General features: G+C 56.1%; 64 protein-coding genes (1 of these 64 cut by a window edge). 24 read left to right on the forward strand and 40 right to left on the reverse strand.

Going from position 1 to position 54,586, the window contains the following annotated elements; genetic code table 11:
- Positions 1-171: 171 nt before the first annotated feature.
- Genes cysW through RMS95_RS15430 form a run of 3 tightly spaced genes read right to left on the reverse strand, consistent with a single transcriptional unit; the run spans position 172 to position 2,488 of the window.
- Positions 172-1,059 carry a sulfate ABC transporter permease subunit CysW gene (cysW, locus tag RMS95_RS15420; protein WP_310647068.1) on the reverse strand — a complete coding sequence of 296 codons (888 nt, stop codon included), beginning with the start codon at positions 1,057-1,059 and terminating at the stop codon, positions 172-174.
- The gene (gene cysT, locus RMS95_RS15425; protein WP_310647069.1) at positions 1,056-1,895 is read right to left on the reverse strand and encodes a sulfate ABC transporter permease subunit CysT; all 840 of its coding nucleotides are present in this window, start codon (positions 1,893-1,895) and stop codon (positions 1,056-1,058) included. The genes cysW and cysT overlap by 4 nt, the downstream gene beginning before the upstream one ends.
- Positions 1,892-2,488, reverse strand: a complete 597-nt coding sequence (locus RMS95_RS15430) for an alpha/beta hydrolase (protein ID WP_310647070.1) — start codon at positions 2,486-2,488, stop codon at positions 1,892-1,894. Before RMS95_RS15430 ends, cysT begins: the two co-directional genes overlap by 4 nt.
- Before the next feature lie 158 nt (positions 2,489-2,646).
- Here RMS95_RS15430 and RMS95_RS15435 point away from each other — a divergent pair, with 158 nt between their 5' ends.
- From RMS95_RS15435 to RMS95_RS15450, 4 genes are read left to right on the forward strand one after another with little or no spacing between them, the layout of a single operon-like run.
- Positions 2,647-3,687 (forward strand): amino acid ABC transporter substrate-binding protein, encoded by a 1,041-nt coding sequence (locus RMS95_RS15435; protein WP_310647071.1) that lies wholly within the window; start codon positions 2,647-2,649, stop codon positions 3,685-3,687.
- A gap of 29 nt (positions 3,688-3,716) precedes the next feature.
- Positions 3,717-4,706, forward strand: a complete 990-nt coding sequence (locus RMS95_RS15440) for an ABC transporter permease subunit (RefSeq protein WP_310647072.1) — start codon at positions 3,717-3,719, stop codon at positions 4,704-4,706.
- Positions 4,706-5,824 (forward strand): amino acid ABC transporter permease, encoded by a 1,119-nt coding sequence (locus RMS95_RS15445; RefSeq protein ID WP_310647073.1) that lies wholly within the window; start codon positions 4,706-4,708, stop codon positions 5,822-5,824. Before RMS95_RS15440 ends, RMS95_RS15445 begins: the two co-directional genes overlap by 1 nt.
- A gap of 20 nt (positions 5,825-5,844) precedes the next feature.
- Positions 5,845-6,585 carry an amino acid ABC transporter ATP-binding protein gene (locus tag RMS95_RS15450; RefSeq protein WP_310647074.1) on the forward strand — a complete coding sequence of 247 codons (741 nt, stop codon included), beginning with the start codon at positions 5,845-5,847 and terminating at the stop codon, positions 6,583-6,585.
- Here the strand turns inward: RMS95_RS15450 and RMS95_RS15455 are convergent.
- The 10 genes from RMS95_RS15455 to RMS95_RS15500 form a co-directional block, all read right to left on the reverse strand.
- The gene (locus RMS95_RS15455; RefSeq protein ID WP_310647075.1) at positions 6,572-7,921 is read right to left on the reverse strand and encodes an LLM class flavin-dependent oxidoreductase; all 1,350 of its coding nucleotides are present in this window, start codon (positions 7,919-7,921) and stop codon (positions 6,572-6,574) included. The genes RMS95_RS15450 and RMS95_RS15455 overlap by 14 nt on opposite strands.
- Positions 7,922-7,963: 42 nt before the next feature.
- The gene (locus tag RMS95_RS15460; protein WP_310647076.1) at positions 7,964-8,179 is read right to left on the reverse strand and encodes a TOBE domain-containing protein; all 216 of its coding nucleotides are present in this window, start codon (positions 8,177-8,179) and stop codon (positions 7,964-7,966) included.
- A gap of 34 nt (positions 8,180-8,213) precedes the next feature.
- Positions 8,214-9,014, reverse strand: a complete 801-nt coding sequence (locus RMS95_RS15465; protein WP_310647077.1) for an ATP-binding cassette domain-containing protein — start codon at positions 9,012-9,014, stop codon at positions 8,214-8,216.
- Between the two features lie 15 nt (positions 9,015-9,029).
- Positions 9,030-9,911, reverse strand: coding sequence for an aliphatic sulfonate ABC transporter permease SsuC (gene ssuC, locus RMS95_RS15470; RefSeq protein ID WP_310647078.1), 882 nt, complete (start codon positions 9,909-9,911; stop codon positions 9,030-9,032).
- A 10-nt stretch (positions 9,912-9,921) separates the two neighbouring features.
- On the reverse strand, positions 9,922-11,073 hold the full coding sequence (gene ssuD / locus RMS95_RS15475) for an FMNH2-dependent alkanesulfonate monooxygenase (protein WP_310647079.1): 1,152 nt from the start codon (positions 11,071-11,073) through the stop codon (positions 9,922-9,924).
- 51 nt (positions 11,074-11,124) lie between these two features.
- Positions 11,125-12,156, reverse strand: a complete 1,032-nt coding sequence (locus RMS95_RS15480) for a sulfonate ABC transporter substrate-binding protein (protein ID WP_310647080.1) — start codon at positions 12,154-12,156, stop codon at positions 11,125-11,127.
- 22 nt (positions 12,157-12,178) lie between these two features.
- The gene (locus tag RMS95_RS15485; RefSeq protein ID WP_310647081.1) at positions 12,179-13,156 is read right to left on the reverse strand and encodes a sulfonate ABC transporter substrate-binding protein; all 978 of its coding nucleotides are present in this window, start codon (positions 13,154-13,156) and stop codon (positions 12,179-12,181) included.
- A gap of 123 nt (positions 13,157-13,279) precedes the next feature.
- Positions 13,280-13,864, reverse strand: a complete 585-nt coding sequence (ssuE, locus tag RMS95_RS15490) for an NADPH-dependent FMN reductase (protein WP_310647082.1) — start codon at positions 13,862-13,864, stop codon at positions 13,280-13,282.
- Positions 13,865-13,870: 6 nt separating this feature from the next.
- Positions 13,871-14,881, reverse strand: coding sequence for a sulfate ABC transporter substrate-binding protein (locus RMS95_RS15495; protein ID WP_310647083.1), 1,011 nt, complete (start codon positions 14,879-14,881; stop codon positions 13,871-13,873).
- A gap of 143 nt (positions 14,882-15,024) precedes the next feature.
- Positions 15,025-15,897, reverse strand: a complete 873-nt coding sequence (locus tag RMS95_RS15500) for an MBL fold metallo-hydrolase (protein WP_310647084.1) — start codon at positions 15,895-15,897, stop codon at positions 15,025-15,027.
- Between the two features lie 83 nt (positions 15,898-15,980).
- Here RMS95_RS15500 and RMS95_RS15505 point away from each other — a divergent pair, with 83 nt between their 5' ends.
- Genes RMS95_RS15505 through RMS95_RS15515 form a run of 3 tightly spaced genes read left to right on the forward strand, consistent with a single transcriptional unit; the run spans position 15,981 to position 17,228 of the window.
- Complete coding sequence (locus RMS95_RS15505) at positions 15,981-16,418, forward strand: YeeE/YedE family protein (RefSeq protein ID WP_310647085.1); 438 nt, start codon at positions 15,981-15,983, stop codon at positions 16,416-16,418.
- Between the two features lie 10 nt (positions 16,419-16,428).
- Positions 16,429-16,860, forward strand: coding sequence for a YeeE/YedE family protein (locus RMS95_RS15510; RefSeq protein WP_310647086.1), 432 nt, complete (start codon positions 16,429-16,431; stop codon positions 16,858-16,860).
- A 32-nt stretch (positions 16,861-16,892) separates the two neighbouring features.
- Positions 16,893-17,228, forward strand: coding sequence for a TIGR01244 family sulfur transferase (locus RMS95_RS15515; protein WP_310647087.1), 336 nt, complete (start codon positions 16,893-16,895; stop codon positions 17,226-17,228).
- Between the two features lie 27 nt (positions 17,229-17,255).
- On the opposite strand, the gene soxB is transcribed toward RMS95_RS15515, so the two are convergent.
- The 11 genes from soxB to RMS95_RS15570 form a co-directional block, all read right to left on the reverse strand.
- Complete coding sequence (gene soxB, locus RMS95_RS15520) at positions 17,256-18,989, reverse strand: thiosulfohydrolase SoxB (RefSeq protein WP_310647088.1); 1,734 nt, start codon at positions 18,987-18,989, stop codon at positions 17,256-17,258.
- A gap of 71 nt (positions 18,990-19,060) precedes the next feature.
- The gene (gene soxX, locus RMS95_RS15525; protein ID WP_310647089.1) at positions 19,061-19,714 is read right to left on the reverse strand and encodes a sulfur oxidation c-type cytochrome SoxX; all 654 of its coding nucleotides are present in this window, start codon (positions 19,712-19,714) and stop codon (positions 19,061-19,063) included.
- A 9-nt stretch (positions 19,715-19,723) separates the two neighbouring features.
- Positions 19,724-20,518 (reverse strand): sulfur oxidation c-type cytochrome SoxA, encoded by a 795-nt coding sequence (gene soxA / locus RMS95_RS15530; RefSeq protein WP_310647090.1) that lies wholly within the window; start codon positions 20,516-20,518, stop codon positions 19,724-19,726.
- A 26-nt stretch (positions 20,519-20,544) separates the two neighbouring features.
- Positions 20,545-20,856, reverse strand: coding sequence for a thiosulfate oxidation carrier complex protein SoxZ (soxZ, locus tag RMS95_RS15535; RefSeq protein ID WP_310647091.1), 312 nt, complete (start codon positions 20,854-20,856; stop codon positions 20,545-20,547).
- A gap of 24 nt (positions 20,857-20,880) precedes the next feature.
- A complete protein-coding gene (gene soxY / locus RMS95_RS15540) occupies positions 20,881-21,336 on the reverse strand; it encodes a thiosulfate oxidation carrier protein SoxY (RefSeq protein ID WP_310647092.1) in 456 nt (151 codons plus the stop codon).
- A gap of 26 nt (positions 21,337-21,362) precedes the next feature.
- A complete protein-coding gene (locus RMS95_RS15545) occupies positions 21,363-22,436 on the reverse strand; it encodes a c-type cytochrome (protein WP_310647093.1) in 1,074 nt (357 codons plus the stop codon).
- Complete coding sequence (gene soxC / locus RMS95_RS15550) at positions 22,420-23,790, reverse strand: sulfite dehydrogenase (protein WP_405023401.1); 1,371 nt, start codon at positions 23,788-23,790, stop codon at positions 22,420-22,422. The genes RMS95_RS15545 and soxC overlap by 17 nt, the downstream gene beginning before the upstream one ends.
- A 97-nt stretch (positions 23,791-23,887) precedes the next feature.
- On the reverse strand, positions 23,888-24,202 hold the full coding sequence (locus RMS95_RS15555) for a hypothetical protein (protein ID WP_310647094.1): 315 nt from the start codon (positions 24,200-24,202) through the stop codon (positions 23,888-23,890).
- Between the two features lie 14 nt (positions 24,203-24,216).
- Positions 24,217-24,921: a Crp/Fnr family transcriptional regulator gene (locus RMS95_RS15560; protein ID WP_310647095.1), complete on the reverse strand. Its 705-nt coding sequence runs from the start codon at positions 24,919-24,921 to the stop codon at positions 24,217-24,219.
- A complete protein-coding gene (locus RMS95_RS15565) occupies positions 24,918-25,409 on the reverse strand; it encodes a thioredoxin fold domain-containing protein (RefSeq protein WP_310647096.1) in 492 nt (163 codons plus the stop codon). The genes RMS95_RS15560 and RMS95_RS15565 overlap by 4 nt, the downstream gene beginning before the upstream one ends.
- Complete coding sequence (locus tag RMS95_RS15570; RefSeq protein ID WP_310647097.1) at positions 25,406-26,401, reverse strand: MBL fold metallo-hydrolase; 996 nt, start codon at positions 26,399-26,401, stop codon at positions 25,406-25,408. The genes RMS95_RS15565 and RMS95_RS15570 overlap by 4 nt, the downstream gene beginning before the upstream one ends.
- 91 nt (positions 26,402-26,492) lie before the next feature.
- Here RMS95_RS15570 and RMS95_RS15575 point away from each other — a divergent pair, with 91 nt between their 5' ends.
- The 4 genes from RMS95_RS15575 to RMS95_RS15590 all read left to right on the forward strand — a co-directional run bounded on the left by RMS95_RS15575 (position 26,493) and on the right by RMS95_RS15590 (position 29,790).
- On the forward strand, positions 26,493-27,569 hold the full coding sequence (locus RMS95_RS15575) for a YeeE/YedE family protein (RefSeq protein ID WP_310647098.1): 1,077 nt from the start codon (positions 26,493-26,495) through the stop codon (positions 27,567-27,569).
- Between the two features lie 142 nt (positions 27,570-27,711).
- A complete protein-coding gene (locus RMS95_RS15580; RefSeq protein WP_310647099.1) occupies positions 27,712-28,047 on the forward strand; it encodes a cytochrome C in 336 nt (111 codons plus the stop codon).
- Positions 28,048-28,060: 13 nt separating this feature from the next.
- Positions 28,061-29,347 (forward strand): NAD(P)/FAD-dependent oxidoreductase, encoded by a 1,287-nt coding sequence (locus RMS95_RS15585; RefSeq protein WP_310647100.1) that lies wholly within the window; start codon positions 28,061-28,063, stop codon positions 29,345-29,347.
- A gap of 11 nt (positions 29,348-29,358) precedes the next feature.
- On the forward strand, positions 29,359-29,790 hold the full coding sequence (locus tag RMS95_RS15590) for a DsrE family protein (RefSeq protein ID WP_310647101.1): 432 nt from the start codon (positions 29,359-29,361) through the stop codon (positions 29,788-29,790).
- Here RMS95_RS15590 and RMS95_RS15595 read toward each other — a convergent pair whose 3' ends face one another.
- The 7 genes from RMS95_RS15595 to RMS95_RS15625 form a co-directional block, all read right to left on the reverse strand.
- Positions 29,791-30,078 (reverse strand): metalloregulator ArsR/SmtB family transcription factor, encoded by a 288-nt coding sequence (locus tag RMS95_RS15595; protein WP_104799058.1) that lies wholly within the window; start codon positions 30,076-30,078, stop codon positions 29,791-29,793.
- A 161-nt stretch (positions 30,079-30,239) separates the two neighbouring features.
- Complete coding sequence (locus RMS95_RS15600) at positions 30,240-30,971, reverse strand: lysophospholipid acyltransferase family protein (protein WP_310647102.1); 732 nt, start codon at positions 30,969-30,971, stop codon at positions 30,240-30,242.
- A 13-nt stretch (positions 30,972-30,984) separates the two neighbouring features.
- Positions 30,985-32,310, reverse strand: coding sequence for a dihydroorotase (locus RMS95_RS15605; RefSeq protein WP_310647103.1), 1,326 nt, complete (start codon positions 32,308-32,310; stop codon positions 30,985-30,987).
- The gene (locus RMS95_RS15610; RefSeq protein WP_310647104.1) at positions 32,307-33,269 is read right to left on the reverse strand and encodes an aspartate carbamoyltransferase catalytic subunit; all 963 of its coding nucleotides are present in this window, start codon (positions 33,267-33,269) and stop codon (positions 32,307-32,309) included. Before RMS95_RS15610 ends, RMS95_RS15605 begins: the two co-directional genes overlap by 4 nt.
- 1 nt (position 33,270) lies before the next feature.
- Positions 33,271-33,768: a bifunctional pyr operon transcriptional regulator/uracil phosphoribosyltransferase PyrR gene (pyrR, locus tag RMS95_RS15615; protein ID WP_310647105.1), complete on the reverse strand. Its 498-nt coding sequence runs from the start codon at positions 33,766-33,768 to the stop codon at positions 33,271-33,273.
- A gap of 37 nt (positions 33,769-33,805) precedes the next feature.
- Positions 33,806-34,264 carry a Holliday junction resolvase RuvX gene (gene ruvX / locus RMS95_RS15620; protein WP_310647106.1) on the reverse strand — a complete coding sequence of 153 codons (459 nt, stop codon included), beginning with the start codon at positions 34,262-34,264 and terminating at the stop codon, positions 33,806-33,808.
- Positions 34,261-34,899: a YqgE/AlgH family protein gene (locus RMS95_RS15625; protein ID WP_310647107.1), complete on the reverse strand. Its 639-nt coding sequence runs from the start codon at positions 34,897-34,899 to the stop codon at positions 34,261-34,263. Before RMS95_RS15625 ends, ruvX begins: the two co-directional genes overlap by 4 nt.
- Positions 34,900-34,921: 22 nt before the next feature.
- On the opposite strand from RMS95_RS15625, the gene RMS95_RS15630 reads away from it, so the two are divergent.
- Complete coding sequence (locus RMS95_RS15630) at positions 34,922-36,409, forward strand: deoxyribodipyrimidine photo-lyase (protein ID WP_310647108.1); 1,488 nt, start codon at positions 34,922-34,924, stop codon at positions 36,407-36,409.
- Positions 36,410-36,445: 36 nt separating this feature from the next.
- Here RMS95_RS15630 and RMS95_RS15635 read toward each other — a convergent pair whose 3' ends face one another.
- Positions 36,446-36,598 carry a rubredoxin gene (locus RMS95_RS15635; protein ID WP_100132383.1) on the reverse strand — a complete coding sequence of 51 codons (153 nt, stop codon included), beginning with the start codon at positions 36,596-36,598 and terminating at the stop codon, positions 36,446-36,448.
- 65 nt (positions 36,599-36,663) lie between these two features.
- Between RMS95_RS15635 and RMS95_RS15640 the strand changes: the two genes are divergently transcribed.
- Genes RMS95_RS15640 through RMS95_RS15655 form a run of 4 tightly spaced genes read left to right on the forward strand, consistent with a single transcriptional unit; the run spans position 36,664 to position 39,761 of the window.
- Complete coding sequence (locus RMS95_RS15640) at positions 36,664-37,596, forward strand: bifunctional hydroxymethylpyrimidine kinase/phosphomethylpyrimidine kinase (RefSeq protein ID WP_310647109.1); 933 nt, start codon at positions 36,664-36,666, stop codon at positions 37,594-37,596.
- Positions 37,593-38,897 carry a glutamate-1-semialdehyde 2,1-aminomutase gene (hemL, locus tag RMS95_RS15645; protein WP_310647136.1) on the forward strand — a complete coding sequence of 435 codons (1,305 nt, stop codon included), beginning with the start codon at positions 37,593-37,595 and terminating at the stop codon, positions 38,895-38,897. Before RMS95_RS15640 ends, hemL begins: the two co-directional genes overlap by 4 nt.
- A complete protein-coding gene (locus RMS95_RS15650) occupies positions 38,894-39,355 on the forward strand; it encodes a hypothetical protein (RefSeq protein ID WP_310647110.1) in 462 nt (153 codons plus the stop codon). Before hemL ends, RMS95_RS15650 begins: the two co-directional genes overlap by 4 nt.
- 55 nt (positions 39,356-39,410) lie before the next feature.
- Complete coding sequence (locus RMS95_RS15655) at positions 39,411-39,761, forward strand: DUF6172 family protein (protein ID WP_310647111.1); 351 nt, start codon at positions 39,411-39,413, stop codon at positions 39,759-39,761.
- A gap of 121 nt (positions 39,762-39,882) precedes the next feature.
- Here the strand turns inward: RMS95_RS15655 and RMS95_RS15660 are convergent, their stop codons facing one another.
- The 4 genes from RMS95_RS15660 to dusB all read right to left on the reverse strand — a co-directional run bounded on the left by RMS95_RS15660 (position 39,883) and on the right by dusB (position 44,190).
- Positions 39,883-41,166: a DEAD/DEAH box helicase gene (locus tag RMS95_RS15660; RefSeq protein WP_310647137.1), complete on the reverse strand. Its 1,284-nt coding sequence runs from the start codon at positions 41,164-41,166 to the stop codon at positions 39,883-39,885.
- Positions 41,167-41,304: 138 nt separating this feature from the next.
- Positions 41,305-42,906, reverse strand: a complete 1,602-nt coding sequence (gene purH, locus RMS95_RS15665; RefSeq protein WP_310647112.1) for a bifunctional phosphoribosylaminoimidazolecarboxamide formyltransferase/IMP cyclohydrolase — start codon at positions 42,904-42,906, stop codon at positions 41,305-41,307.
- 20 nt (positions 42,907-42,926) lie between these two features.
- Positions 42,927-43,163, reverse strand: a complete 237-nt coding sequence (locus RMS95_RS15670; protein ID WP_310647113.1) for a Fis family transcriptional regulator — start codon at positions 43,161-43,163, stop codon at positions 42,927-42,929.
- A complete protein-coding gene (gene dusB, locus RMS95_RS15675; RefSeq protein ID WP_310647114.1) occupies positions 43,156-44,190 on the reverse strand; it encodes a tRNA dihydrouridine synthase DusB in 1,035 nt (344 codons plus the stop codon). The genes RMS95_RS15670 and dusB overlap by 8 nt, the downstream gene beginning before the upstream one ends.
- Positions 44,191-44,278: 88 nt before the next feature.
- On the opposite strand from dusB, the gene RMS95_RS15680 reads away from it, so the two are divergent.
- Positions 44,279-44,758, forward strand: a complete 480-nt coding sequence (locus RMS95_RS15680; RefSeq protein ID WP_310647138.1) for a YqaA family protein — start codon at positions 44,279-44,281, stop codon at positions 44,756-44,758.
- 70 nt (positions 44,759-44,828) lie between these two features.
- Positions 44,829-45,110 (forward strand): hypothetical protein, encoded by a 282-nt coding sequence (locus RMS95_RS15685; RefSeq protein ID WP_310647115.1) that lies wholly within the window; start codon positions 44,829-44,831, stop codon positions 45,108-45,110.
- Between the two features lie 190 nt (positions 45,111-45,300).
- Here the strand turns inward: RMS95_RS15685 and RMS95_RS15690 are convergent, their stop codons facing one another.
- From RMS95_RS15690 to ychF, 3 genes are all read right to left on the reverse strand, one after another.
- Positions 45,301-45,615 (reverse strand): transcriptional regulator, encoded by a 315-nt coding sequence (locus RMS95_RS15690; protein ID WP_310647116.1) that lies wholly within the window; start codon positions 45,613-45,615, stop codon positions 45,301-45,303.
- Positions 45,616-46,168: 553 nt separating this feature from the next.
- The gene (locus tag RMS95_RS15700; protein ID WP_310647117.1) at positions 46,169-47,323 is read right to left on the reverse strand and encodes an aminotransferase class V-fold PLP-dependent enzyme; all 1,155 of its coding nucleotides are present in this window, start codon (positions 47,321-47,323) and stop codon (positions 46,169-46,171) included.
- Positions 47,324-47,357: 34 nt separating this feature from the next.
- Positions 47,358-48,449 (reverse strand): redox-regulated ATPase YchF, encoded by a 1,092-nt coding sequence (ychF, locus tag RMS95_RS15705; RefSeq protein ID WP_310647118.1) that lies wholly within the window; start codon positions 48,447-48,449, stop codon positions 47,358-47,360.
- Between the two features lie 189 nt (positions 48,450-48,638).
- Between ychF and RMS95_RS15710 the strand changes: the two genes are divergently transcribed.
- The 5 genes from RMS95_RS15710 (at position 48,639) to RMS95_RS15730 (ending at position 52,569) form a co-directional block, all read left to right on the forward strand.
- Positions 48,639-49,493, forward strand: coding sequence for a DUF6502 family protein (locus RMS95_RS15710; RefSeq protein WP_310647119.1), 855 nt, complete (start codon positions 48,639-48,641; stop codon positions 49,491-49,493).
- A 14-nt stretch (positions 49,494-49,507) separates the two neighbouring features.
- Complete coding sequence (locus RMS95_RS15715) at positions 49,508-50,710, forward strand: DUF5666 domain-containing protein (protein ID WP_310647120.1); 1,203 nt, start codon at positions 49,508-49,510, stop codon at positions 50,708-50,710.
- A 28-nt stretch (positions 50,711-50,738) separates the two neighbouring features.
- Positions 50,739-51,098: a PA2779 family protein gene (locus RMS95_RS15720; RefSeq protein ID WP_310647121.1), complete on the forward strand. Its 360-nt coding sequence runs from the start codon at positions 50,739-50,741 to the stop codon at positions 51,096-51,098.
- Between the two features lie 288 nt (positions 51,099-51,386).
- Entirely contained in the window at positions 51,387-51,644 is a 258-nt protein-coding gene (locus tag RMS95_RS15725) for a hypothetical protein (RefSeq protein WP_310647122.1), read from the forward strand.
- Positions 51,616-52,569 (forward strand): PA2778 family cysteine peptidase, encoded by a 954-nt coding sequence (locus tag RMS95_RS15730; protein ID WP_310647123.1) that lies wholly within the window; start codon positions 51,616-51,618, stop codon positions 52,567-52,569. The genes RMS95_RS15725 and RMS95_RS15730 overlap by 29 nt, the downstream gene beginning before the upstream one ends.
- Here RMS95_RS15730 and RMS95_RS15735 read toward each other — a convergent pair.
- Positions 52,549-53,520 carry an MOSC N-terminal beta barrel domain-containing protein gene (locus RMS95_RS15735; RefSeq protein WP_310647124.1) on the reverse strand — a complete coding sequence of 324 codons (972 nt, stop codon included), beginning with the start codon at positions 53,518-53,520 and terminating at the stop codon, positions 52,549-52,551. The two genes, RMS95_RS15730 and RMS95_RS15735, sit on opposite strands and share 21 nt — an antisense overlap.
- 33 nt (positions 53,521-53,553) lie before the next feature.
- Here RMS95_RS15735 and RMS95_RS15740 point away from each other — a divergent pair, with 33 nt between their 5' ends.
- Positions 53,554-54,586: the 5' portion of an FAD-dependent monooxygenase gene (locus tag RMS95_RS15740; protein ID WP_310647125.1), read on the forward strand. It continues 113 nt past the right edge of the window; the window shows 1,033 of its 1,146 coding nt (coding positions 1-1,033); its start codon is at positions 53,554-53,556; its stop codon lies beyond the right edge, outside the window.

Below are 54,586 nucleotides of genomic sequence, written 5' to 3' on the forward strand. Positions count from 1 at the left end.
AAACCGTGACGGATGAGGAATTGACTATGATTGAAAACCGATTGAATCATCGCCCCAGAAAGCGACTAGGATTCAAGACACCTCACGAGGTATTCCATGCCTCGTTAAAGCGTGTTGCACTTCGTCCTTGAATCCGCCTCGTCTATGCGTGTGGGTTCCAAGCATTCATGCTTATGGTCGTTCCGGAGGAAGATCAGCCGTGGCTTTGAGCTCACAGGCATGACGCCACTCCACCGTGGACTTGATGGCCAAGGTCACCAGCGCCAACAAAGCCAACAGCGAGGCCACGGCAAACGCGGCCACCGATTGGTATTCGTTGTACAAAATTTCCACATGCAAAGGCATGGTGTTGGTTTGTCCGCGGATGTGGCCCGACACCACCGACACCGCACCAAACTCCCCCATGGCACGGGCATTACACAAGATGACGCCGTAAATCAAACCCCACTTGATGTTGGGCAGCGTGACATACCAAAAGGTTTGCCAGCCTGTGGCACCCAACACGATGGCCGCTTGCTCTTCGTCATTGCCCTGCGCTTGCATGAGTGGAATCAACTCACGCGCGATGAAGGGAAACGTCACAAACACCGTGGCCAACACAATGCCGGGCACTGCAAAAATGATTTTGATGTCGTGTTCTTGCAGCCACGGGCCAAACCAGCCTTGGGCGCCAAACATCAGCACATAAATCAAACCCGCCACCACGGGCGACACCGAGAACGGCAAGTCCACCAGCGTGGTTAAAAACGCTTTTCCCGTGAACTCATACTTGGCAATGGCCCATGCAGCGGCCACACCAAACACCAAGTTCAAAGGCACGGCAATGAGTGCGGTGATGAAGGTCAAGCGAATGGCCGACCATGCATCAGGCTCTTGCAACGCCACCCAATAGGCATCCAAGCCTTTGCGCAAGGCTTCGGTGAACACCGCCGCCAAGGGCAAGACCAAGAAGAAAAACATGAACGTCAGCGCCACGCCAATCAGGCTGTAGCGCACCCATGCGGGTTCAGTCGTACCCGCTTGTGCGCGGCGCTGTGAAGGGTTCATGGTCGTGCTCATGCTGGGGCTCCTGTGCGGCGGCGCTGCCAAGCTTGCAAAGCGTTGATGACCAACAACAACACGAATGAAATCACCAACATGACCACAGCCACAGCTGTCGCACCGGCGTAGTCGTATTGCTCCAACTTACCAATGATGATGAGCGGCGTGATTTCAGACACCATGGGCATATTCCCAGCAATGAAAATGACCGAGCCATATTCGCCAATGGCACGTGCAAAGGCCATGGCAAAACCAGTCAGCAAGGCTGGTGCGATGCTGGGGAAGATCACACGGGTAAAGGTTTGCCAACGTGTGGCCCCCAAACAAGTGGCGGCTTCTTCCAATTCTTTCTCGGCGTCTTCCAACACCGGCTGCACCGTGCGCACCACAAATGGCAAGCCAATGAAGATGAGGGCAATCACCACACCGTTGGGGTTGAAGGCGAGCTGAATACCCAAGGGCTCCAAGTACTGGCCTACCCAGCCGTTGCCGGCCAGCAGGGCAGTGAGCGAAATACCAGCCACCGCAGTAGGCAAAGCAAAGGGCAAGTCCACCAAGGCATCGACCACCTTCTTGCCAAAGAAGTTGTAGCGAACCAGCACCCAAGCCACAAGCAAACCAAACACCACATTCACCAAGGCAGCGATGAGCGACGCACCAAACGTGAGTCGGTACGACGCCATCACACGTGGACCTGTGACAGCCGCCACAAATTGGTCCCACGTCAGAGTGAACGTTTTGAACAGCAGGGCGGAGAGCGGAATCAACACGATCAAGCTCAAATACGTGAGCGTGAATCCCAGCGTGATGTTGAAGCCAGGAAGAACACGCGTAGGTCGAAACATGTGGCTCATGCGATTTGAAATCCTAAAGATGAGCTGGAGGCCACTGCACTGGCTGCAGGTTGGGTGAGTAACGGTGACCCCACCAAAGATTGCAGCAAGGCCAAGCCCAGAGGCCATTCACCAAAGCCAGACTCAATGTTGATGTGGCCTGCGTTTTGTAAACGCACAAACTCACTGCCCCACGCTCGGGCATAGGCCCCGGCCGTGCGCACGGGGCAAAACGGATCGTTGCTGCTGGCCACCAACACACTGCGATAGGGCAAGGCGTGGTACGGAACAGGCGCAAAGTCGACCAGCGGGCCTCGACGCTCAGGGTCCGCAGGCGCCACCAACAATGCACCTTGAATGCGCGCTGCGACCTCAGGGGGTAAATGCGTTGTCGCAATGCAGCCCAAGCTGTGTGCAATGACCACGACTGGCCCAGGTTGCGCCAAGATGGTGTCGCTGATACAACGCACCCAAGCATTTCGTGTGGGCTGCATCCAGTCGTCTTGCTTGACACGCACGGAACCGACCAAAGATTCGGCCCACAAACTTTGCCAATGGCCAGAACCAGAGTCGCGCCAACCAGGGACGATGATGAGGGTGGGTATTTGAGACATGGCCGCGATTGTGTGCAAGCCCTCTTAAATCACAAACTACAGTTTTGTAGTTTGTTAATAGCCAACTCATCTATACAGCGACAGGCCGCATGAGGCCAAAGGTCTTGATGTTTGACGGACAATGCTTCAGTTGTATTTTTCACGCTGGAGATCACCCCATGCACTCACTTCTGACCCGTCGCCCGCTGCAAACCTTGGCCACCCTCGTTTTACTGACTGCAGGCTCCATCAACGCATGGGCAGGCAAAACCCTAGACACCGTCAAACAACGCGACCACGTGGTGTGCGGCGTGAACACAGGCTTGGCCGGTTTTGGTGCCGCAGACAGCCAAGGCAAATGGGCGGGGTTGGATGTGGACGTGTGCCGTGCCGTCGCCGCAGCCGTGTTGGGCAATGCTGAGAAGGTGCGCTACGTGCCTTTGTCTGCCCCGCAACGCTTTACAGCCTTGCAATCGGGCGAGGTGGATGTGCTCTCACGCAACACCACCTTCACGTTGACGCGCGATGCCTCCATGGGGTTGCACCAAACCGCCGTGACGTATTACGACGGCCAAGGCTTCATGACGCCCGCGAAGAGCAACATCAAAAGTGCCAAGCAACTCAAAGGCGCCACCGTGTGCGTGCAATCAGGCACCACCACCGAAAAGAACCTGACCGACTTTTCGCGCGCCAACAAACTCGACATCAAACCCGTGGTGTTTGAAAAATTTGATGCCGCCAATGCTGCCTACTTTGCGGGTCGATGCAAGGCCTACACCACAGACGCATCAAGCTTGGCCTCTATCCGAGCCAAAGAAGCGAAGACGCCCAAAGATCACGTCATCCTCCCCGAGTTGATTTCTAAAGAACCTTTGGGACCCTTGGTGCGCCGTGGTGACGACGAATGGCTGGCCATCGTCAAATGGACGGTGTATGGCTTGATCGAGGCCGAAGAAGTCGGTATCACCGCAGCAACCGTTGACAAACTGAAAGCCGAAAGCACAGACCCTGTGGTGCTGCGTTTGTTGGGCAAATCTGACGACACCGGCAAACTGCTGGGCTTGGACCGCGAATGGCTGGCTCGTGCCATCGGCGCTGTGGGCAACTACGGTGAAATTTTCGAACGCCACTTGGGCGAGAAAACACCCATGGCGCTCAAACGCGGCTTGAACGCGCAGTGGAACAAAGGCGGTTTGCAATACGCCATGCCCATCCGCTGACCCACATCCAGCCTTTGCACTGACTCACCATGCCACTGCACAGCCGACGTACACGCGCCCTGCTCTACCAAGCCATCTTGGTTTCACTGTTGCTGGGCTTAGGCTATTGGCTGTTGAACAACACGCTGACCAACTTGCGTGCGCGCGGTATTCAAAGCGGCTTTGACTTTTTGTTCGACACCGCGGGCTTTGACATCGGTGAATCGATGGTCACTTACGAGTCGACCCATGCCTATTGGCAAGCTTTTGTCGTGGGCTTGCTCAATACCTTGCGCGTCTCGGTGTTGGGCATCGTGATCTGCACTGTGTGGGGAACCTTGCTGGGTCTGGGCCGTGTGTCAAACAACGCCTTGGCCCGTGGCCTGTGCTACGGCTACACCGAACTGTTTCGCAACATTCCCTTGCTGCTGCAACTCTTCATGTGGTACGTGCTGCTGGTGGAATTCATGCCCGACACCGATGCGCCTTTGCACTTCAACGACTGGCTCTTTTTGAGCAAGGGGGGGCTCACGATGCCTTGGTTGATGCCTGCCGATGGGGCTTGGTTATGGGACGTGCCGGTGTGGCGCACGGTCGACGGTGTAGGCGAAGTCACTGGCGGCGCCAGCGTGACGCCTGAATTCTTGGCGTTGACGTGGGGCTTGAGTTTGTACACCTCCGCTTTTGTGGCGGAGTTGGTGCGTGGCGGCATCACCGCGGTGCCGCATGGTCAAACTGAAGCCGCGAAAAGTATTGGTTTGTCCGCTTGGCAAACACAGCGCTTGGTGGTGTTGCCACAGGCCATGCGCGTGGTCATACCGCCCTTGACCAACCAGTATTTGAACTTGATCAAAAACTCATCGCTGGCCGTGGCCATTGGCTACCCCGATTTGGTCAACATTTCCAACACCGCACTGAACCAAACAGGCCGCGCCGTGGAATGCATTGCCATCGTGATGGCGGTGTACCTGAGCCTGTCTTTGCTGACCTCTGCGCTGATGAATGCGTACAACCGTCGCATGGCCTTGAAGGCACGCTGATGACCACGCCTCACCTCACCCACAGGTCAATCTCGGCCAAACCTGCCCCCGTGGCAAAGACCCCTCTCTTGACGCGGTGCCAAACCCATCTGTGGCCCACCAAAGGCCAAGCCACCATCACGGCGTTGTTAGTGGCTGGGCTGCTGTGGTGGCTACCAACAGTTCTCAGTTGGGGGCTATGGCACGCGGTATGGCACGCAGAGGCTGACAGTTGCCAAGCCTTGCGAGGTGTTGGCGCATGCTGGGGCGTAGTGAGTGAAAAATACAGACTCATCTTGCTCGGGCGTTACCCCTTTGATGCGCAATGGCGCCCCGTCGTTGCCACACTCGCCCTCGTCAGCGTGGTGGTGGTGAGTTGTCTGCCCTTCTTTTGGCGTCGCAGTTTGGCCTTGTTGTGGGTGGCCGTGTGGTTGCTGTTTTTTGGTTTGATGGGCGGCGGCACTTGGTGGGGCATACCGACGGGTTTGCGCTGGGTGCCCAGCGACCAATGGGGCGGCCTGCCTTTGACTTTGATGCTGGCCACACTGGCCATCACCTTGGCATTCCCCTTGGGCGTTGTGCTTGCATTGGGGCGACAAAGCACACTTCCCGCCTTACGCAGCGTGTGCGTGGGTTACATCGAGTTGGTGCGCGGCGTGCCTTTGATTTCGGTGTTGTTCATGGCCAGCTTCATGTTCCCGCTGCTCTTACCCAGCGGCACCTCACCCGATGTGTTGCTGCGCGTGTTGGTAGGCATCACCTTGTTCTCAGCGGCTTACACCGCCGAAATTGTGCGCGGTGGGTTGCAAGCTGTTTCGCTGGGACAAGTGGAAGCAGCTGCCACCTTAGGCCTGAGCTACTGGCAAACCCAACGCTTAGTGGTTCTGCCCCAAGCACTGACCCATGTGGTGCCAGGACTGATGAACAACTTCATCGCCATCTTCAAAGACACCTCACTGGTGACCATCGTGAGCTTGTACGAACTCTCGGGCGCTTTGGGGCTGGCCATCAGCGGAGACCCCAACTGGCGACCTTTCAAAATCGAAGGCTACCTGTTCATCACCCTGATTTACTTTGTTTTTTGTTTCGCCATGTCGCGCTACAGCCTCTGGGTAGAGCGCCAACTTGCGCACCGCTGATGCATCCACAAGGAACCCCCGTGTCTGACCCCATTCTTCGGTTCGAAAACGTCAACAAATGGTTTGGCAATTTTCATGCGCTGCGCGACATCAATTTGAGCGTGCAACGCGGCGAGCGCCTTGTCATTTGCGGCCCCTCGGGCTCGGGCAAATCCACCCTGATTCGTTGTATCAACCGTTTGGAAGAACACCAAGAAGGCCAACTCACCGTCGCTGGCGTGACGTTGAACGACAACTTGCGTGACATCGACCAAGTGCGTCGCCAAGTGGGCATGGTGTTTCAGCAGTTCAATTTGTTTCCGCATCTCACCGTGCTCGAAAACCTCACACTGTCCCCCATTTTTGTTGGAAAACTGTCGGTGGATGACGCCAACAAAAAGGCCATGCAACAACTCGAGCGCGTGCGCATCGCCGACCAAGCACACAAGTACCCGCTACAACTCTCAGGCGGGCAACAGCAACGCGTGGCGATTGCTCGGGCCTTGTGCCTGAGCCCACAAATCATGCTGTTTGATGAGCCGACATCGGCCCTCGACCCCGAGATGATTCAAGAGGTGTTAGAGGTGATGACCGAGTTGGCACAGCAAGGCATCACCATGCTGTGCGTGACCCACGAAATGGGCTTTGCACGCGCCGTGGCCGACCGCGTGGTGTTCATGGATCAAGGTCAAATCGTGGAAGAAGCCGCACCCGCTGAGTTTTTTGAGAACCCACGCCACCCACGTACACAGGCATTTTTAGCCAAGATCATTGGCCATTGACACCCGCATTGGGATGCGCGGGTCGTCGCAGTCCTAAATGTTCGCGCAATGTGCGCCCCGTGTACTCGGTGCGAAACAAGCCACGACGTTGCAACTCGGGGATCACCAAGTCGACAAAGTCTTTCAAGCCATGCGGCAAGGTGGGTGACAAGATATTGAACCCGTCTGCCGCCCCTGTGGTGAACCAATGTTCGAGTTGATCGGCAATGGACTCGGGCGTCCCCACCACAGTCCAATGACCGCGCCCTGTGGCCACGCGCTTGTACAAATCACGAATGCTCAAGTTGTCACGTTGCGCCATGTTGTTGAACAACGCGTGGCGACTCTTCCAGCCCTCGCCCACAGGCAAGTCGACAGGAAATGGACCATCGATGGGGTAAGCCGACAAATCGATATTGCCCAAAAATGCAGACAACAAACCCACGCCCAACACCGGATCAATCAGGTCTTGCAATTGGTCAAACTTGTCCTGTGCCTCCTGCTGCGTACGTCCGACAAAGGGCGAAATACCTGGCAAGATTTTGAGATCGCTCTCAGTGCGTCCCCACGCTGGTAAACGAGACTTGAGCGAGCTGTAAAAACCGCGGGCATCGTCCACCGTTTGTTGCGCCGTGAACACCAGCTCAGCAGATGCGGCTGCCAAATCTTGCCCATCGTTGGAGGATCCCGCTTGCACAAACACAGGATAGCCCTGAGGCGAGCGCGGCGCTTGCAACGAACCGCTCACCTGAAAGTGAGCTCCCTCATGCGCGACACGGTGCAGCTTGGTCGTGTCAAAGAAACGGTTGTTGGCTTTGTCATGGGTAAAGGCATCGTCTTCCCATGAATCCCACAAGCCTTTCACAACTTGCATGTACTCATGCGCGATTTTGTAGCGTTCGGCATGTTCAATTTGGTGTGGCAGCCCGAAGGAATGGGCTTCAAACTCACTGCCCGATGTCACCAAATTCCAGCCACCTCGCCCACCACTCAAATGGTCAAGTGTGGCGAACTTACGGGCCAAGTGGTAAGGCGGCAAATAGGTCGTGGACACCGTCGCCACCAAGCCAATGCGATCGGTCACAGCAGCCAGCGCAGATTGCACCAGCATCGGGTCAAACACATGAGGCAAAGCGTTGCGGGTCAGCATGTCGGCAGGCGCTTGGCTCATGCCGACGTTGTCTGCGAAAAAAATGGCGTCAAATTTGGCGGCTTCAGCCAAACGCGCCCATTCTTTCAAGGTGTTCAGTTGGGTGTAGCCGTTCGGGTCTACATCCGGATGGCGCCAAGCGGCCAGATGATGACCGGCGCCAAAGAAAAAGGCGCCCAGATGGAGTTGTCGTTTAGGTTGTGTCATGTGGAGTTTCTCCGTCTGAGCGCAAGGCTTCAAGGTTTGGGGCTACAACTTAGCGATCGAGACTTCGGTCGACTTGACCAAGGCCACCACCTCCGAGCCCACCACCAAAGCAAGGTCATCGACCGAACGTGTGGTGATGACCGAGGTGACGACGCCCCACGGGGTTTCGACATCGATTTCTGACACGACATCGCCGCGAATGATTTCGCGCACTTTGCCTTTGAATTGATTGCGAACGTTGATTGCTTGAATGGACATGGGTTTCTCCTTAAAAGTCCGTGGTAAAAAATAGTTAAACAGCCCAGCGCAAACCATGCGCGGGCAAGCCCGGCCACGACACGTCGTTGACAGGTTGTTCGGTGTCGGGTTGCTGCAGCACGCGGTCCAAGATGCGTTTTTCTAAGGCGGCGAATCTGACGTCACCACGCGAACGTGGTCGGGGAAGGTCAATGCGCTCGTCGAATGACACGGTGCCGTCTTCAATCAAGATGACGCGATCGGCCAACGCCACCGCCTCTTGCACATCGTGGGTCACCAACAGCGCTGTGAAGCCGTTGTCACGCCAGAGCTGTTCGATCAAGGTGTGCATCTCAATGCGCGTCAAAGCATCCAATGCACCCAAAGGTTCATCCAACAACAATAAACGTGGCTGATGCACCAAGGCGCGCGCCAAGGCGACGCGTTGGCGTTGACCGCCCGAGAGCTTGGCGGGCCACTCGTTCAATCGGTCCCCGAGGCCCACCTGCGCCAACACCTTGGCCGCAGCATGACGTTGCGATTCGGGCAAGCCGAGTGCCACGTTGTCGAGCACGCGACGCCACGGCAAAAGACGTGCTTCTTGGAACATGATGCGGGTGTCGTGACTCAAACCCTTGATCACTTGATCATCGATTTGAAGCTGCCCTTGGGTTGGCGTTTCCAAACCGGCAATCAAACGCAGCAAGGTGCTTTTGCCACAACCACTGCGTCCCACGATGGCGACAAACTCGCCAGGCTCGATGGTCAACAAGGCGTTGTGCAGCACTTGGCGCTCGCCATACGCTTTGCCTAAATGGCGTGCTTCTAAGCGCACGCCTTGGTGTGTGTGTGTCATGTGAGGCTCATTTCCTTATTGATAACCTGGGTGCCAGCGCAGCCAATATCGCTCTAGCCCTTTGGCAAACACATCGGCCAATTTGCCCAAGATCGCGTAGAGCAAGATACCCACCAGCACAACATCGGTTTGCAAAAACTCACGGGCATTCATGGTGAGATAACCAATACCAGCTTGCGCCGAGATGGTTTCGGCCACGATCAAAATCACCCACATCAGTCCCAGCGAGAAGCGCAGCCCCACCAAAACGGACGACATCGCCCCGGGCAAGATGATGTGGCGGTACAAACCCCAGCGCGACAAACCGTAGGTCCGGCCCATCTCGATCAAACCAGGGTCTACATTGCGAATGCCATGAAAGGTATTGATGTAGATCGGGAAGAAAACAGCCACCGCAATCAAAAAGAGTTTGGCAATCTCATCAATACCAAACCACAAAATGACCAACGGAATCAAGGCCAAGGCCGGAATGTTGCGCACCATCTGAATGGAAGAGTCCAGCAGTGTTTCAGCCCAACGGATCGATCCTGTCAAAAGGCCCAACACCAAACCCAAACCGCCCCCAACCGCCAAACCCAGCAAAGCACGACCTGCACTGATTTGCACATGTTTCGCCAACTCACCAGACAAGGCCAAAGCCCACGCCGCATCGACCACCGCCAATGGCGCCGGCAACACACGCACCGACATCCAACCTTGCGACGACGCGATTTGCCACACACTCACCAAAAGCACAGGCACCAACCAAGGCAGCAAACGCTCAGCCACAACTTGCAAAAAACGCTGCACTTTGAGCCAAGGCCACCACGTTGACTTCGATGCCACGTACCAAGCGGGCTGTGCAAATGCAGATTCCAAACTGCACAAGGCCTCGAGATCTTTATGGGAAGAAGACATAGCGGCCGCCTTAACTCTGAGACACACGTTTTTCAACGGGCACCAAGTTGTTCGCCATCACCTCGCCAAAGGGGCTGACCCAATTGACATCGGTGGCCGCGCTGGCTGTGCTTGCCAAATCCAAATGGGGGAACACCAACTCTGCAAAACGGTAGGTCTCTTCCAAATGCGGATAGCCCGAGAGCACAAAGGTGTCTGCGCCCAAGGCTTGGTACTCTTTCAAGCGCTTGGCGATGGTTTCACCATCCCCGACCAAAGCCGTGCCTGCACCACCCCGCACCAAACCAACTCCGGCCCAGAGGTTAGGACTGATCTCTAACTTGCTTCGGTTGCCACCGTGCAGTTCACGCATCCGGCGTTGACCCTCAGAGTCCATGCTGGCCAAACCGGCTTGCGCTTTGGCAATGGTGGCGTCATCCAAATGTTTGATCAAATCTTCGGCAGCAGCCCAAGCCTCCTCGTTGGTCTCGCGTGGAATGACATGCAAGCGCACACCCAACTTCACCTTGCGACCATGCTTGGCAGCGCGTTGGCGAATGTCGTCAAACTTCTTCGCCACCTCCTCGGGCGGCTCGCCCCAAGTGAGGTACAGCTCGACTTTTTCCGCCGCTAAATCGTGGGCCGCATCAGACGACCCTCCAAAGTAGATCGGTGGATACGGACGTTGCACGGGAGGGAAGAGTTGGCGTGCGCCTTTGACCTTCAGGTGCTTGCCCTCAAAGTTCACCGTTTCCCCAGAAAGCACGCGTGTGTAAATGTCCAAAAACTCACGCGCATGCTCGTAACGTTCGTCATGACTCAAAAACGTGCCATCGGCCTCCAAGTCGCTGCTGTCACCACCTGCCACCAAGTTGACCAAAAGACGGCCTTCGCTGAGTCGATCAAAGGTGGCCGTTTGACGTGCCGCCACAGTCGGAGACATGATGCTGGGACGCAAGGCCACCAAAAACTTCAAGCGTTGTGTCACGGGAATCAAACTGGCTGCCGCAATCCATGGGTCTTCGCACGAGCGGCCTGTGGGCAAGAGCACGCCGCCATAGCCCAGCGTGTCAGCCGCTTGGGCAATTTGTTTCATGTAGTGATGATCGACCGCGCGCGCCCCTTGCGAGGTGCCTAGGTAACGGCCATCGCCGTGCAGAGGAATAAACCAAAAAATATTCATGATGTGCTTTCTTAATTCAAGGCGTTGTTTAAAAAGGTGTGCGGCACCGCTTCAGCGCGCAAAGCGCCAGACGATGTCCGACACCTTCACGGGTTTTGGAATCAGTGACAAACGCGTAAAAGCATCGGCCACGTTTTGTTGAGCCACCACGGCTTCGGCATTGAGCAAACCCACAGGCGAACGCGGGCGGCGCTTCAAAAACAAGCTGACCACACCCGCATCGAGGCCGCTGAAATCCGCAATCAACTTGATGGTTTCCGGACGATGCTCTTGTGCAAAGCGGTCCGCACGACTGAGTTCTTGAAACAAGACCTCGACAACTTCGGGGTGGTGATTGGCCAGTGCGATGGAAGACAAATAGAACGAGTTGTTGCCCGACAAACCCTGCCCTGTGGCGATGACGCGGGTTGGCACAGAAAGCTCCGTAGCGGCATAAAACGGGTCCCAAATGACCCACGCGTCGACACTCTTGCGCTCAAAAGCAGCACGAGCATCTGCAGGGGTCAAATAGATGGGCTGTATATCGCTCCACAACAAGCCGGCCTTCTCCACGGCACGCACCAACAAATAATGCGCACTGGAGCCTTTTTGCAAGGCAATCTTTTTGCCTTTCAGATCGACCAAGGTTTTGATGGCGGAGTCTTGCAACACCAACAAAGCTGAGCTTTCAGGTTTGGCGGGCTCGGCCCCCACGTAATACAAATCTTTGCCTGCAGCTTGGGCGAACACGGGCGGCGAGTCACCCGTCAACCCAAACTCCAAAGCGCCGACCGACAAGGCTTCGAGCAACTGAGGGCCAGCAGGAAACTCGACCCACGACACCTTGGTGTTTGGGAACCGTTTTTCCAGTACACCTTGTTGCTTCAAGATCACCAAATTGACGGCCGACTTTTGGTAACCGATGCGCAAAAGTTCGAGAGGCTTGGCCGTTTTGTCTCTGCCCTGTGCCCAAGTGGTAGATAGGCCCACAGGGGCCGTCAAGCCCCAAGCTGTTGCAGACATGGCCAGAAATTGCAACAAACCTCTGCGGTTGATGCTGGATGCGGTCTGACGACGTTGAGAGAAAAGGTGTGGATGTGTCATGGCAACTCCGAGATCACAGCGCTCAGTTCAAACTCACCGGTGCGGCGTGCCGCAGGTTGAGCTTCTTAGGAATGAGCTTCAGTTCAAAGAAGGTGTTGGCAATGTCTTGCTGTTCGCTCAAGATGTCTTGCGTGACGGCCGCGGTACCGTACGCCGCGCGGTTCACATAAACCTCGGTGATGCTCTTGTCCAAGCCCAGCACTTGGGCCAACTCAACGGCAGCAGCGGCTTTGTTTTTAGACACCCAGGTGTCAATGCCATTGACCTCTTCAATCGCGATGCGCAAAACGTCTGCGTTGTGTGTGGCAAATTCACGGGAGGTGAAGTAGTAGCCACGGTTGTTCGCCACGCCCGTGGCATCCGCCAAGATCTGAGCATTCAATGTCTTTTGAGCTGCGGCGAGGAAGGGGTCCCAAATGATCCAAGCATCGACCGCGCCCTTTTCGAAGGCAGCACGGGCATCAGGGGGTGGCAAGAACACCGATTGAACATCGGTGTACTTCAAACCATTCTTCTCCAACAACTTGGCCAAAAAATACTGCACATTGGAGCCCTTGTTGTAGGCGATGCGCTTGCCCTTGAGATCCGCCACTGTTTGAATCGGTGAGCCTTTAGGCACGATGAGGGCTTCCAAACGAGGGCGCGGCACGGTGGCTGCCGCATACACCAGAGGTGCGCCAGCGGCTTGCGCAAAGATGGGCGGGGCTTCGCCCACATCACCAAAATCAATCGCACCCACATTCAGGGCTTCGAGTTGCACAGGACCGGCATTGACTTCGGTCCATGTCACGTTCACGCCTAACGGAGCCAAACGCTTCTCTAAAGTGCCACGACCTTTGAGAATAGAGAGCCAGCCTTTTTGATGGCCGATACGCAAAGTGCGTGTGGCTTTTTGGGCCTGGGCAGATGTAGAGGCCCACAGCGTACCGGCAGCGGTGGAGGCCACAACGGCTGTCGTCGTGAGGAAGCGGCGGCGAGAAATATCAGAACGTAAGGTCATACAAACTTTCTTTTTGAAATGTGCAGGCAAGGCTTCGCCCATGCCGCTGGCACAGCGGTTTCTAAAAATCAGGAAGAAGAGGTCTAAGAAAGATGCCCGTGAGAAACAGGCATCGCCATGCGTTTACACGCTACATCGCACCTGAGAAAACGGCACTGACGAGAAGCGCCCCGCGTTAGTGAGCGACAAATGCTCATTCACCAAGGTGTTGACGGCGTCATCCAATCGCTCGCCGATATCGTCGGCGACGTGGTAACCCCCTTCGGGATTGACCACCACTTGCGCGTCGGTGGCATAAATACCGGGCAAGATATGTTTAGCGCCCAGCGACTGCAGCACAGGCCGCAACGCATAGTCCAAAGCCAACATGTGATGCGGACTGCCACCTGTTGCTAAGGGCAACACGGTTTTGCCTTTGAGCGCGGTTTGCGGCAGTAAATCCAAAAACACTTTCAACACCCCGCTGTAAGCCGCCTTGTAAACCGGCGTGGCAACCACCACGATGTCGGCGGCATCCACTTGCGCGGTGGCGCGTATCACGGCGGGATTGCCAAAATCAGCAAGCAACAGCGCCTGTGGTGGCAAGTCACGAACACGCAGCGTTTCAACCTGTGCGCCTCTGAAGGCCAAGCGCTGTCCGGTGGCATTCAACAAGGCAGCGGTTCGTGAACGCTCGGAGGGACTGCCTGCAATCAAAAGTACGGTCATGGCAGATCACTTTTTCAAATAGATTTGGTCAAAACTACCACCGTCGGCAAAGTGGTCTTTGTCGGCTTTGGTCCATCCACCAAAGGCTTGGTCGATGGTGAACAACGACAGCTTGGGCAGCTGCTTGACGTACTTTGCTTGTGCTTTGGCAGAGATCGGGCGATAGAAGTTTTTGCCCGCGATGTCTTGGCCTTCGTCGGTGTAGAGGTAGTTCAAATACGCTTCGGCCACTTTGCGCGTGCCCTTGCGGTCTACGTTTTTATCGACGAGGGTGACTGGGGGTTCAGCCAAGATGCTGATGGACGGATAAACGATGTCCACCTTGCTACCAAACTCTTTCTCCAACAAATGCGCTTCGTTTTCCCAAGAAATAAACACATCGCCTTGGTTGCGCTGCGCAAAAGTCACGGACGAACCACGCGCCCCCGTATCGAGCACCGGCACGTTTTTGTAGAGCGCCGCCACAAAGTCTTTGGCCTTCGCGTCGCCACCGTATTTGCGTTTGGCAAACTCCCACGCGGCCAAATAATTCCAACGCGCGCCTCCTGATGTTTTGGGGTTGGGCGTGATCACGCTGATGCCGGGTTTGACCAAATCGTCCCAGTCTTTGATACCTTTGGGGTTGCCTTGACGCACCACCAACACAATGGTGGAGGTGTAAGGCGCCGAGTTGTGGGGCAAGCGTTTTTGCCAATCTTGTGGAATCAAGCTACCGTGTTTGTAGAGCGCGTCCACATCACCAGCCAACGCCAAGGTGACGACATCAGCATCGATCCCGTCAATCACGGAACGGGCTTGTTTACCCGACCCGCCGTGCGATTGCTTGATGCTCACGTCTTGGCCGGTTTGCGCTTTCCAATGTTTGGCAAACGCGGCATTGAACTCTGCATACAACTCACGCGTCGGGTCGTAGGACACATTCAACAACGTGACTGGCGACTGCGCTGCTGAAAATCCGCTGACGGCCAATAAGGCCGTAGCCGCGAGTGCCTTGAGAAAGTGTTGGCGTTGAATCATCTGTGTTCCCTTTGAATTCATCTGAAAAATTTCGATGGGTGAATTCTGAGAGCGTTGTGCTCAAAAGGGAACGACTGAGTTTTTGGTTGTTAATTACCAAATCATCTAAGGCTTATTCCATCGGCATGTGACGTCGTTCACACTCAAAGCGAGTTGACGGGAATTTTCAAGTACGACACGCCGTTGTCTTCCTTGGGCGGCAGCTCCCCCGCGCGGATGTTGATTTGCACGGCAGGCAAGATCAGCACTGGCATGGCCAAGGTGGCGTCACGCGTGGTGCGCATGCGAATGAACTCGGCTTCTTCGATGCCATCGTGCAAATGGATGTTGTGCGCACGTTGCTCGGCCACCGTGGTTTCAAAACGGATGGGGCGATCGTTGGGTGGGTAGTCATGGCACATGAAAAGGCGTGTCCGGGGCGGCAAGCTCAACAGTTTGCGCGTCGACGCGTACAAGGTCTTGGCATCACCCCCAGGAAAATCACAGCGTGCTGAACCGACATCGGGCATGAACAAGGTGTCGCCCACAAACACCGCATCGCCAATTTGATAAGCCACACAAGCAGGCGTGTGTCCAGGGACAAACAAGGTGTGCCCCGTTAAGTTGCCAATGGCGAAGGCTTCGTTGTCTTTCAACAGGTGATTGAACTGTGTGCCGTCTTCTTTGAAACTAGGCTCCAAGTTAAAAATACCTTTAAAGACACGTTGCACCGCTGTGATGTGATCGCCAATCGCTGTTTGACCACCCAGTTGCGATTTCAAATAGGGTGCAGCGGTGAGGTGATCGGCATGTGCATGGGTTTCTAAAATCCACGCCACATTGAGTTTTTTCTGACGCACAAATGCAATCACTTTGTCTGCTGATTCGGTGCTTGTACGACCCGATTTCGGGTCGTAATCCAGCACGGAGTCAATGATGGCGCAGGCACTGCCCTCGTTCTCATAAACCACGTAAGTGACGGTCCATGTGGCAGGGTCAAAAATACCGTGGACAACAGGGTTTAAAACAGACGACATGGGCGGCCTTTTAAATATAAGAATTAGCTGATATATTAACGCCATTTCGCAATTCCTGCATCCATCAACAAGGAAGCTTTGCCATGCAAATCGATTGGAACCATTTCACCCCTTGGATGTCGCTGGCCGGCGGCATCTTGCTAGGCGTGGCATCGGCCATGTTCATCTTGGTCAATGGCCGAATTTTGGGTATCAGCGGTATCTTGGGTGGACTGTTAGCCCCTAAAGTGCGCGATGCCAGTTGGCGGATTGCGTTTTTATTAGGCATCTTTGTATCGCCACTTGCTGCGCGACTGTTGTTTCCAAGTGACTGGATCAGCGTCCCGAGAATTGATGCTGGCTGGGGCACCTTGATTGCAGCAGGCTTGATGGTCGGCTTGGGAACCCGCTATGGCTCAGGCTGTACCAGTGGTCATGGCGTATGTGGCTTGAGCCGTTTGTCCCCTCGATCATTGGTGGCCACCCTGTCGTTCATGGCGGCTGGCTTTGCCATCGTTTTTGTGATTCGCCACGTCATTTAAGGAGCCCGACATGCATCGTCTTTCTGAATTCATCGTGGGCCTTTTGTTTGGACTGGGCTTGCTGCTGTCAGGGATGACAGACCCTGGCAAAGTGCAAAGTTTTTTAGACTTGGCCGGCGCTTGGGATCCGTCGCTGGCGTTCGTCATGGGGGGTGGGATTTTGGTCGGCGTCGTGGCCTTTGGTCTTGCTAAAAAGCGCACAACCAACTTCTTGGGCGGTGCCTTGCATTTACCAACCGCCACACACATCGACAAACGCCTGGTGCTCGGCGGCTTGCTGTTTGGCGCGGGATGGGGACTGGCTGGTTTTTGTCCCGGTCCTGCCTTGGTGTCCATGGCGGGCGGTCAAGACAAAGCGCTGGTTTTTGTGTTGGCCATGCTGCTTGGCATGGGGCTCTATGAATGGACAGAACAGAACATACACGCCAAGCAGATTTTGTAAACTCAGCATTTGCCACACACACAAGGATTCAGATGAGCGTTCAAATCACCCAGCACAATCCCAGCTTTGCCACTGCACCACAAATTGATCCTCAAGACATGGCTGCCATTGCTGCACATGGCTTCACCACCGTGATCAACAACCGCCCCGATGGTGAAGGTGGTCCAGCCCAGCCCACCTCGGCACAGATGGCCGCCGCCGCCGCCGCGGCTGGCTTGAGTTACCACTACCTGCCCGTGATCAGTGGTCAAATCACGCCTGAACAAACGCAGCAATTCGCGGCCCTGATGAAAGCGGCAACCGGACCTGTGTTGGCGTTTTGTCGCAGCGGCGCACGCTCTACCAATATTTGGAGCATGGGCCGCTGAGCAAACCCAGCGCCCGTCTATGCCAACTTAGGCGGCAAAGCCTGGGTTGGGTAACACACCCTCCAGCTTGGGCGTGTTCAGCGTACGTTTGGACACTTTGCCACCGCTGGCTTTGAGCCACTGCTCAGCCACTTCCCAAACGGGTTTCAGATTTTGATGCTTAGCCTCTTCGGCCACAGGCGCCCAACCCGCCACTTTGTATTTCTTATTGGCGTCGATGAGTTTGCCTTTGAGGCGCATCTCACCAATGCGGCTGCCCATTTTTTCGTTGGGACGGCATACGTATTCGAGGCCACCCACACGCACCATGTCACCGCCCTGTTGGTAATACGGGTCGGGATTGAACAAGTTGTCGCACACGTCTTCGAGCACGGTCTTGATGGTCTCGCCAGTCATCTCGGACACGGTAGCGTAAGAGTAAGTCGTGGCTGTCATGTCCATCAACCACTCGCGTGTGATGGCTTGACCAGGCAACAAAGACGTGCCCCAACGGAAGCCGGGGGAAAAGGCCATGTCAGCACCTTGCACATCCATCAAGGCGTCAAGCAGCAACTGGTCACCCGTGCCGTTGAAGTTGCCACGGCGGTACAAGGTGCCTTCGGTGATGGCTAACTTTTCATTCAGCTTGGTTTCATAAGGCGCACGAATTTTGGTGATGAGCGCATCCATCTCTTTGTCGGCAGGCAACATGTTGGAGAAGATGGGCAGCAACTTATAGCGGAAGTCGGTGATCTTTTTGTTCTTCACCTCAAAGTCGAGCACGCCCAAGAACTTGCCGTTCGAGCCCGCGTTGGTGACGATGGTTTTGCCGCCTTTGTTATTGACCAACGCAGCCACAGGCATGCCGTCGTGGGTATGACCGCCCAAGATGGCGTCGATGCCGCTGACACGGCTGGCCATCTTCAAGTCCACATCCATGCCGTTGTGTGACAACACGACCACCACCTGCGCCCCTTTGGCACGGGCTTCATCCACCATCTTTTGCATGTTCTCGTCTTGGATGCCAAAGGCCCAATCGGCCACCATGTAACGCGGGTTGGCAATCGGCGTGTACGGAAAGGCTTGACCAATGATGGCGCAAGGCACGCCATTCATTTCACGAATGACATAAGGCTTGAACACGGGATCGCCAAAGTCTTGGGTCTTGATGTTTTGTGCCACAAAATCGACCTTGCCCGCAAAGTCTTTCTCGACAATTTCGGTCACACGCGCCATGCCGTAGGTGAACTCCCAGTGACCGGTCATCACGTCTACGCCGAGCAATTTACAAGCGTCGACCATGTCTTGCCCGTTGGTCCACAACGAGGTGGCAGAGCCTTGCCAAGTGTCGCCACCATCCAACAGCAATGCACCTGGGCGGCTGGCTTTGAGGCGCTTGACCAAGGTGGCCAAGTGTGCGAAACCACCCACTTTGCCGTAGCGCTTGGCGGCCACTTCAAAGTTCAAATAGCTCATGCCATAGGCTTCAGCGCTGCCCGGGCGCACGCCCGCCGTTTTGAGCAGATGCTCACCCACCAAATGGGGTAACTGTCCCTTCATGCTGCCAATGCCCAGATTGACACTGGGCTCACGGAAGTAAATGGGTTTGAGCTGCGCGTGGCAGTCGGTCATGTGCAGGAATGACACTTGTCCAAACTTTGGAATGTCATATAAGCCATGCGCTGCTGTCCCTGCATCGGACTGGGCAAATGCATTCATGTTGAGGCCTGCCATCGCGCCAGCCCCCATGACCTGCATGAATTCGCGTTTGGTTAAATTCATATCATCACCTACTTATTTAAAGAACGTAGAAAAGCCGCAGACGATTGCTCATGCTGCGGCTCTTTGGGAGATTACTTGTTGACAGGCGACGCTGGGTCGAGCAACAAAGCCATGACGTTTTTGATTTGCGTTTCGGTCAAGATACCCTTGTGAGCGAAACGTGGCATGTTGGAACACGCGTTGTAGGCGCGTGCATTTTGAATCTTGCCCCAGGTGTATTCCACGATGGGTTTGGACTCTGCGCTGTCAGGGTTGGTCACGCCGCGCAATTTGCCGTAGTGATAAAGGCTGGGGCCCAGCGTGCCGTAAGACAACTCTTCTTTGCTGATCTGGTGGCAGTTGTAGCAATTACCACCATTGACCGATCCTTCTTTGTCGGTCCAAGTTTTACCGGCACCGCTTTGCGCAATTTTCTCGCCCTCTTTCCAATCGCCTAAAAACTTGCCGTCTGAAGGTGGTTTGATCGTGGCCATGTTGCGCGCTTCAATAGCTTCTGCCACTTTGGCATCCAAGGCCACGCCGGTCTGTTCGGACTCAGCGCACAAACGGTTGTCTTCGTCAGGACTCAAGCGGTCTAATTTGGCTTGGCCTTCTGCGCGAAATGAACGCGCCACAATGTCTTGGGTGAATTGGTCAAGATCAGCCTTGGATGGCAAAGATGTCGTACATCCCGACAACAAAGCGGCGGCAATGGCAATCAAGCCGAGGGTGTAGGTACGGTTCATGAGAAGTCCTTAGCGTTTGATGGCTGGCGCAATGGCTTCACCACCTTGACCGTTCACGCCCATGTAAACACCCAAGGCGATGGTTGCATCACTGGCGAACAGGGGGAATGGAAAGCGCTGTTGGCGGTAGCAATCATTCAAACGCAGTTGCATCCCCCACATTTGACCGTTGGACACGCGGTAAGCCGGCCAAGCCCCAAAACCGTTACCAGCGCCTGGATTTTTGGTGAGATTGGGCAAGTCTTGTAGGCGAATGCGTTTGTCATCTTGCGAGTGACACGTGGCGCATGCAAAGTCGTGCGAGCCGCCTCGCATGAAGAACAAGCGCTTGCCTGCTTCATACATTTTTCGTTCTTCAAGGTGACTTTGCGACAAATTGAATTTCATGCCCTTGGACTCGGCGGAGATCCAAGTGGCGATGGCCGTCACATTGTTTTGTTCGCCTTTGCCAAAGGGTGTCTTGGCAATCTCTTCACCGTTGAAGCCTTGCAACTCTTGCATGCAGGTGACCAAACGTGACTCGAGGTCTTGCACACGGCCAGTGTCTGAGAAGTAACGGGGCAACTCGACCCAAGCGCCTTTGACAACACCTGCGCCTTTGCCCAAATCGCATTTCTCAAGCGACGAATTTTTAGGACCGCGTTTTTGTTTCCACAGGTCTTCACCTTTGGCTTCAAACAAATCGGCGGGGTTACCGTCTTGTAGCATGGCGCGGTACTCCGCGATGCTGTCGGCCGACGATTTTTGGGCGAACGCAGCGGCCGACAAGCCAATGAGCCCTAGGGCAATAACTATTTTTTTCATGCGTGTCTCCACTGCGTTCAGGGTCATTACGAAACGGTAGCTTCGTCAGAGCGTGTATCGCCCTTGTTGTCTTTCCAAACCACGCCCACTTTGTCACCGGCCTTAGCGCCTTTGATGGTGAATTGCAGGAACGGATTTTTAGAAACGGCAGGGCCCCACTCGGCAGTCATGACGACTTTGCCATTCAGGGTAGCTGTCACGTCTTGGATGTGCCAAGCGGGAATGAGTTTGCCGGTGCCGTCTTTGCGTTGACCGGATTCCATTTCGTGGCTCATCAAGACACGGATGGTTGCTTTGTCGCCAGCTGCTTGGGCGCGAATGCGCATTGGATCTGCCATGTTATTTCTCCTGATATTTCTAGATTAGCCGCCGCAGCCGCCGAGTGTCACTTTGACTTCTTTCTTGGCGAAAAAAGCTTTGCCGTCGTTGGTGATAGCCACGGCATACACATCCGACGATTGGCCCATCTTTGAACGTGTGGCGAAGTTGGCTTCAACATCAGGGCTCACGTTGAACATCGCAATCAAAGCCGATGGATTTTTCTCAACCAATAACAACACACGCTTGACATTCGCCAAAGTGGTGCTCACGCCCAAGGGCACCACAGCGCCGTTTTCAGCGATGTCTGGGCCAGTGATGGTGACGTCTTTGCTTTCCACGGGGGCTGAGCCACCCATGGCTTTGACAGCTTCTGCAACGCTCTTGGCGTCAAAGGCTGCCTTTTCAAACGCTTGTGCGTATTGTGGGAACAGGCCAGTAGAGGCCAAGAGGCCTGCAACAGCGGCGCTGTGCTTGAGGGTCTCACGACGAGTTTGCATGTAATGCTCCTAAAAAAGGTTTGGGTTTATTTTGCCGCACCAGCGGCGAGCCAGTTGGCAATGATCTTGATGTCCCCATCAGAGGCACTTTGGGCCGGCATTGGGATGGAGCCCCAGATGCCCACACCACCGGCTTTGATCTTGCCTGCCAAGTAATCCACTTTGCCCGGATACTTTTTAGCTATCTCATTGAAGCTTGGCCCCACCACTTTGGTGTTTTGTGCGTGACACGCGGTGCAATTGTGCTTACCCAACAAAGCCAAAGCGGGCTCAACCGCTTTGACAGGTGGTTTGGCTGCAGCAGAGGTAACGGCAACATTGCCTAACGTGGCTGTTTTATTTTCAGGTGTCAATGTATTGGCGCCGTGCTGCTGACCCACCAAACGGTTTTGATCCGCCAAATTGCCATGCGCATTGCGGGCGTAGTCTGGCAGCATGGAGGCCACTTTAGCTTCGGGGACGCAGTCTTTCATACAGGCCACGTTGGCGGTGTCAGGCTTGGGTGTGACGTTGAACTCTTTGCCGGCCCACATCGCGTGCTTGGTGGTCATGCCATTGCGGTTGGGCATGCGCTTTTGCACCTCGGCGATGTTTTTGTCGGTCAACACAAAGTTTTCGGGCACCACATCGGCCAAGCTCAAAAGATACGCGGTGACCGAGTACACCTCATCAGGCTTGAGTGACTTAGGCGCAGTCCACGGCATGGCACGGTTGATGTAGTCCCACAGGGTAGACACCGTGGCCACTTTCATCATCGTGGTGCGGCCTGGGAAATCGGATCGCTTCAAGTTGGCCACGTTGCCGGTTTTGATGTCGTCTTTGGTTGTGCCGCCCACCAAAGGGCTGAACACTTCATTGGACTCACCAAACACACCGTGACAGTGGGCGCACTTGGCCTCCCACAAGTCTTGACCTTGAGCAACCGAGCCTGAGCCTGCGGGCAGACCTTTGAAATCGGGGCGCACATCAATATCCCATGCGGCCACCTCTTTGGCAGTTGCAGGACGACCCACGCCAGGGTACGCCGTGCTTTGTGCGCTGGCAAAGCCAGCAGCAGCCAGCAGAGCTGTGGTCAAAACGACTTTACGAAACTTGGACATTCTTGACCTCGCCGTTTTCTTGCACCAACCAAGATTGGATGGCGTTGTTGTGATAGATCGAACGGGTACCACGCGCTGCACGCAAGTGCTTGTATGTGGGTTGAACAAAACCCGTTTCGTCTGTTGCACGACTTTGGATGATGGCGGGTTTACCGTCCCACACCCAGTCGATGTTGAAGCGTGTCAGCGCTTTGCTGAGCACTGGTGTTTCCAAACGCGCTTGACGCCAATTACGGCCACCGTCGACCGACACGTCAACCTTTTGAATCTTGCCGCGACCCGACCATGCCAAACCAGTGATGTTGTAGAAACCTTTGTCCAACAAAACTTGGCCACCAGAAGGCGTGGTCACCACGCTCTTGCACTCTTGGATGTTGGTGTACTGACGGTGTTGACCATCAGGCATCAAGTCCATGTAATGCACGGCTTCGTCTTTGGCCGCGTAGGGCATGTCACCCACTTCAATGCGGCGTAGGTACTTGACCCAGCTCACACCTTGAATGCCAGGCACGATCAGGCGCAAGGGGTAGCCGTTTTCTGGGCGCAGCATTTCGCCGTTTTGGCCGTAGGCCACCAACACTTCGCCAGACAAGATCAGGCTCATAGGGATGGTGCGGGTCATGGATGAACCATCGCCACCTTCGGCCAAGATGAATTTGGCATTCTTGAAGTCAGCGCCCGCAATTTCGAGCAAGGTGATGAGTGGCACCCCTGTGAACTCGCTGCACGACACCATACCGTGTGTGTATTGCACCGTCGGCACTGCCACGTTGCCCCACTCGACCGCCGTGTTTGCACCGCACTCGATGAAGTGGAAACGTGAGACGGACGGCAAACGCATGATTTCGTCCATAGTGAACACCTTGGGGGTTTTCACCATGCCGTTGATCATGAAGCGGTGCTTAGAGGGGTCGATGTCCCACCAGCCTTGGTGGTGACGCTCAAAGTGCAAACCACTCGGTGTGACGATGCCAAACAAGGACTGCAAAGGTGCGAACGACACCGAAGCCTGCGTGGTTTGCGTCAAACCTGGGCTTTGACGACGTTGCACGTTCGATTCGAACTTGGACGGTATGCCATAGCCATTGTTGGCAGCCACACCTTGGCCGAGGCCTGTGGCGTGCTCAGGCAGGTTCAAGATATTGGGATCCCCGCCCTCTGTGGGCACGGGGTTGCCTTGGGCCAAAGCCATAGGTGCTGCAGCACCTGCGGCAGCAGCGGCAAACGCGCTGCGAATGAAGCTGCGGCGACCGTTTTTACTTTCTGCAATGACAGTGCTGATGCCGTCACGGTCTAAAAAGTTTTCGGGCGCCTTTTGAATGCGTCCCGATTGAATGCCATCTGGTGTTTTCACAGACAGTCCTTCCACATCAAGTTATATATCAACAACCGCTAATATAAATCATCTCTGATGCGATGCTTATCGGGTTTACGCCATAACCCAAATTAACTTAACGAAACTTGTAGTGATGTTTGTTCAAGACAGCAGCAACGGCGTTCGTATCTTCAGGAAAAAAACCCAGGTTCAACTCGGTGTTGCAATACTCCACCATGCCGCGCAAAGCTCCTGCCGTGTTGATGCGACCTTTCGGTTTGTAAATCGCGCTGCCATTGCCTCCGACGCGACGAATGTGGCATTCGTTGCATTGGTTTTCAGCGATCAATTTTTCACCGGCTTGCAGATCTGCATCTTTGAACAGCGGGTGTTGCTGGGCGTTTGCGATGCTCGCACCAGTCAACAAAAGCCCAATAAAAAACTTTTTCATAGGGTGCCTTCTCGTTACTTATCTTGCAACAGCGCAGGTAACAAGACCTTGTAATGTCGACCTTGCTTGTCCAACGGCTCCATCACACCCGCACGCACCAAGGCGGAGACTTCACGACTCACAGTTTCTAACTTGAGGTCCATCATGGCGCCCATATCGTCACGTCCAAACAAAGTGGCTGTCCCGTTTTCTGATACTTCATGCATTTTGTGAATAAAGTGAAGCACACGCTGGCGAGCGCTGCCAAAGTTCAGCTCGGCCAACCAATCGTCAGCCTGTTTCAAAGCACTTTGCCACTTCTCCATTAGCTTACGGTGCAGGCGCGGGCTATTGGCCCCAAGCTGGTGAATCACATCCAGCGGGATGCGGCACAACGACACTTCACTCAAAGCTACGGCTTGGCTGTCATAGTGGTTCGTAGCCAACGCCTCCAAGCCCACCACATCACCCGGAAACAAAACACGCACCACACGCTCTCGCCCATCCGCTGTGACACGCACCAGCTTAACCATACCTTTGCGCAATGTGAACACCCCTAGCGCTTTATCAGACTCGTCATACAACGACTGGCCAGACTGATAAACCAAATCATCAATCGGTGCATGGATGAGGTTGAAGTCTTCCTCATTCAAATCAGCAAACAGCACCATATCGCGAATACCGCAATTGCGGCAGTCGGATGTGCCGCGCCAAGCAGACTCTGTTTGAATAGGAATCATGTGCCCACCACCACGCGACGAGCCAGCGCCAGTTGCTCATCCAAGTAAGCGCCATAGAAATCAGGCAAATAGGCACCCTTCAACCGTGTGGCGACCTCGCGCCCTTGTGGACCAAAAAATAAAACTGTGGGAGCCAACTTGATACCCTGCTTGCGTACCCATGCATCGTGCGTAAGGACCGTGCCGTCAAAGTCAACCAAGACACGGCTGTCGCGCATATCCACTTGCACCACCTGCAGACCAGAAGCACGCAAAGGTTGCAAATAGTTCTCGCGCACCACTTTGCAAAATGCACAACCATGCAGGCTAACCATCACCACCAAAGGCTGCTTGACACGCAGTGCTTGATCAAGCGAAGCAACCAAAGAATCCGTACTAGGCAAAGCAACCAACGTTGTCGCCGCTGCCCCCAGCGGACCTAAACCCGCCACGCCAGCGGCCAAGCCTTGCAAGGCTTGGCGTCGAGAGAAGCATGTGGTCTGATTCACTTGGATTCATGCTCCATCAGCAAATAGGTGTTGTAGGCGTTCATACGATTGGCTGATTTAAAAAGAGGCATTTTCTCAAACTTCGACCAATCCGTGCTGGTGTAAGCGCTTTCAAACGGCTCCATGTCTTTGGCGGCTCGACCCATGGCTTCGCGCAAATAAATCAAGTAATCACGCGTCAAGGTCATGTCACCTTTGGGGTCGTTGGAGATAGGGCCATGGCCCGGAACTATCCAACGGGTGTCAAACTGAAGCAGGTTTCGCATGGCCTCTATCCAATGTCGGCTGTCTGCTTGGCCCACAAAGGGAATGCGATTACGAAACACCAAGTCACCCGCAAACAACACTTTTTGTTTTGGCAAATACACCACCAAATCTTCGGCGGTATGTGAGGGACCTACAGGCTGAATGTCAAAACGCACACCACCCACCATGAGCATTTTTGACGCAGTCAACCATTCATCAGCAGGCACCAACCGAGTTTTCTCGTCCACCCAAGGCCAGAGCTCTTGGCGTGAAATTTCCAAGCGCAAACGCGCTGCGTCTGAGGTGAGGTATTCACGCGCAGCGCCATGCGCCACGATGCGCGCACCCAAATCTTGAAACACCTGCAAACCATAAATATGGTCAGCGTGGTAATGGGTCAGCACCACGGTGTGAATAGGCTTGTCTGTCACCTTGGCAATCTCGACGACCAAGCGATGCGCCAGCTCAGGTGAGCCCAAAGCATCGATCACCACCACCCCTGCAGGCGTGACCACAAAACCCGCATTCGAAATAAAGTTTTGATTCGCCGAGGACCCCATCTCCGACACGCCCTCCACGTAGTACACGTTGGGCACCACTTCCTTGGCTTGCATCAGCGGTTGAGTTGCCGTCTCTTGAGGCAACAGATTTTCTGCATGTGCTGAGATGGCAAGGCCCAGGCAAGCCAGCCACAAACTCACGCACAGTGAACGAACAAACGGGGCTTTCACAATCACTTCTCCCATAGTGGCAAGCGTGATCGCATTTGATGTGTATCAAGTTTCACGCAAGCCAGAGCGCTTAGCATAGTCCAAATATAAGCTTAGACTAAATCATATGACTCTCACCGCACTCAATGAAGCCTATGGCGAGCCCTATGTTTTAGCCACTGGTGGTTTGTTCATCGGCTTGTTATTTGGCTTTTTTGCCCAACGCTCTAAGTTTTGTTTGCGTGCGGCTGTGGTGGAGTTTTGGCACCGCCAATTTGGCGAGAAGCTGTCCGTTTGGCTTCTCACATTTTCAGCGGCTGTCATTGCGATTCAAGGTTTGATCGTGCTGGGTTATTTAGATGTCAGTACCGCACGGCAGTTGGCCTCGCGTGGCAGTCTCTCGGGTGCATTGATCGGCGGTTTGATGTTTGGCGCAGGCATGATCATGACGCGCGGATGCGCCAGCCGCTTGCTGATCTTGTCTGCCAATGGCAACTTGCGAGCTCTGCTGTCGGGCTTGATTTTTGCCGTCACTGCGCAATCGGCCTTGTCGGGGGCACTCGCGCCTTTGCGCCAAGAAATTACCAATTGGTGGACCGTCGAAGGCGGCAGCAGCCGTGATCTGCTGGCCATTTTGGGCTGGAGCCACAGCACAGGCCTGGTTGTGGGGGGCATTTGGCTGCTGGCCGCTCTTTACTTCACCACACGTACGACGCAACGTACTTGGATGTGGGTGGGAGGTATTGGCACAGGCTTGAGCGTGGCCATGGCTTGGTGGTTTTCATACAGTTTGTCAACAGCATCATTTGAAGTGGTGCATATTCAAGGCATCACATTCAGCGGACCTTCGGCCGAATGGTTGATGCGCGTTTTAGCGCCCAACCCACCGGCCATTGGTTTTGATTTTGGGTTGTTGCCGGGCGTATTTTTAGGCTCATTTTTCGCTGCTTGGATGGGCAAAGAGCTCAAACTCGAAGGGTTCAAAGACGGTTATGCCATGCGCAGATACATCGTAGGCGCCATCTTTATGGGCTTTGGCGCGATGCTGGCTGGCGGTTGCGCGGTGGGGGCTGGCGTGACAGGGGGTGCCATCTTCGCCCTCACAGCTTGGACAGCACTCATTGGCATGTGGCTGGGCGCAGGCTTGGTCGACCGCTGGATGGATGCACCGCCCGCCAGCGCGCCCACCTTGATACAACCCTAAAACGACCACCGAATCCACCTCTTACGCTATAGTTTTCTTGCTTTGACAATACGCCATCACTGGGTAAACCCCCTGATGGCGTTTTGTTATTCTGGATATATTACCGATCACTGATTGATCTACCCTGTTCAACGAGGTCTTGATGAAAACAACAACTCCCCACTGGATGCGTCTGCTGGCCACTACCACTTTGGCACTGGGCGTGAGCGCCTCTGCATACGCCCAAGACAAAGCCACGCAACTGCACAACCGCGCGACCGCTGCCATGTGCGCCAACTGCCACGGCACCGATGGCCGCACCATCGAAGGCTCAGCGATTCCTTCACTGGTGGGCATGCCCAAAGACTACATGGTGTTGCAGATGAAAGCCTTCAAAGACGGCAGCCGTCCTGCCACAGTGATGCACCAAATCACCAAGGGCTTGACCGACGCACAAATCGACACCATCGCCAATCACTACGCCTCGATCAAGCGTTAATCAAGGATTCATCATGAAACGTCGCAGTTTTGTTCAAGCCTCTATGGCGCTTGGTTCATTGGGTGCTCTTGGCAGCATGGTGGGTTGTGCTTCTGTGGGTCGTGTGCCCGAAAAAGCACGCGTCATCGTCATCGGTGGCGGCTATGGCGGTGCCACAGCCGCCAAATACGTGCGCATGTTGTCTAACTACCAAATTGATGTCACCTTGATCGAACCCAATGGTGAATTTGTATCTTGCCCCATCTCCAATTTGGTCATCGGCGGCAGTAAAACCATGGCCGATATCACCACACCGTACGACAAGCTCTCGGGCAAGCACGGCGTCAACATCGTCCGTGACTACGTCGCCAGCGTAGACCCCATCAAGAAAACTGTCACCTTGGCCAGCGGTCCCACCATTCGCTATGACAAGCTGGTCATGTCGCCCGGCATCGACTTGATGTTCAACACCATCGAAGGCCTGAAAGAAGCCAGCGTATCTGGTCAAATTTTGCAAGCTTGGAAAGGCGGCCCAGAAACCTTGGCCTTGCGCAAGCAACTCGAAGCGATGGACGACGGTGGCGTGTACGCCATCACCATCCCAGAGGCACCCTACCGCTGCCCTCCTGGGCCGTACGAGCGTGCAAGCCAAGTGGCGCATTACTTCAAGCAACACAAGCCCAAGTCGAAAGTGCTGATCTTGGATGCCAACCAAGACGTCACCTCCAAAGGCCCCTTGTTCAAGAAATTCTGGGCGGACAACTACAAGGGAATTTTGGAGTACGTGCCACAGCACAAAGTCGTGGCCGTTGACGCCAAGACGAACACCTTGAAATTCGAAATCCAAAACGACATCCAAGCGAACGTTCTGAACGTATTGCCCGCCATGCGAGCAGGTGGCATTGCCGTGCAGTCGAACTTGGCCAACATCAACGCCCGCTGGTGCGGCGTGCACTACCAAACTTTCGAGTCCACACAAGCCAAAGACATACACGTCATTGGCGACTCGATCATGATTGCACCGCTCATGCCCAAGTCTGGCCACATGGCTAACTCGCATGGCAAGGTCACCGCCGCGGCCATCGTGGCAGAGCTGTCCGATATGCCTGTCAATCCGGCGCCGTTCTTGAGCAACACCTGCTACAGCTTTGTGAACGACAAGCTGGTGGTGCACGTCGCCTCAGTTCACCAGTACGACGCCAAAGACAAAACCTACAAAACCGTACCCGGTTCTGGCGGTGTGTCACCCGCGCCCAATGAACTCGAAGGCATTTATGCGTGGAACTGGGCTCAAAACATTTGGGCTGACAGCCTAATGTGAGAAGACGCCGCATGAACATCCTCAAATACTTTTCACACACATTTGGCGCCTTGATATTGACATTGAGCTTTGGCTTTGTACATGCTCAAGACATCAAAGTGGTCTACCACGTCAACACGGGTGTCGAAACGGCTGCGGGCATTTTGGGCAATGTGCGCAACCACTTGAGTGCCGACCCCAGCGCCAAGATCGTGGTGGTGACACACGGTGTGGGCATCGACTTTTTGCTGGACGGAGCCAAAGACAGCAAAGGCCGAGAGTTCAGTGGCGTGGTCAGTGATTTGAGCAGCAAAGGCGTGCAGTTCCGGGTGTGCAACAACACCTTGGTCTCACGCAATGTGGACCCCAGCAAAGTTTCGATGGACGCCAAGATCGTGCCGTCTGGCGTGGCCGAAGTGGCCCGTTTGCAAGCCAAAGAAGGCTACGTTTATCTCAAACCGTAATCAGTGAGCGATGTCGCTGTCGATGGCAATTTGTGTGCAAACGGCACGGCACAAGGTGACCACACGGTCATTGATGATGCGGTAATAAATTTGCACACCTTCTCGGCGACGACCCAAAATCTTCGCCTTGAACAAGGTGTTCAGATGCTGCGACATATTGGGCTGAGTGGTGTCAATCTCGGCCAGCAGTTGCCCCACGTTTTTTTCTTCGTTGCACAAGCAATTGATGATTTTCAAACGCATGGGCGCAGACATAACGCGAAACGTTTCTGCTGCCAAAGAAAACATCAGGTCTAAGTTTTCTTGTTGGGTCGCAGCTTGAGCTTTGGCACTCACCGCTTTTTTAGCAGCCGTCTTCACCGTTTTAACGGCGCTCTTTTTAGCAGCAGGTCGAAGCGAAGCTTTGGATTTGATAGTGGATGTGGTGCTTGCCATGATGAAAGAGCTTATCAGTTGCGTAAATCTGCCACTGTCGCTTGCAGGTCTTGTGCCCACACACGGCGGTTGCGGCCATTCGCCATTTGGGTATCGCCGTAGCGAACTTGCGCCAACAGCGGTGGCGCGCACAGGGTTCGCCACAACGAACTCACGAGCGTGTCATGGTCGTGGTAGCACGGTGCAAAGCTGTGCGCACCTGTACTCGCTTCTAAAAATTGCAAGGCTATGGGCTGCACAGGAATATCGGCAGAGATGGCCGCTTGCAACAAATTGGCATGAAACGGCAGCAAGCTCACGCCATCGCCAGTCCCGCCTTCGGGAAACACAGCCAGCACTTGGCCTTGACGCAGCGCATCAGCCATTTGGTGCACCACACGCATGGCATCACGGTTCGATGAACGCTCAATGTAGAGCGAGCCGCCGCCCGTCGTGAGCACACCCACCAGCGGCCAATCGCGAATTTCAGACTTGGCCACGAAGCGGCAATGACAAGCCGCGTGCATCACCAAAATATCAAGCCATGAAATGTGATTCGCCGCCATCAACACCGGACCTTGCGCCGGATGACCTTTGACACGGACCTGAATCCCAATGATGGCCAGCATGCCACGCGCCCATACCTCCACGGCGCGTGCTTGTTGTTCATCGCTCAGCGTGCCAAAGGTGCGTCGAACGGACACATAGCCACGCACGACCCAAGCCAACACGCGGACGAATTTCCAAAGGGCTTGAAGGGCGCGCATCAACACTGGCCTGTCATGCTTGGAAAGCCAAGCGACCTGCGACCAAGGTGGCTTTAACGCGCCCGGGCAAGGCCATGCCCGTCATGTCAAATGCAAACGGCGTGTGCTTGCCCTGGCTGCGCAAGGCCTCAGGCACCACATGCCATTGCACCTCTGGGTCAAACACCACCAAATCGGCAACACCGCCCACGTGCAGTTGACCTGCGTCACTGGCTTTCGCGGCAGCTTTGCCAGCGCCAGCACGAAGGATATGCGCAGGTTGTGCGGTCAGCACATCCAACGCACGCATCAGGCCTGCACCGCTGTCATCGGCCCACTTCAGGGCCAAGCTCAGCAAGAGCTCCAAGCCTGTGCCACCGGGTTCAGCCTCTGCAAATGGCAAGGCCTTGGCATCGGCATCCACAGGGGTGTGGTCGGACACCAAGGCGTCCAACGTGCCATCGGCCAATGCGGCACGCAACGCATCGCGGTCGCGCTGTTGTCGCAAAGGCGGCGTCAAACGTGCGCGGCTGTCGAAGTAGCCCATGTCGTGGTCACTCAAATGCAACGAGTTGATGCTGACATCGGCCGTCACAGCCAAACCTTCTTGTTTGGCGGCACGCACCAATTCCACGCCTTCTGCGCTGGAAATGCGGCACAAATGCACACGCGCTTTGGTGCTGCGCATGAGCGCAAAAATGGTGTGCAACGCAATGGTTTCGGCCGCCACGGGCACGCCACTCAAACCCAAACGCGTCGCCAACGGCCCACTGGCTGCCACGCCTTTGCCCAAGTGCAACTCTTGCGGGCGCAGCCAGACGGTGTAGCCATACGTGGCCGCATATTGCAGTGCGCGTTGCAGCACTTGCGTGTTTTCCAAAGGCACTTCAGCTTGGCTAAAACCGATGCAACCCGCCTCGGTCAGTTCCGCCATTTCGGTCAACACTTCGCCTTTGAGTCCGCGCGTCAAAGCGCCCAATGGAAACACGCGAGCACGGTGCAAGCGCTCCGCACGAAACTTGAGCATTTCCACCAAGCCGGGCTCGTCCAACACGGGGTCGGTATCGGGCGGACACACCAAGCTCGTCACACCACCAGCCACCGCAGCGGTCAGTTCCGAGTCCAACATGCCTTCGTGTTCATGCCCGGGCTCACGCAAGCGCACTTGCAAGTCGACCAAGCCTGGGGCCACGATGCAACCCGTGGCATCCACGGTTTGCTTAGGGCGAAATCCAGCGGGCATAGCCTCGCCAGGTTGAAGAATGGCCAAGACATGGCCATCAGCTACGACCACATCTGCGATTTGATCGAACCCAGAGGCTGGGTCCATAACTCGGCCGTTTTGAATCAGGATGTTCATGCTTCATTCCCCGCCACGATAGACATCACGGCCATACGCACAGCAATACCAAACGTGACCTGCGACAAGATCACACTTTGCGGTCCATCGACCACGGCAGACTCAATTTCAACACCTCGGTTGATAGGCCCCGGGTGCATCACGATGGCATCAGGCTTGGCAAGTTGCAACTTCTCTTGTGTCAAGCCAAACGACTTGAAATACTCTTGGCTCGATGGCAACAGCGCACCACTCATGCGCTCGTTCTGCAAGCGCAACATGATCACCACGTCGCAGCCCTTGATGCCTTCTTCCAAGTTGTTGAACACGCGCACGCCCATGGCTGACAAATCGCTGGGCACCAAGGTCTTGGGGCCCACCACACGCACTTCAGCACAACCCAAGGTGGTCAGCGCATGGATGTCCGAGCGGGCGACACGCGAGTGCAACACGTCGCCCACGATGGCCACCGTGAGGTTGCTGAAATCTTTTTTGTAGTGCCGGATGGTGTACATGTCCAGCAAACCCTGCGTGGGGTGTGCGTGACGGCCGTCACCGGCGTTGACCACATGCACATGAGGCGCGACGTGCTCGGCAATGAGGTAAGGCGCGCCCGATTCGCTGTGGCGCACCACAAAAATATCGGCCGCCATGGCGCTCAAGTTGGCGATGGTGTCGAGCAAGGACTCGCCCTTGGCCGCAGAGGAACGCGCAATGTCTAAGTTAAACACGTCCGCCGACAAACGCTTGGCGGCAATCTCGAACGTGGTGCGTGTGCGGGTGCTGTTTTCGAAGAACAGGTTGAACACGCTCTTGCCACGCAGCAGCGGCACTTTTTTGACTTCGCGGTCATTCACCGATACGAAGTTGGCGGCCGTGTCGAGGATGTGCGTCAAGATATTGCGCGACAAACCTTCGGTAGACAGCAGGTGAATCAGTTCACCGTTTTTATTGAGTTGTGGGTTGCGTTTGTAGAGCATGTCAGCCCTTCACAGAAAAATTAAATTGACCGCTCTCGGCCTTGGCCAAAGCGAGCGATTGACTGGCGGGCAAGGCCACGCGTGCTGCCGCGAAATCCGCTTGAACGGGCAACTCGCGGCCGCCACGATCAACCAAGACGGCCAACTGCACACTGGCGGGACGGCCGTAATCGAAGAGTTCATTCAGCACGGCACGGATGGTGCGCCCGGTGTACAGCACGTCATCGAGCACGATGATGTGCGCGCCGTTCACTTCAAACGGCAGCTTGGTGACGCCACCATCCGCCAAGCCGCGCTTGGCGAAATCATCACGGTGCATGGCCGACGAGATGCTGCCCGCCTCGCCTGCCAACCCCAAGTCTTTTTGCAAGCGCGCAGCCAGCCAAGCACCACCCGAGGTGATGCCTACCAAACGGGTCTCTGGCGTCAGCATGGTGCGCACGCCCTTGAGCAGCTCTAAATACAAGCTTTCAGCGTCGAGTAAAAGATTGCCGCTCATGCCCACACTCCGCGCGTGACATGGTTCACATGGGTACTCATAAGTTTTCCCTGAAAAATTGATTGAGGATGATGCAGGCCGATGCCGCGTCGGCATCTTTGGCGCCTTGGGCATGGGCTTCGGTGGTGCTGTAACGCTCGTCCACCTCAAACACCGGCAAGTTAAACCGTCCGTTCAACTGGCGTGCAAATTTTTTGGCTTTGGCGGTGTTCTCGTGCGCAGCACCGTCGGGGTGAAACGGCACCCCCACCACCAAAGCATCAGGTTGCCACTCGGCAATGCGTTTCGCGATCAACGCCCAGCGCGCATCGCTTTCGGCATTGACGGTCGCTTGCGGCTGTGCATCACGCAACATGCGGCTGCCATAGGCCACACCCGTGCGCTTGACGCCAAAGTCAAACGCAAGAAAAGATTGAAATTGAGGAGGCACTGCCGGCTTGGGCGCCGACACCAGCGGTGCAGCGTCTTGCACAGTCACATCGCGCGGTTCGCTCATGCGTGCCCCACTTGGCTCGACAGCATCCACGACTGCAAGCCCAACAAAGCCATCGCACGCTCGTAGCGCTGTGCCACTGGGGTCTCAAAAATCACATCGGTATCAGCGGGCACAGTCAACCAACTGTTCTCGGCCAACTCCGACTCCAACTGACCTTCGCCCCACGACGAATAGCCCAGCGACACCAACACGCGACGTGGGCCATTGCCCGCCGACAAGGCTTCGAGCACGTCTTTGGAGGTGGTCATCTCTAAGCCACCCGGAATGCGCATGGTGGAGGCATAAATTGAGTCGGGCTTAGACACCGCGTTGAGCGCCGCCTGTTCTTCGGTGAGATCGGGGTCAGGATTGGCCAGCATGGCGTCGTGCAACACAAAGCCGCGCTCGGTGTGCACAGGGCCGCCTTGCAGCACAGGGGCATCCACCAAATCGAGGCGGTTCAAGCTCAAATCGACTTTGGCAAACAAACCACGCATCGACAAATCACTGACTTTGTTGATCACCAGCCCCAAAGCGCCGCGTTCGCTGTGCTCGCAGACATAGACCACGCTTTTGGAAAAAGTCTCGTCCTCCAACCCAGGCATTGCAATCAAAAAGTGATGCGTCAAGTTGATGGAGGCAGAATCAGCGGTCATAGTGCAATTTTAAAGGGTGAACATGCCAAACACTTCGCGCCACAAAGCGCATGTGGCCAGTGGACTGATGTGGTTTCGACGCGATCTGCGTGCATTTGACAACGCTGCGCTCTACCACGCGCTGAAAAGCTGCACCCAAGTGCACTGCGTCTTTGTACTGGACCGCGCCATTTTGGACAAATTGCCACGTCAAGACCGGCGTGTGGAGTTCATCCGCGAGTCCTTGGTCACGCTGGATGCCGAATTGCACGCCGTCGCAGGGCTTGCCGGCGCTGGGCTGATCGTGCGCCACGCCGTGGCGGCTGACGAGCTGCCGCGTTTGGCCAAAGAACTGGGCGTACAAGAGGTTTTTGCCAACCACGATGACGAGCCGGATGCTCTGGCCCGTGATGCCCAAGTGCGCGGGGCCTTGGCCAATGCGGGCATTGGTTTTCAAACCTACAAAGACCACGTCATTTTTGAACGCAGCGAAGTGCTGACCCAAATGGGCAAGCCCTACGGCGTGTTCACCCCCTACAAAAATGCGTGGCTGCAAAAAATCAACGCGTTTTACCTGCGCAGCTACCCCGTAGGCAAATACATCAAAGCCTTGGCTGCACGGCCCAAAGCCTACCAAGTGAGCGTGCCCACGCTGGCTGATTTGGGGTTTGAACCCACCAACCTTAGCTCCTTGCATGTGCCCACGGCCAGCCCTGGCGGTTTGGCCTTGTTCGAGGATTTCTTTGACCGCATGGACCGTTACGACGAAACGCGTAACTTTCCTGCCGTCAAAGGCCCCAGCTATTTGGGGGTGCATTTGCGCTTTGGCACGGTGTCCATCCGCCAACTTGCGTCGACGGCCTATCAACGCATGCTGACGGGCTCTGCGGGTGCGGAAGTGTGGTTGTCCGAGCTGATTTGGCGTGATTTCTATCACCAAATCTTGCACCACCACCCGCGCGTGGTGAACGCAGCCTTCAAGCCCGAGTACGACGCGATCAAGTGGGCGCACAACAAACACGCCAAAGAACAATTCACCGCTTGGTGTGAAGGTCGTACTGGCTACCCACTGGTGGATGCAGCCATGGCTCAAATCAACCAAACGGGCTACATGCACAACCGCTTGCGCATGGTCGTGGCCAGCTTTTTGGTGAAAGACCTCGGCATCGATTGGCGCTGGGGCGAGCAATACTTTGCCCTGCATTTGAACGACTTCGACCTCGCTGCCAACAACGGTGGCTGGCAATGGGCCAGCTCCAGCGGTTGCGATGCGCAGCCGTACTTTCGCATCTTCAACCCCACCAGTCAAAGCGAGAAGTTTGACCCCGAAGGTAAATTCATTCGCCGCTACGTGCCAGCGTTGGCAAAGTTATCCAACGCCGCCATCCACGCACCCTGGTTGGCTAAGCCGATGGAGCTAGAAGCCGCAGGCTTGGTGCTCGGGCGCGACTACCCCAAGCCCATCGTCGATCACGCACAAGCGCGCGCAGAAACGCTGGAGCGCTATGCGGTGGTGAAAAAAGTGAAATAACGGCCAAGAAGAACACTTGGGCCCGTGTGCGTGGCCTTAGATTTGCACCATTTCGAAATCTTCTTTGCGCGCAGCGCACTCGGGGCAGGTCCAATTCATGGGCACATCGGCCCAAGCGGTTCCAGGGGCGATGCCGTGTTCAGGGTCGCCCGCTTCTTCGTCGTAAATCCATCCACAAATCAGACACATCCAAGTATTCGCCACAGCATTTCTTTCGTCAGCACATAGAATGAAAAGCATTGTATAGACCGGCCATGGCGCAAGAAATACCCCCCTCCTCCACTGACATCACGCTCTCCGACGAAACGGTGGGCGCGCCGCCCTGCGTGCTGGTGTTCAACGCCAACGACCCCAGCGGCGCTGGCGGCCTCAGCGGCGATGCGTTGGCTTGCGCCTCGGTGGGCGCCCATGCCCTGACCGTGGTCACGGGCACCTACCTGCGCGACACCGCTGAAATTTTTGACCACGTTGCTTTTGACGACGAAGCCGTGGCCGAACAGGCCCGTAGCGTGCTGGAAGACATGAACGTACGTGTCATCAAAGTTGGCTTTTGCGGCGACCCTGAAAACCTGAGCGTCATTGCCGAGATCAGCACCGATTACGCCGATGTGCCCGTGGTGGCCTACATGCCCAATTTGTCATGGTGGCAAGACGAAAAAATCGACGCCTACTTAGACGCGTTTCGCGAACTCATCTTGCCGCAAACCACCGTGCTGATTGGCAACCACAACACCTTGTGGCGCTGGCTGTTGCCAGACTGGAGCAACGAACGCAGCCCCGGCCCACGCGACATTGCCCGAGCCGCCGCTGAAATGGGCGTGCCTTATGTGTTGGTCACTGGCATCAGTCAACCCGACCAACATCTTGAGAGCGCCTTGGCCACCGCGCACACCGTCATGCTGAGCGAACGCTTTGAACGCTTCGATGCCATCTTCTCCGGCGCTGGCGACACCTTGAGCGCCGCCTTGGTCGCGATGCTCGCTGCGGGCTCAGACCTTGAAGAAGCCACGCATGAAGCTTTGGAGTTTTTGGACCAAAGTCTCAACAGTGGCTTTCGACCCGGCATGGGCCATGTCTTGCCAGATCGCCTGTTTTGGGCGGAGATGGAAGACGACATCACCGACAGCGACGAACGTCCGCCCACCGCCGAAGACTTCTCGCTTCCCCGACACGAAACCAAACACTGAACCCCATGACCGATTTGAACCAAACCCTGTTTGACCGCGCCGCCCAAGTGATTCCAGGTGGCGTCAACTCCCCCGTGCGCGCCTTTCGCGCCGTAGGTGGCACGCCCCGCTTTGTGCAACGCGCACAAGGCGCTTACTTTTGGGATGCCAACGGCCAAAAATACATCGACTACATCGGCTCTTGGGGTCCCATGATCTTGGGCCACGGTAACCCCGTGGTGCTGGAGGCTGTGCAAAAAGCCGCCTTGGATGGCTTTTCGTTTGGTGCGCCCACCGAACGTGAAATTGAATTGGCCGAAGAAATCTTGCGCCATGTGCCCTCGATGGAAATGGTGCGCTTGGTCAGCTCGGGCACCGAAGCGGGCATGAGCGCGCTGCGCTTGGCCCGTGGCGCCACAGGCCGCAGCAAATTCATCAAATTTGAAGGTTGCTACCACGGCCATGCCGACGCCTTGCTGGTCAAAGCAGGGTCGGGCTTGGCGACCTTTGGCAACCCCACCAGCGCGGGCGTACCGCCTGAGGTGGTGCGCGACACCTTGGTTTTGGAATACAACAACATCGCCCAATTGGAAGAGGCGTTCGCCTTGCACGGCAAAGACTTGGCCTGCGTGATGATCGAACCCATCGCCGGCAACATGAACTTCGTGCGCGCCAGCGTTCCCTTCATGAAGCGCTGCCGCGAACTGTGCACCGAACATGGCGCGCTGTTTGTATTTGACGAGGTCATGACGGGTTTCCGCGTGGCCTTGGGTTCCGCGCAAAGCGTTTATGCCCAACTGATACCCGGTTTCAAACCCGACATCACGGTGCTGGGCAAAGTCATTGGTGGCGGCATGCCGTTGGCCGCGTTTGGTGGCCCGCGCGCCATCATGTCGCAACTGGCCCCCACGGGTCCGGTGTACCAAGCTGGCACTCTGAGCGGCAACCCTGTGGCCACCGCCTGCGGCTTAGCCACTTTGCGAGAAATTGCCAAGCCAGGTTTTTATGACGCTTTGGGCGCCCGCACCCAAAGCTTGGTTGACGGCTTAACGGCTGCAGCCAACAAGGCTGGCGTGCCCTTCAGCGCCGATTGCCAAGGTGGCATGTTTGGCTTCTTCTTGCTGCCTGAGTTGCCCCAAAACTACGCCAAGGTCATGACCAGCGACAGTCCAAAATTCAACCGCCTGTTCCACGGCTTGCTGGATCGTGGCGTGTACATCGCCCCCGCGTTGTACGAAGCTGGCTTCGTGAGCGCCGCGCACAGCGAAGCTGACATCGCGCAGACCGTGCAAGTGGCCGCCGAGGTGTTTGCGCAGCTATGAAACCACTGGCTCTCGCCGCCCTGGCAGTCGCCGCCGTTTTACCGAATGCGCATGCCGTTGATCTGGCGCGCACGTGGATCAACCCGGGCTTTTATTCTTACCATTTCGAACGCGATAAGAACCTCAACAACGTCAACACCGGTTTAGGCATTGAGGTGCCACTCACCGACGTGTACTCTGTCACCGCAGGCGTGTTTGAAAACAGCGACCGTGCGACCTCGCATTATTTGGGCCTGTACGTCATGCCTTTTGACATCGGCCCCTTCAAAGCGGGTGCAGTGGTCGGTGGCTTCAATGGCTATCCCAACGCCAACCACGGGGGCTGGTTTCCGGCCATCATTCCGGTGGTCGCCCTTGAGGGACGACAATTGGGGTTGAATGTGAGTTTTGTGCCCACCGTGCAAGACAAACTGCACGGCGCCGTGAGCTTTCAACTCAAATACCGCTTTAAGCCTTAATCGCATTTTTAGACTCTCTCGTCCTGACACGGCGTATTTTCCTTAGAAGGACCCCATGAAAAAAACATTCCAACTGCACGTTGAAGGCAAACACCCCGATCGTTTGCTCGAAGCCATCAAGCACGACATTCGCAAATACCTCAAGCGTGAACGCCGCCGCGATTTGCCCGAAGGCGCAGACTTTTGGGACTTTGATTGCAAATTTGGCGTCACCGAAGAAGCCGCTGAAGTCGTGCACTTGGCCACCATCATCGAGCGCATCGACGCTGTGGTGGCCGACAAAGGTACCCAGTTTTATGTCGAACTCTTGGCCAAAGGTGGCGTGCGCAAAGCGCGTCCAGCCGGTGATTTACAAGACATGCATGGCCTGCATGAAGACGACGATTTGGACGAAATCAACGATTGATCGCCTATCCGTGAGGCATAGACAGCGCCATTCGCGCATTAAATGCTCAGCAAAAACGCCACCTTGAAGGTGGCGTTTTTGTTGGGAGATTCAGACACAACAGAGGCCCCGTTGAGCGCCCTTAAATTTGCTTTTGCAAAGCGGCTGCAGCCCTGAGCTTGTCCTTCTTGCTGGGACGCTTGCCTTTGATACCGCCCGTGCCGTCATTCAGTGGCGACGCAGATGGGGGCACTTCGGTCGGCTCAAAGCCTTCCAACACGTCGACGGGCAGCTGCACTTGGGCACGTTTTTGAATCAGCTGCCAATGCGCCAGCGTGGCCGCAGTGACAAAGCTCACGGCTTCACCACTTGCGCCCGCACGACCGGTGCGGCCTATGCGGTGCGTGTAGTCGGTGGCGGAGCGTGGCAAGTCGTAATTGACAACAACCGGCAGCTGCACGATATCGATGCCACGCGCAGCGAGGTCGGTGGTGACCACCACTTCCCAACGGTCTTCTTTGAACTCGGCCAGCACGTCTTGACGCGCACCTTGGCTCATCTCGCCATGAAATGCAGTGGCAAACACGCCTGCTTTGTACAGCTTGTTGGCCACATGCTCACACGCATAGCGGGTGGCAACGAAGACCAACACGCGTTTCCACGCGTGGGTTTTGATGAGGTGGCGCAGCAAGGCGGTACGGCTTTTTTCGTCCACCTGAATGGCGCGTTGTGCAATGTCGGGGGCGTGCTCTTGCGTATGCGCGATGGTGATGCGCTCGGGGTTGTGCAACAACGCCTCGGCCAAGGTTTGCACTGCGGGCTCGAAGGTGGCGCTGAACAACAGGTTTTGTCGCTGGGCAGGTAGCAGCGCCAGCACGCGTTGCAACTCTTCGGCAAAACCAAGGTCGAGCAACCGGTCGGCTTCGTCCAGCACAAGGTGCTGCACGTGGCCCAAGTTCAAGGCGTTGTGGTCCACGATGTCGAGCAAGCGCCCAGGCGTGGCCACCACCACATCAGCGCCGCTGCGCAGGCTCATCATTTGCGGGTTGATCGACACGCCGCCAAACACCGTGCCCACTTTGATGGACTGCGTCAGGGGCCGCGCCAAGTCGCGCAACACATCGCTCACCTGTGTAGCGAGTTCGCGTGTGGGCACGAGCACCAGCACTTGGGTGACGCGCTTGGCTTTGGCATTTCCTAGAACGGCGGCTTCGTCACGCGAGGCGGCTGTGGCCATGAGCAGCTGCAACACGGGCAGCACATAGGCTGCCGTTTTGCCAGAACCAGTTTGCGCCATCGCCAACACATCGCGACCATGGAGCACGGGGCCGATGGCTTCGATCTGAACAGGTGTGGGTACGGTAAAGCCTGCTTGAGCGGCTGAACCTACCAACTCGGCGTTGAGGCCTAGCTGAGCAAAGCTCAAGCTGTCTTGTTCGTGTGCTGACTCAAGCGTTGAGGCTTGAGCCGAATTTGTAGTTAACGCAACTGCCGTTGTGTTGGCCGGTGCGGATTGCGCCGCATCAAGCGGCGCATTGGTATGGTCAATGTTCAATGGATGCGATCAATGACGGAAGTGGCGCACACCGGTGAACACCATCGCCACGCCACGCTCATTGGCGGCGTCGATGACTTCTTGGTCGCGCATGGAGCCACCAGGCTGAGCTACACAGGTCGCGCCTGCGTCCACCACCACGTCGAGGCCGTCGCGGAAGGGGAAGAAGGCGTCGCTGGCGACCACGGTGTGTTGCAGGCTCAGCTTGGCCGCTTCGGCCTTGATGCTGGCGATGCGAGCAGAATCTAAGCGGCTCATTTGGCCAGCGCCCACGCCCATGGTCATGCCGTTTTTGCAGAACACGATGGCGTTGGACTTGACGAACTTGGCCACTTTCCACGCGAACAGCAGGTCGTGCAGTTCTTCAGGCGTGGGTTGCTTGACGGTGACGATTTTCAAGTTGGCCAGTGCCAACTCGTGGTTGTCCGCACTTTGCAGCAAGAGGCCTGAGCCCACGCGCTTGGTTTCGAGCGCATTGCGCACGTCGCCGTAGTTAGCGGGCAGCGCGATTTTCATCAAGCGCACATTGACTTTGCTCTTGAACACTTCGAGCGCTTCAGCGCTGAAGTCTGGGGCCATGAGCACTTCGACGAATTGCTTGCTCACCGCTTCGGCAGCGGCTTTGTCCACGGGGCGGTTGAAGGCGATGATGCCGCCGAATGCGCTGGTGGGGTCAGTTTGGAAAGCTTTGCTGTAGGCCTCAAGGGGGTTCGCACCCACGGCCACACCGCAGGGGTTGGCGTGTTTGACGATGACACACGCTGAGCTGTCAAAGCTCTTCACACATTCCCAGGCTGCATCGGCGTCTGCGATGTTGTTGTAGCTCAGTTCTTTGCCTTGCAGCTGCACGCCGGTGGCGAGCGAGCCTGCAGCGGGCGCGAGGTCGCGGTACCACGCAGCTTGCTGGTGGCTGTTTTCGCCGTAGCGCAGGTCTTGCACTTTGATGTATTGCTCGTTGAATTGGCCGCTGAATTGGGCACGTTCGGGCACGTAGTCTTCGCTCAGCTTCTCGGCTTCAAAGTTCACGCTGGAGAGGTAGTTGCTGATCGCGCCGTCGTATTGGCTGATGCGGTTGAACGCGGCCACAGACAGGGCAAAGCGCAGTTTGTCGGACAGCTTGCATTGACCTTGAGCCTTTGATGCCTTGAGTTCGGCGATCACATCCGCGTATTGGCTGGCGTCGGTGACGATACCCACGTCTTTCCAGTTTTTGGCGGCAGAGCGCACCATGGCGGGGCCACCGATGTCGATGTTCTCGATCGCGTCGGCCAGCGTGCAGCCGGGCTTGGCCACGGTGGCTTCAAACGGATACAAATTCACGATCAATAAATCGATGGTGTCGATGTTGTGCGCCTTCAAAGCCGCCATGTGCTCGGGCGTGTCGCGGCGTGCCAGCAAGCCGCCGTGCACTTTGGGGTGCAAGGTTTTCACACGGCCATCGAGCATTTCAGGAAAGCCTGTGACCTCGGCCACTTCGGTGACGGGCAGGCCTTGTTCAGCCAAAAGCTTAGCGGTGCCGCCGGTGGAAATGAGGCCCACGCCCAAGGCGTGCAGGTCGCGTGCGAGTTCGACGATGCCGGTTTTGTCAGAGACGGAAATGAGTGCTTTCATGCTTTTCTTTGCTAAGAGGCTTATTTGAGAAGTTTGTGATCGAGAAGTTTTTTACGCAAGGTGTTGCGGTTCAGCCCCAGCCATTCGGCGGCGCGAGATTGGTTGTTGTCGGCCTGCTGCATGACGATTTCGAGCAGCGGTTTTTCCACGACGCGCACCAGCATGTCATGCATGTTGTCGGGCTCGGTCCCGTTGAGGTCGCGGAAATAGGTTTCGAGGCTGGCACGCACCACCTCTTCAATATTTTTTTTACTCATGCAAAGCCAAAGAATCGACAGATAAAACAGGGTCAGGCAAGCGTTCGTGACGCTCAGCCAAGTCATCAAAGAAAGCCGCCACAGCAAGGTGTTGTGAGGCGCTGTCTTCTAGGGTGTTCATGTGTTGGCGAAAAGCCTCGCCGTTGGGCAGACTTTGCACATACCAAGCAATGTGTTTACGGGCACTGCGCACACCGGTGAGTTCGCCGTACAGGCCGTAATGCTCATCCAAATGTGCCAGTAACAAGCGACGCACTTCGGCCACCAAGGGCTGCGCCAAGTGCTCGCCAGTCGCCAAATAGTGGGCAATTTCTCTAAAAATCCAAGGACGCCCTTGGGCTGCGCGGCCAATCATCACGGCATCAGCGCCGGTGAGTTTGAAAACCTCTTGCGCTTTTTCTGGGGAATCAATGTCGCCATTGGCCACCACAGGCACTTGCACCGCCTGTTTGACGGCGGCGATGGTGTCGTACTCGGCCAACCCTTTGTAGCCCTGCTCTCGGGTACGGCCATGCACGGTGATCATCTGCACGCCAGCGGCTTCGGCGGCAAGGGCCAAGGCCACGGCGTTTTTGTGTTGATTGCACCAGCCGGTGCGCATTTTCAACGTGACCGGCACGCCGTGTGGCTGAGCTGCATCGACCACGGCTTGCACGATAGACATGGCCAACGGCTCGTCTTGCATCAAGGCCGAGCCCGCCCATTTGTTGCACACCTTTTTGGCGGGACAACCCATGTTGATGTCGATGATTTGCGCCCCGCGCTCGATGTTGTACACCGCCGCATCGGCCATCATGGCCGCATCGGTGCCCGCGATTTGCACGGCAATCGGTCCGCTCTCGCCTGTGTGGTCAGCGCGACGCGAGGTCTTGAGCGACTTCCACAAATCCTTGCGCGAAGTGACCATCTCGCTCACCGCATAACCCGCTCCCAACTGTTTGCACAGCATGCGAAACGGCCTGTCTGTCACGCCAGCCATCGGCGCGACAAACAGGTTGTTTGCCAAGGTATAGGGACCGATTTGCATGGGGTGGGTGAGCTGAGGGCGCTTAAAAAGGAGGCACGATTGTACCTGCTCAAAATTTCAGCAAATGCACACTCACTACACTGCACGCATGGAAATTTGGATGCAATCTGTGCTGGCCGCCTTGGCCCTGCCCGAATACGGGCTAAGCACCGTGTTTGTGGTGTCGCTGGTGTCAGCCACTTTGCTGCCCTTGGGCTCAGAACCGGTGGTCTTTGGCTTGGTCAAACTCAACCCCGAACTGTTTTGGCCCGCCATCCTCGTCGCAACGGTTGGCAACACCCTTGGCGGCGCCATCAGTTGGTGGATGGGGCACGGTGCTCACCATGTGCGTGACAAACTGCGACACCAAGAAACCTCAAGCAACAACGAACGCGCCCTGCGCTGGCTGCATGCGCTCGGGCCCAAAGCCTGCCTGCTCAGCTGGGTGCCTGGCGTGGGCGACCCGCTGTGTGCGGTGGCGGGATGGCTGCGCCTGCCCTTTTGGCCCTGCGTGGCTTACATGGCGGTGGGTAAGTTTGTGCGGTACTTGGTGATGACGGGTGGGTTGCTTTGGGTGTTTCCGATTTGAAGTTACTCACAAATAGCGCCTCGCCTGTCAATCTAGACGCTGTATCAACAGCGCCGCTAGGAGGGTCATCATGAAAACTGAAATCGTTCAAGATTTAACGCAAACATTTGAAGGCCACGCGCAAAAAACCCAAAGTGGCGTTGAGTTTTGGCTCGCTCGTGACGTTCAGCACCTTTTAGGCTACGCCAAATGGGAAAACTTTCTAAAGGTTGCCATCAAAGCCAAAACAGCGTGCGAAGTCTCAGGCCATGACGTACAAAACCATTTTCCTGACGTCAGGAAAATGGTCGATCTAGGCTCTGGCAGCCAGCGTGAAATTGACGACATCATGCTCACGCGCTATGCCTGCTAGCAAAGGCATGTATTGGTTATTAGAGTTAGGCAATGCCACGCTATTGGCGCAGAGCCTGTCACTTCCAAAACCAGATCACTTTGGATTTGCTTTGTGTTCATACAAGGACTTATCGCAAGCTTCTAAATGGAAAGATATTTCCAAGCGCTACAACTATCTGTCAGAGAAAACCTGACGACATTCGGCTCGTCTAAACCGCCGCCAACCGCTCAACCGTATCTGGGTATTTCTCAACAAGGCGAATGAGCAAAGCCGCATGCGGGTTAGGTTTAGCCCGTCCCTGCTCCCAGTTCTCTAATGTTCGCGGATTGGTTCGCAAGTAACGCGCAAATACAGCGCGTGACAAATGCAAACGCTCGCGCAGCGCCACCACTTCATCCGCTGTCACCTCAGGCGCTGGCTTATCCTCCACCACATGCGTGCGCAACGTTTGTTTGCCCACACGTGCATTGTCCAAGGCGTCAAAGCCTTCGGTCAGTTCTGCAAACAGGTTTCGTTTTTTCATCGCCGTCCCACCAGTAATAGATAACACGCAAACCGCCACGTTTTCCCTTGCCTCGTCGAGCATCTGCGTGACGTAATTTGCGAAGGCCACCCGTGCCTTCGATTACATCCCCTGAATCAGGGTTCTTCATCATGGCCGTTTGCAGCCCACGAAAGCCTTCGTCGTCTAGGTAGTCGACTCGGTAGCGAGAAAACGCTGGTAACTCTACAAAAACAGCTTTCATGAATTGTACGCAGATAGCGTATAGATTTAGTTGCACTTAGCCTAATTAAATTCCTTGATAGAAATGTAAGTTAGGGGCAAAAAGCTATCTTTATCCAGCTCTAAAGAGGGCCTGCTGGCCTTGTTGCTGGAAATGGTTACCGTTCGCTCGACCCACTGGTGAGTGGCGACGAGGCCAAGCGCATGGCATGGATGTACACGCACAAGCAGGCACTGCAGAGTGCGCCTGCAAAGTTAAAAGTCGTCGCGCTTTCGGCGCGCGCACGAGTCTGGTTTTTATTTTGGCGAGGCCATCGCTGAGTCAACAGCCCCCCCTTGCTGAGAAGCGACCTTAAGCCGCCACAGCCACTTCAGCCTCAACCGCCATATGGTCCAAGGCTTGTGCCAAATGGCTGACCGTGCGATCCACGTTGTGCAGCTTTTCCAAGCCAAACAAACCAATGCGGAAGGTCATGAAATCTGCAGGTTCGTCGCACTGCAAAGGCACGCCCGCCGCCGTTTGCAAGCCCAACGCCAAAAACTTTTTGCTGTTGTGCATGCCCGTGTCGGTGGTGTAGCTCACCACCACACCCGGTGCTTTGAAGCCTTCTGCCGCCACGCTGCGGATGCCACGGCTTTCGAGCAACGCGCGCACTTGCACACCCAAATCGATTTGCTCAGCACGCACTTTCTCAAACCCGTAAGCGCGGGTTTCTTGCATCACGTCACGCAGGCGCGCCAAGGCGTCGGTAGGCATGGTGGTGTGGTACGAATGGGTGCCGTTTTCGTAGCTTTCCATGATTTGCAGCCACTTTTTCAAATCGCAAGCAAAGCTGGTGCTGGTGGTGTTTTCGATGGCCACGCGTGCACGCTCGCTCAGCATCACCATGGCGCAGCAGGGTGAACCACTCCAGCCTTTTTGAGGCGCGCTGATCAACACATCGACGCCGGTTTTTTCCATGTTGACCCACATGGCGCCCGAGGCAATGCAATCGAGCACGAACAGGCCACCCACTTGGTGTACGGCGTCAGAGACTTGGCGCAAATAGTCGTCGGGCAAGATCAAGCCAGCGGCTGTTTCAACGTGCGGGGCAAACACCACAGCAGGCTTCTCCGCCAAGATGGCAGCCACCACCTCATCCACAGGACAAGGCGCCCAAGCGGCTTGCGAGCCGTCTTCAATGCGACGTGCTTTCATCACCACCGATTCGGAGGGGATGTGACCCATGTCAAAAATCTGCGTCCAACGGTAGCTGAACCAGCCATTGCGAATGACCAAAACTTTTTGGCCTGTGGCGAACTGACGCGCCACCGACTCCATGCCGAAGGTGCCGCTGCCAGGCACCAACACCGCCGACTTGGCCGCATAAACCTCTTTCAAGATGCTCGAAATGTCCTTCATCACGCCTTGAAAACGTGTGGACATGTGGTTCAGCGCGCGGTCGGTGTAGACCACGGAAAACTCCAGCAATCCGTCTGGGTCGATGTTGTTCAAAAGTCCTGACATGTCTGTCTCCGCAATTTTTAAGTAGGCGGAGATATTAGCTGCTGAACAAGAAGTTCATCACGTCGCCGTCTTTAACCACATATTCCTTGCCTTCGGCGCGCATTTTGCCCGCGTCTTTGGCACCTTGTTCGCCTTTGAAGGCGATGAAGTCGTCAAACGCGATGGTCTGGGCGCGGATGTAGCCCTTTTCAAAGTCGGTGTGAATCACGCCTGCGGCTTGGGGGCCGGTGTCGCCCACGTGAATGGTCCAAGCGCGCACTTCTTTCACACCCGCGGTGAAGTAAGTTTGCAAGCCCAACAGGGAGTAAGCAGCACGAATGAGGCGGTTCAGACCCGGCTCGTCTTGGCCCAGCTCTTTCAAGAACTCCAAGCGGTCAGCGTCTTCCATCTCAGACAACTCGGCTTCAATCTTGGCGCAAATGGCCACCACGGGCGCGTTTTGCGCTTGGGCAAAGGCCTTGAGACGGTCTAGGAAGGGGTTGTTCTCGAAGCCGTCTTCTGACACGTTGGCCACAAACATGGCGGGCTTGGCGGTGATGAAGAAGAACTGCTTGAGTTCGGCGCGCTCTTCTTTGCTGAAGTCGATGGTGCGCACGGGCTTGGTGTCGTTCAGCGCGGCTTGGCACTTCTCAAGAATAGCCATTTGCTTGACGGCTTCTTTGTCACCCGAGCGGGCAATTTTGCTCACACGATGGATCGCTTTTTCAACGGCGGCCAAGTCGGCCAAGCACAGTTCGGTCTGAATCACTTCGATGTCGGCAATCGGGTCCACCTTGTTGGCCACGTGAATCACGTTGTCGTCTTCAAAGCAGCGCACCACGTTGACGATGGCGTCGGTTTCGCGGATGTGAGCCAAGAACTTGTTGCCCAAGCCTTCGCCTGTGCTGGCGCCGGCGACCAGCCCGGCAATGTCTACAAACTCCACGATCGCAGGCACGATGCGCTCTGGCGTGATGATCTCGGCCAACTGCTGCAGACGTGGGTCAGGCACTTCGACCACGCCCGTGTTGGGCTCGATCGTGCAAAAGGGGTAATTTTCTGCAGCAATGCCCGCTTTGGTCAGGGCGTTGAACAGGGTGGATTTGCCAACGTTGGGCAAACCCACGATGCCGCATTTCAAACTCATAAAAATATCCTTAGAAATTGCGCTCGATTGTACTAATGCGTCAATCTGCCTTCGCTTGCGCTCTCAATGCGGGCCCATGCCAACACAAGCCCCTCCCCCTCCCCCTCTCAATCCCCTAAAGAAGCAAGGGGATTTAATAAATGTGCACTTTGCACATTTATACTCAGCACAACTTACCGAGTGGCTGACATGAACAAGACATCCCCCGCCCCCTTACACAACGAACAGCAGGCTTTATTGGCTGCGATGGGCCATCTGTTGAAACCCTTTGCACAACTCTGCTTGGCCAAAGGCGTGCCCATTCAAGCCATTGAAGAACTGGTTCGTCATGCGTATGTAGACGCCGCCAAGCACGCCTGCGAGGGAGGCAACCCTGATCGTTTGACCAGCCGCATCAGCACCATGACCGGATTAACCCGGCGCGAAGTGGCCCGCATTCAGCAAACCGACACCCCTGAGTTGCCCGCCACGCGCTCTGCCGCGAACGACTTGCTGACTTACTGGACCACACACGCCGACTATTTAGACAAAGCCCGCAAGCCCATCGCTGTGCCTCGGCAAGGCCCAGCCCCCAGCTTCGAGGCGTTGGCTGCCAATGTGACCAAAGATGTGCATGCACGCTCGCTACTGGCCGAGATGATCCGGCTCAATTTGGTGACGCACCGTGCCTCCATAGACACGGTGGAGTTGCTGGAAGACGTTTTTGTGCCCAACGACAACTGGCCACAAATGATTGGCTTCCTAGGCGCCAACGTAGGCGATCACTTGGAAGCCGCGGTGACCAACGTGCTCGGTGATGGCCACCAGCACTTTGAACAAGCTCTCTTGGCCGATGAGTTATCGACAGAGTCCATTGCACAAGCCAAGACGCTCATCAGCGCGCAATGGCGCAGCCTGATCACCACGCTCGGTCCGCAGTTGCAAGCCCTGATGGACGACGACAAGGCCGCCAACCGCGTGCAAGACCAAGCCGTACGCATTGGCCTGTATTCCTTCGCCAAGGCGATGCCATCGCCTGACATTTCTTCAGACTTTTCACAATGAACGGAGCGTTCCAAATGCGATCAATTCAAAACGACCCCACCTTCACACGCCGAACCATTCTTTTGGGCATGGTCGGCACGGCAGCCGTGCAACTGACAGGCTGCGGCGGCGGCTCTGACGTGGCTGGCTTGTCCAGTGGGGGCACGGGCTCTTTTACCAGCGGCACGATTTCAGGGCTGGGCTCGATCATCGTCAACGGCATTCGTTACAACGACGACACGGCCACCTTGCTGTCACGCGACGATGACACCTCATTTGGCGACACCCTGAAAGTGGGCATGGTGGTGTCCATCCAAGGTTCGCCCGTCACGGCGGCAACGACAACCAATGGCACGGCAACGGCCACGGCTTACCGCATCAGCTGCGGCAGCGAGTGGCAGGGGCCCGTCTCCAACATCAGCACCACCAGCTTTGACATGCTGGGCTTGACGGTGGATGTGTTGGCGAGCACCGTGTTTGAAGGCGCGGCCACCCAACTGACAGACCTGACCACCGCACACTTCGTGGAGGTACATGGCTACGTCGACCAAACCACGGGCCACCTGCAAGCCACCCGCGTTGAAGTGTCCACAACTCAGCCAACGCATTACAAACTCAGCGGTGTGATGAACAGCTTCAGTACCGTCAATCACACGTTCAAACTGGGCACCACCAATCAGTCTTCGAGCGTGATCAGTTGGGACAACAACACAGTCGCCCCCAACCCTTGGAACGAAGGTGTGTTTGTTCGCGTCAAGATGACGCCGTTGTTGCTTGCCACGCAAATTCGCTTGCTCAGGTCGCCACTGGCGCAACTCAATGCCGAAGATGAGCATGAGGCCGAAATTCACGGCTTCATCTCAGCCTTTGCTTCCAACGCCAGCTTCACCGTGAATGGCATCCCCGTGGATGCCAGCACAGCACGTATCGCAGGCGGCACCTTGGCGCTCGGCGTGCGGGTCGAAATTCACGGCAGCGTCAGCAACGGCACATTGATCGCCACCAAAGTAGAGACCCCCAACAACACAGACGTGGCATCGCACGAATTCGAATTCCACGGAACCGTCAGTGCTTTGGACGCTACCGCACATACGTTTGTGCTGCGTGGGCTCACATTCACATGTGACAGCAACACCAGCATGCAAGGCGTCAGCTTGGCAAACGGCGTGCGCATCCAGATCAAAGCCACACGTACCGCTGGCGTTTGGAAGGCGACAGAAATCAGCACAGACGATTAATTTTCATCCACGATAAAAGGCAAACACCATGACAAGAAAAACCAAACTCTCTGACATCATCGTTGTCACCGTCACCACGGCGATGCTGGGGCTTTCACCCTTGGCACGCGCAGAGATCGTGCAAACGCAAGAGCTGGCGACCGTCAACCAAGCAGAACTAGACCGCGCCAAAGTGCAAAGTTTTGTCGAACGCGCCACCGTCAAAGAAAAGTTAGAAGCCATGGGCGTGGGCGGCTTGCTGGCCAAAGACCGTGTGGCCGCCTTGAGCGAGCAAGAGGTTCACGCCTTGGCCGAGCGCATTGATGCCATGCCTGCAGGCGGAAGCCTGAGCCAGATGGACATGGTGATTATTTTGTTGGTCGCCATTTTGGTGGCTATTGCCATTTAAATGCCAAAGTCGATGCACACGCACACCAGCAAGCACGCGTGGGCCATGGCCTTCTTGTGCGCGGCGCTCATTGCGCCAGCCGCTTGGGCCGATCGCCCCGATGGCGTCGGACCGAACCAACACCGACGTCAACAAGAGCCCTCCGCGCCCGAATCTTTCTCGGAAAAAATGAGGGAACCTCGGGAGGCAAGGGCATCTCATGAGAGAAGGGAACCTAGAGAAGCACGTCTAGGTTCGTACTTTGAGCCTAGACACCACCAAGCGGTACGCGAGGTTTACGGTGCAGACATGCGTCAAGGCCGATGCCCGCCAGGTTTGGCAAAAAAGGGCAACGGCTGCCTGCCGCCTGGCCAAGCCAAACGATGGGCCATGGGTCAGCCCTTGCCTGTTGACATAGCGCTCTACCCCATTCCCCGTGAATTGAGGACCCGTTTAGGAACGCCACCTGCAGGCTACAAGTTTGTGCGTGTCGCCAGTGACATTTTGCTGATTGCTGTTGGCACCAGCATGGTGGTCGATGCGATTGAGGATTTGGGTGGGCTCTGAACGCCAACTTTTGCTCGGGCTGTGGGTAGCGCTCGTGTTGGGTGTGTCAGGCTGTGCCTCTGTGCCCAGCGCAAACAGTTTCGACACCAGCAGCCACCTACCGGCTGAGGTTGAGCTCACCCAGATTGCGTTTTATCCACAAACGCAAGACCAGTGTGGCCCTGCCGCTTTGGCCACGGTGCTTGCCCATGCAGGAGTAGCGCGCTCGCTGGCACAGCTGGCCGACGATGTTTACGTGCCGCAACGGCAAGGCAGCTTGCCGCTAGAAATGCTGGGTGGTGCGCGTCGTGCCGGTGTTGTGCCTTACGTCTTGAAAGACCAGCCTCAGGCGCTGTGGCAAGAAGTGGCTGCCGGACACCCTGTCGTTGTTTTGCAAAATTTGCGCTGGGACTGGCTACCGCTGTGGCACTACGCCGTGTTGGTGGGCTACGACCAAGTGACGGGCACGGTCACTTTACGGTCTGGCGATGAAAAACGTTTGACCATGTCGGTGACCGAGTTCACGCAAAGTTGGGCGAAAGCCAAACACTGGGCATTTGTGGCGTTGCCACCCGATCAGCTGCCAGCAACGGCCACTGCTGCTGAGTACGTGCAAGCGGCGATCACGCTTGAGCGCGTGGCCCCGACCCAAGCGATGCAGGCCTACCAAACGGCGCTCCAAGCTTGGCCTGACAACTTGGAAGCACGCATCGCGCTGGGCAATGGCTATTACCAACAGCGCGATCTACTCGCCGCACAAACTCAGTACGCGCTTGCGACGGTGCACCATCCCAACGCAGCCGATGCATGGAACAACTTGGCGCAAGTGCTCTACGAAACCCAGCAAACCGAGGCCGCCAATGCCGCCATCGCCCAAGCACTGGCGTTGGGCGGACCACGCCTTGATCGGTACAAGTTAACCGCGTCAGAACACCCAGTCCGCTGACACGTGCTGACCCACGCGCAGCGCTTGCCCCACGCCTTGAACCGTGATGGCGTTCATGCCGAATGTGATGCCCCCTTGCACGCGGGTATCTTGGCGATATTGCTGCAAGGTGTCGCTCACCACAGGCGCCGTCAAAGCCGTGTCCGGATCGATATTGGGAATCGGACAACGTGGGCAAGGTTTGACGGGCTGAAGTTGCACGGGCACACCTTCCTCGGTGGCCATCGTCATCAGGCCCACACGGTCTTCGTCGTGCGGCAGCAGGGCATGTTCAGCCGTATCACCCAGGACCACATTCGGACGAAAGCGGCGCATGTTCACCGCCGCCACGCCTTGCTGCGCCAAGCGGCCATTGAGTTCAGCCAACGAAGCGGTACTCGCCACCAAAATTGGAAAGCCATCGCTAAATTGGTTCAACGCCTCCACGCCTTGTGTCCATGTCAAGCTGGCCACGCGTTTGTGGCGCGCATCAAACTGCACCAAACGCAATGGCCTCCGAGCCATAGCCGAATTCGAACCCAAAAACTCGGTCAACCATTGCCCACACGCGGGCCCCATGTCAAAAGCCGACACGGTGTCTTGCCACACCCGAACCGTCACGGGCATGCTCGTCATGTTTGGAACCAGTGGCAAATTGGCCATGCCCGGCGCTTGCAGCTGCCAAGCGGGCATGGCATCGTCACCTGTGGGCACTTGGATGGGTTGAATCAAGGCCATGCGCGGGAAATCACGCTGGGTCACCATGTCGCCCTGTGCGTCCACCACCATCCAAGTGCGGTCCGAGGCCAAGCCAAACGGCGTCAAAACAGCCTGTGACACCGACACCCCCGCACACGACTTGATGGGGTAGATCCACAGCTCGGTCAAACGTGCCTGAAACTGGGAGGACAGCGCCAGCGCGGGCTCTGAAGAAGGGACAGGGGCGGATGGGGTTGCTGCAGAGAGGGTCATGCCTGATTGTGCCGCCCTCCTACAATCTTGCCCATGGCTCAAAATTTTGACGTGTGTATTCGGGGTGATGGCATGGTGGGGCGCACCTTGGCGCTGCTGCTGGCACGCCAGCGCTTGCGCGTGGCCTTGGTGCAGCACCGTGAATCTGGCGATCACGACAAACCTCAAGATGTGAGGGCTTACTCCCTCAACAGCGCATCGCGCGACTTGCTCTCTGAGCTGCGCTGTTGGCCCAAGCCACAACACGCCACGCCCGTGCAACACATGCGCGTGTGGGGCGATGACGGCGGCTTCACGCATTTTGAAAGCCCCACGCCCGATGGCCTCACATGGATTGTCGACGTCCCCGTGCTCGAAAACCAACTGGCCGAGGCTGTGCGTTACCAAGCCGAAATTACCTGCCTCACAGAAGCCGAAAGCCAAGCGACAAAAGCCGACTTGACTGTGATTTGCGAAGGCCGCCACAGCGCCACGCGCGCAGCATTGGGGGTGGACTTTGAGGTGATGCCTTACCAACAACACGCCGTGGCGGCACGCGTGCGTTGCAGCACACCACACCGCCAGCAGGCTTTACAGTGGTTCTCTCAAGGGCCCGAGGGGCTCGAAATATTGGCGTTGCTGCCCATGGGCGGTGCGCAAAGCGACACCGCCAGCTTGGTGTGGTCGTTGCCGCCCACGCGGGCACAAACCGTGTTGGCGCTCGACGCCCATGCGTTTGCTCACGCCTTGGAAGACGCCAGCCAAGGCGTGCTGGGCCAACTCACCCTCACCAGCGAACGGGCCATGTGGCCCTTGCAACTGGCGCGTGCCCAACACTGGACAGGACAATTTGCCGACGGCAGCGCATGGGCATTGGCCGGCGATGCGGCACACAACATCCACCCATTGGCGGGTTTAGGGCTGAACCTTGGATTGGCTGACGTGGCCGAACTGGCGCAAGTTTTAAAAACCCGCGACGGCAAAGACTATTGGCGCAACGCGGGTGACCGCTACTTTTTACGCCGCTACGAACGCGCTCGCAAAGCTGGCCTGCTGACAACATGGGCGGCTTGCGATGGGTTGCAAC

It is taken from the genome of Limnohabitans sp. (assembly GCF_031539175.1).
Taxonomy (GTDB): domain Bacteria; phylum Pseudomonadota; class Gammaproteobacteria; order Burkholderiales; family Burkholderiaceae_C; genus Limnohabitans.

Bases quoted from the DNA above. Each gene is read 5' to 3' on its own strand.
- RMS95_RS15650 (WP_310647110.1), top strand. From the start codon at position 38,894: ATGAAACCACTGGCTCTCGCCGCCCTGGCAGTCGCCGCCGTTTTACCG.
- ssuC (WP_310647078.1), bottom strand. From the start codon at position 9,911: ATGTCTTCTTCCCATAAAGATCTCGAGGCCTTGTGCAGTTTGGAATCT.
- RMS95_RS15735 (WP_310647124.1), bottom strand. From the start codon at position 53,520: ATGACCCTCTCTGCAGCAACCCCATCCGCCCCTGTCCCTTCTTCAGAG.
- cysT (WP_310647069.1), bottom strand. From the start codon at position 1,895: ATGAGCCACATGTTTCGACCTACGCGTGTTCTTCCTGGCTTCAACATC.
- RMS95_RS15445 (WP_310647073.1), top strand. From the start codon at position 4,706: ATGACCACGCCTCACCTCACCCACAGGTCAATCTCGGCCAAACCTGCC.
- soxY (WP_310647092.1), bottom strand. From the start codon at position 21,336: ATGCAAACTCGTCGTGAGACCCTCAAGCACAGCGCCGCTGTTGCAGGC.
- RMS95_RS15635 (WP_100132383.1), bottom strand. From the start codon at position 36,598: ATGTGTCTGATTTGTGGATGGATTTACGACGAAGAAGCGGGCGACCCT.
- RMS95_RS15690 (WP_310647116.1), bottom strand. From the start codon at position 45,615: ATGAAAAAACGAAACCTGTTTGCAGAACTGACCGAAGGCTTTGACGCC.
- RMS95_RS15710 (WP_310647119.1), top strand. From the start codon at position 48,639: ATGAACAAGACATCCCCCGCCCCCTTACACAACGAACAGCAGGCTTTA.
- RMS95_RS15600 (WP_310647102.1), bottom strand. From the start codon at position 30,971: ATGCGCGCCCTTCAAGCCCTTTGGAAATTCGTCCGCGTGTTGGCTTGG.
- RMS95_RS15610 (WP_310647104.1), bottom strand. From the start codon at position 33,269: ATGCTCTACAAACGCAACCCACAACTCAATAAAAACGGTGAACTGATT.
- RMS95_RS15730 (WP_310647123.1), top strand. From the start codon at position 51,616: ATGCGATTGAGGATTTGGGTGGGCTCTGAACGCCAACTTTTGCTCGGG.
- RMS95_RS15720 (WP_310647121.1), top strand. From the start codon at position 50,739: ATGACAAGAAAAACCAAACTCTCTGACATCATCGTTGTCACCGTCACC.
- ssuE (WP_310647082.1), bottom strand. From the start codon at position 13,864: ATGACCGTACTTTTGATTGCAGGCAGTCCCTCCGAGCGTTCACGAACC.
- RMS95_RS15680 (WP_310647138.1), top strand. From the start codon at position 44,279: ATGGAAATTTGGATGCAATCTGTGCTGGCCGCCTTGGCCCTGCCCGAA.
- RMS95_RS15630 (WP_310647108.1), top strand. From the start codon at position 34,922: ATGCCAAACACTTCGCGCCACAAAGCGCATGTGGCCAGTGGACTGATG.
- RMS95_RS15605 (WP_310647103.1), bottom strand. From the start codon at position 32,310: ATGAACATCCTGATTCAAAACGGCCGAGTTATGGACCCAGCCTCTGGG.
- RMS95_RS15460 (WP_310647076.1), bottom strand. From the start codon at position 8,179: ATGTCCATTCAAGCAATCAACGTTCGCAATCAATTCAAAGGCAAAGTG.
- RMS95_RS15685 (WP_310647115.1), top strand. From the start codon at position 44,829: ATGAAAACTGAAATCGTTCAAGATTTAACGCAAACATTTGAAGGCCAC.
- RMS95_RS15555 (WP_310647094.1), bottom strand. From the start codon at position 24,202: ATGAAAAAGTTTTTTATTGGGCTTTTGTTGACTGGTGCGAGCATCGCA.
- RMS95_RS15505 (WP_310647085.1), top strand. From the start codon at position 15,981: ATGCAAATCGATTGGAACCATTTCACCCCTTGGATGTCGCTGGCCGGC.
- RMS95_RS15455 (WP_310647075.1), bottom strand. From the start codon at position 7,921: ATGACACAACCTAAACGACAACTCCATCTGGGCGCCTTTTTCTTTGGC.
- RMS95_RS15500 (WP_310647084.1), bottom strand. From the start codon at position 15,897: ATGTCGTCTGTTTTAAACCCTGTTGTCCACGGTATTTTTGACCCTGCC.
- RMS95_RS15715 (WP_310647120.1), top strand. From the start codon at position 49,508: ATGCGATCAATTCAAAACGACCCCACCTTCACACGCCGAACCATTCTT.
- RMS95_RS15560 (WP_310647095.1), bottom strand. From the start codon at position 24,921: ATGATTCCTATTCAAACAGAGTCTGCTTGGCGCGGCACATCCGACTGC.
- soxA (WP_310647090.1), bottom strand. From the start codon at position 20,518: ATGAAAAAAATAGTTATTGCCCTAGGGCTCATTGGCTTGTCGGCCGCT.
- purH (WP_310647112.1), bottom strand. From the start codon at position 42,906: ATGAAAGCACTCATTTCCGTCTCTGACAAAACCGGCATCGTCGAACTC.
- RMS95_RS15435 (WP_310647071.1), top strand. From the start codon at position 2,647: ATGCACTCACTTCTGACCCGTCGCCCGCTGCAAACCTTGGCCACCCTC.
- RMS95_RS15585 (WP_310647100.1), top strand. From the start codon at position 28,061: ATGAAACGTCGCAGTTTTGTTCAAGCCTCTATGGCGCTTGGTTCATTG.
- ruvX (WP_310647106.1), bottom strand. From the start codon at position 34,264: ATGAGCGAACCGCGCGATGTGACTGTGCAAGACGCTGCACCGCTGGTG.
- dusB (WP_310647114.1), bottom strand. From the start codon at position 44,190: ATGCAAATCGGTCCCTATACCTTGGCAAACAACCTGTTTGTCGCGCCG.
- RMS95_RS15430 (WP_310647070.1), bottom strand. From the start codon at position 2,488: ATGTCTCAAATACCCACCCTCATCATCGTCCCTGGTTGGCGCGACTCT.
- RMS95_RS15595 (WP_104799058.1), bottom strand. From the start codon at position 30,078: ATGTTTTCTTTGGCAGCAGAAACGTTTCGCGTTATGTCTGCGCCCATG.
- RMS95_RS15465 (WP_310647077.1), bottom strand. From the start codon at position 9,014: ATGACACACACACACCAAGGCGTGCGCTTAGAAGCACGCCATTTAGGC.
- RMS95_RS15625 (WP_310647107.1), bottom strand. From the start codon at position 34,899: ATGACCGCTGATTCTGCCTCCATCAACTTGACGCATCACTTTTTGATT.
- RMS95_RS15725 (WP_310647122.1), top strand. From the start codon at position 51,387: ATGCGTCAAGGCCGATGCCCGCCAGGTTTGGCAAAAAAGGGCAACGGC.
- RMS95_RS15440 (WP_310647072.1), top strand. From the start codon at position 3,717: ATGCCACTGCACAGCCGACGTACACGCGCCCTGCTCTACCAAGCCATC.
- RMS95_RS15545 (WP_310647093.1), bottom strand. From the start codon at position 22,436: ATGTCCAAGTTTCGTAAAGTCGTTTTGACCACAGCTCTGCTGGCTGCT.
- pyrR (WP_310647105.1), bottom strand. From the start codon at position 33,768: ATGAGCGGCAATCTTTTACTCGACGCTGAAAGCTTGTATTTAGAGCTG.
- RMS95_RS15495 (WP_310647083.1), bottom strand. From the start codon at position 14,881: ATGATTCAACGCCAACACTTTCTCAAGGCACTCGCGGCTACGGCCTTA.
- RMS95_RS15575 (WP_310647098.1), top strand. From the start codon at position 26,493: ATGACTCTCACCGCACTCAATGAAGCCTATGGCGAGCCCTATGTTTTA.
- RMS95_RS15510 (WP_310647086.1), top strand. From the start codon at position 16,429: ATGCATCGTCTTTCTGAATTCATCGTGGGCCTTTTGTTTGGACTGGGC.
- RMS95_RS15580 (WP_310647099.1), top strand. From the start codon at position 27,712: ATGAAAACAACAACTCCCCACTGGATGCGTCTGCTGGCCACTACCACT.
- RMS95_RS15480 (WP_310647080.1), bottom strand. From the start codon at position 12,156: ATGACACATCCACACCTTTTCTCTCAACGTCGTCAGACCGCATCCAGC.
- RMS95_RS15640 (WP_310647109.1), top strand. From the start codon at position 36,664: ATGGCGCAAGAAATACCCCCCTCCTCCACTGACATCACGCTCTCCGAC.
- soxZ (WP_310647091.1), bottom strand. From the start codon at position 20,856: ATGGCAGATCCAATGCGCATTCGCGCCCAAGCAGCTGGCGACAAAGCA.
- RMS95_RS15590 (WP_310647101.1), top strand. From the start codon at position 29,359: ATGAACATCCTCAAATACTTTTCACACACATTTGGCGCCTTGATATTG.
- RMS95_RS15515 (WP_310647087.1), top strand. From the start codon at position 16,893: ATGAGCGTTCAAATCACCCAGCACAATCCCAGCTTTGCCACTGCACCA.
- soxX (WP_310647089.1), bottom strand. From the start codon at position 19,714: ATGAACCGTACCTACACCCTCGGCTTGATTGCCATTGCCGCCGCTTTG.
- ssuD (WP_310647079.1), bottom strand. From the start codon at position 11,073: ATGAATATTTTTTGGTTTATTCCTCTGCACGGCGATGGCCGTTACCTA.
- cysW (WP_310647068.1), bottom strand. From the start codon at position 1,059: ATGAGCACGACCATGAACCCTTCACAGCGCCGCGCACAAGCGGGTACG.
- RMS95_RS15670 (WP_310647113.1), bottom strand. From the start codon at position 43,163: ATGAGTAAAAAAAATATTGAAGAGGTGGTGCGTGCCAGCCTCGAAACC.
- RMS95_RS15655 (WP_310647111.1), top strand. From the start codon at position 39,411: ATGAAAAAAACATTCCAACTGCACGTTGAAGGCAAACACCCCGATCGT.
- RMS95_RS15570 (WP_310647097.1), bottom strand. From the start codon at position 26,401: ATGGGAGAAGTGATTGTGAAAGCCCCGTTTGTTCGTTCACTGTGCGTG.
- soxB (WP_310647088.1), bottom strand. From the start codon at position 18,989: ATGAATTTAACCAAACGCGAATTCATGCAGGTCATGGGGGCTGGCGCG.
- RMS95_RS15700 (WP_310647117.1), bottom strand. From the start codon at position 47,323: ATGTCAGGACTTTTGAACAACATCGACCCAGACGGATTGCTGGAGTTT.
- RMS95_RS15485 (WP_310647081.1), bottom strand. From the start codon at position 13,156: ATGACCTTACGTTCTGATATTTCTCGCCGCCGCTTCCTCACGACGACA.
- ychF (WP_310647118.1), bottom strand. From the start codon at position 48,449: ATGAGTTTGAAATGCGGCATCGTGGGTTTGCCCAACGTTGGCAAATCC.